The organism is Pseudomonas sp. CBC3, from assembly GCF_037967085.1.
Lineage (GTDB): Bacteria > Pseudomonadota > Gammaproteobacteria > Pseudomonadales > Pseudomonadaceae > Stutzerimonas.
Map to the genome: position 1 here is coordinate 113784 of NZ_JBANEO010000001.1, position 57671 is coordinate 171454.

52 protein-coding genes and 1 pseudogene (2 of these 53 cut by a window edge) are annotated in these 57671 nt (G+C 60.2%); 34 read left to right on the top strand and 19 right to left on the bottom strand.

Annotated features, from left to right (window positions below; all coding sequences use genetic code 11):
* The 4 genes from gatB to V6943_RS00585 form a co-directional block, all read left to right on the top strand.
* Positions 1-1089 carry the 3' portion of an Asp-tRNA(Asn)/Glu-tRNA(Gln) amidotransferase subunit GatB gene (gatB, locus tag V6943_RS00570; RefSeq protein WP_340552290.1) on the top strand. The gene continues 357 nt to the left of window position 1, outside the view, so only the last 1089 of its 1446 coding nucleotides appear in the window; its start codon lies beyond the left edge, outside the window; it ends in the stop codon at positions 1087-1089.
* A gap of 160 nt (positions 1090-1249) precedes the next feature.
* Entirely contained in the window at positions 1250-1633 is a 384-nt protein-coding gene (locus V6943_RS00575) for a septal ring lytic transglycosylase RlpA family protein (protein ID WP_340552291.1), read from the top strand.
* A 31-nt stretch (positions 1634-1664) separates the two neighbouring features.
* Positions 1665-2750 (top strand): calcium/sodium antiporter, encoded by a 1086-nt coding sequence (locus V6943_RS00580; protein WP_340552292.1) that lies wholly within the window; start codon positions 1665-1667, stop codon positions 2748-2750.
* Between the two features lie 29 nt (positions 2751-2779).
* Positions 2780-3871: a calcium/sodium antiporter gene (locus tag V6943_RS00585; protein ID WP_131649885.1), complete on the top strand. Its 1092-nt coding sequence runs from the start codon at positions 2780-2782 to the stop codon at positions 3869-3871.
* A 69-nt stretch (positions 3872-3940) separates the two neighbouring features.
* Here the strand turns inward: V6943_RS00585 and V6943_RS00590 are convergent, their stop codons facing one another.
* The 6 genes from V6943_RS00590 to V6943_RS00615 form a co-directional block, all read right to left on the bottom strand.
* Positions 3941-4366 (bottom strand): bactofilin family protein, encoded by a 426-nt coding sequence (locus V6943_RS00590; RefSeq protein ID WP_131649884.1) that lies wholly within the window; start codon positions 4364-4366, stop codon positions 3941-3943.
* Between the two features lie 15 nt (positions 4367-4381).
* A complete protein-coding gene (locus V6943_RS00595; RefSeq protein WP_340552293.1) occupies positions 4382-4738 on the bottom strand; it encodes a hypothetical protein in 357 nt (118 codons plus the stop codon).
* Complete coding sequence (locus V6943_RS00600; protein WP_340552294.1) at positions 4719-5699, bottom strand: M23 family metallopeptidase; 981 nt, start codon at positions 5697-5699, stop codon at positions 4719-4721. The genes V6943_RS00595 and V6943_RS00600 overlap by 20 nt, the downstream gene beginning before the upstream one ends.
* Positions 5700-5874: 175 nt before the next feature.
* The gene (locus V6943_RS00605; RefSeq protein ID WP_340552295.1) at positions 5875-6816 is read right to left on the bottom strand and encodes an AEC family transporter; all 942 of its coding nucleotides are present in this window, start codon (positions 6814-6816) and stop codon (positions 5875-5877) included.
* A gap of 191 nt (positions 6817-7007) precedes the next feature.
* Positions 7008-7568, bottom strand: coding sequence for a response regulator transcription factor (locus V6943_RS00610; RefSeq protein WP_131649880.1), 561 nt, complete (start codon positions 7566-7568; stop codon positions 7008-7010).
* 27 nt (positions 7569-7595) lie between these two features.
* Positions 7596-8855 carry an ATP-binding protein gene (locus tag V6943_RS00615; RefSeq protein ID WP_340552296.1) on the bottom strand — a complete coding sequence of 420 codons (1260 nt, stop codon included), beginning with the start codon at positions 8853-8855 and terminating at the stop codon, positions 7596-7598.
* A gap of 320 nt (positions 8856-9175) precedes the next feature.
* Between V6943_RS00615 and V6943_RS00620 the strand changes: the two genes are divergently transcribed.
* The 6 genes from V6943_RS00620 (at position 9176) to V6943_RS00645 (ending at position 16252) form a co-directional block, all read left to right on the top strand.
* Positions 9176-9868 (top strand): SIMPL domain-containing protein, encoded by a 693-nt coding sequence (locus V6943_RS00620; protein ID WP_131649878.1) that lies wholly within the window; start codon positions 9176-9178, stop codon positions 9866-9868.
* A gap of 249 nt (positions 9869-10117) precedes the next feature.
* Positions 10118-12346: a TonB-dependent receptor domain-containing protein gene (locus tag V6943_RS00625; protein WP_340552297.1), complete on the top strand. Its 2229-nt coding sequence runs from the start codon at positions 10118-10120 to the stop codon at positions 12344-12346.
* A gap of 162 nt (positions 12347-12508) precedes the next feature.
* A complete protein-coding gene (locus V6943_RS00630; RefSeq protein ID WP_131649876.1) occupies positions 12509-13102 on the top strand; it encodes a PepSY-associated TM helix domain-containing protein in 594 nt (197 codons plus the stop codon).
* A gap of 9 nt (positions 13103-13111) precedes the next feature.
* Positions 13112-13621 (top strand): DUF2271 domain-containing protein, encoded by a 510-nt coding sequence (locus V6943_RS00635; RefSeq protein WP_131649875.1) that lies wholly within the window; start codon positions 13112-13114, stop codon positions 13619-13621.
* 16 nt (positions 13622-13637) lie between these two features.
* The gene (locus V6943_RS00640; protein ID WP_340552298.1) at positions 13638-14513 is read left to right on the top strand and encodes a DUF4198 domain-containing protein; all 876 of its coding nucleotides are present in this window, start codon (positions 13638-13640) and stop codon (positions 14511-14513) included.
* 143 nt (positions 14514-14656) lie between these two features.
* Positions 14657-16252: a flavodoxin domain-containing protein gene (locus V6943_RS00645; RefSeq protein ID WP_445324098.1), complete on the top strand. Its 1596-nt coding sequence runs from the start codon at positions 14657-14659 to the stop codon at positions 16250-16252.
* Between the two features lie 173 nt (positions 16253-16425).
* Here V6943_RS00645 and V6943_RS00650 read toward each other — a convergent pair whose 3' ends face one another.
* Positions 16426-18711, bottom strand: coding sequence for a TonB-dependent receptor (locus tag V6943_RS00650; RefSeq protein WP_445324099.1), 2286 nt, complete (start codon positions 18709-18711; stop codon positions 16426-16428).
* 158 nt (positions 18712-18869) lie between these two features.
* Here V6943_RS00650 and V6943_RS00655 point away from each other — a divergent pair, with 158 nt between their 5' ends.
* Positions 18870-19550: a Fe2+-dependent dioxygenase gene (locus V6943_RS00655; RefSeq protein WP_340552301.1), complete on the top strand. Its 681-nt coding sequence runs from the start codon at positions 18870-18872 to the stop codon at positions 19548-19550.
* Positions 19551-20366, top strand: coding sequence for a tetratricopeptide repeat protein (locus V6943_RS00660; RefSeq protein WP_340552302.1), 816 nt, complete (start codon positions 19551-19553; stop codon positions 20364-20366). It abuts the gene before it with no gap.
* Between the two features lie 233 nt (positions 20367-20599).
* On the opposite strand, the gene V6943_RS00665 is transcribed toward V6943_RS00660, so the two are convergent.
* Positions 20600-21763, bottom strand: a complete 1164-nt coding sequence (locus V6943_RS00665; RefSeq protein WP_131649869.1) for a type III PLP-dependent enzyme — start codon at positions 21761-21763, stop codon at positions 20600-20602.
* A 439-nt stretch (positions 21764-22202) separates the two neighbouring features.
* Between V6943_RS00665 and V6943_RS00670 the strand changes: the two genes are divergently transcribed.
* The 3 genes and pseudogenes from V6943_RS00670 to V6943_RS00680 all read left to right on the top strand — a co-directional run bounded on the left by V6943_RS00670 (position 22203) and on the right by V6943_RS00680 (position 24606).
* Positions 22203-23786, top strand: a complete 1584-nt coding sequence (locus tag V6943_RS00670; protein ID WP_340552303.1) for a peptide chain release factor 3 — start codon at positions 22203-22205, stop codon at positions 23784-23786.
* Between the two features lie 71 nt (positions 23787-23857).
* Positions 23858-24166: a hypothetical protein gene (locus V6943_RS00675; protein WP_131649867.1), complete on the top strand. Its 309-nt coding sequence runs from the start codon at positions 23858-23860 to the stop codon at positions 24164-24166.
* Positions 24167-24200: 34 nt separating this feature from the next.
* A pseudogene (locus tag V6943_RS00680) lies at positions 24201-24606 on the top strand (endonuclease domain-containing protein).
* A gap of 257 nt (positions 24607-24863) precedes the next feature.
* Here the strand turns inward: V6943_RS00680 and V6943_RS00685 are convergent.
* From V6943_RS00685 to ptsP, 4 genes are all read right to left on the bottom strand, one after another.
* Entirely contained in the window at positions 24864-27269 is a 2406-nt protein-coding gene (locus V6943_RS00685; RefSeq protein ID WP_340552304.1) for a membrane-bound PQQ-dependent dehydrogenase, glucose/quinate/shikimate family, read from the bottom strand.
* 123 nt (positions 27270-27392) lie between these two features.
* Entirely contained in the window at positions 27393-29132 is a 1740-nt protein-coding gene (locus V6943_RS00690; protein ID WP_340552305.1) for a PTS fructose-like transporter subunit IIB, read from the bottom strand.
* A 21-nt stretch (positions 29133-29153) separates the two neighbouring features.
* Complete coding sequence (pfkB, locus tag V6943_RS00695; RefSeq protein ID WP_340552306.1) at positions 29154-30092, bottom strand: 1-phosphofructokinase; 939 nt, start codon at positions 30090-30092, stop codon at positions 29154-29156.
* The gene (gene ptsP, locus V6943_RS00700) at positions 30092-32980 is read right to left on the bottom strand and encodes a phosphoenolpyruvate--protein phosphotransferase (RefSeq protein WP_340552307.1); all 2889 of its coding nucleotides are present in this window, start codon (positions 32978-32980) and stop codon (positions 30092-30094) included. Before ptsP ends, pfkB begins: the two co-directional genes overlap by 1 nt.
* A 200-nt stretch (positions 32981-33180) precedes the next feature.
* Here ptsP and cra point away from each other — a divergent pair, with 200 nt between their 5' ends.
* The 6 genes from cra (at position 33181) to V6943_RS00730 (ending at position 37051) form a co-directional block, all read left to right on the top strand.
* Positions 33181-34182, top strand: coding sequence for a catabolite repressor/activator (gene cra, locus V6943_RS00705; protein ID WP_340552308.1), 1002 nt, complete (start codon positions 33181-33183; stop codon positions 34180-34182).
* Between the two features lie 59 nt (positions 34183-34241).
* Positions 34242-34547: a nucleotide pyrophosphohydrolase gene (locus V6943_RS00710; protein ID WP_340552309.1), complete on the top strand. Its 306-nt coding sequence runs from the start codon at positions 34242-34244 to the stop codon at positions 34545-34547.
* Positions 34544-35293: a methyltransferase domain-containing protein gene (locus V6943_RS00715; RefSeq protein ID WP_340552310.1), complete on the top strand. Its 750-nt coding sequence runs from the start codon at positions 34544-34546 to the stop codon at positions 35291-35293. The genes V6943_RS00710 and V6943_RS00715 overlap by 4 nt, the downstream gene beginning before the upstream one ends.
* A 20-nt stretch (positions 35294-35313) precedes the next feature.
* Positions 35314-35934 (top strand): DUF4136 domain-containing protein, encoded by a 621-nt coding sequence (locus tag V6943_RS00720; protein ID WP_131649859.1) that lies wholly within the window; start codon positions 35314-35316, stop codon positions 35932-35934.
* 34 nt (positions 35935-35968) lie between these two features.
* A complete protein-coding gene (locus V6943_RS00725; protein WP_340552311.1) occupies positions 35969-36529 on the top strand; it encodes a DUF4136 domain-containing protein in 561 nt (186 codons plus the stop codon).
* A 72-nt stretch (positions 36530-36601) separates the two neighbouring features.
* Complete coding sequence (locus V6943_RS00730; RefSeq protein ID WP_131649857.1) at positions 36602-37051, top strand: DMT family transporter; 450 nt, start codon at positions 36602-36604, stop codon at positions 37049-37051.
* Positions 37052-37066: 15 nt separating this feature from the next.
* Here the strand turns inward: V6943_RS00730 and V6943_RS00735 are convergent, their stop codons facing one another.
* Positions 37067-38002: an SdiA-regulated domain-containing protein gene (locus tag V6943_RS00735; protein WP_340552312.1), complete on the bottom strand. Its 936-nt coding sequence runs from the start codon at positions 38000-38002 to the stop codon at positions 37067-37069.
* A 211-nt stretch (positions 38003-38213) separates the two neighbouring features.
* Here V6943_RS00735 and V6943_RS00740 point away from each other — a divergent pair, with 211 nt between their 5' ends.
* The 4 genes from V6943_RS00740 to V6943_RS00755 all read left to right on the top strand — a co-directional run bounded on the left by V6943_RS00740 (position 38214) and on the right by V6943_RS00755 (position 41383).
* Positions 38214-38507, top strand: a complete 294-nt coding sequence (locus V6943_RS00740; protein WP_131649855.1) for a hypothetical protein — start codon at positions 38214-38216, stop codon at positions 38505-38507.
* Positions 38508-38668: 161 nt separating this feature from the next.
* Positions 38669-40060, top strand: a complete 1392-nt coding sequence (locus V6943_RS00745) for an MATE family efflux transporter (RefSeq protein WP_340552313.1) — start codon at positions 38669-38671, stop codon at positions 40058-40060.
* A 2-nt stretch (positions 40061-40062) separates the two neighbouring features.
* Positions 40063-40521 (top strand): DUF2214 family protein, encoded by a 459-nt coding sequence (locus V6943_RS00750; protein WP_340552314.1) that lies wholly within the window; start codon positions 40063-40065, stop codon positions 40519-40521.
* A gap of 118 nt (positions 40522-40639) precedes the next feature.
* Positions 40640-41383 carry a FadR/GntR family transcriptional regulator gene (locus tag V6943_RS00755; RefSeq protein ID WP_340552315.1) on the top strand — a complete coding sequence of 248 codons (744 nt, stop codon included), beginning with the start codon at positions 40640-40642 and terminating at the stop codon, positions 41381-41383.
* 12 nt (positions 41384-41395) lie between these two features.
* Here V6943_RS00755 and V6943_RS00760 read toward each other — a convergent pair whose 3' ends face one another.
* The 5 genes from V6943_RS00760 to V6943_RS00780 form a co-directional block, all read right to left on the bottom strand.
* On the bottom strand, positions 41396-43138 hold the full coding sequence (locus V6943_RS00760; protein WP_340552316.1) for a sodium:solute symporter family transporter: 1743 nt from the start codon (positions 43136-43138) through the stop codon (positions 41396-41398).
* A 77-nt stretch (positions 43139-43215) separates the two neighbouring features.
* Positions 43216-45003, bottom strand: coding sequence for a sodium:solute symporter family protein (locus V6943_RS00765; protein ID WP_340552317.1), 1788 nt, complete (start codon positions 45001-45003; stop codon positions 43216-43218).
* A gap of 96 nt (positions 45004-45099) precedes the next feature.
* A complete protein-coding gene (locus V6943_RS00770; protein ID WP_131649849.1) occupies positions 45100-45831 on the bottom strand; it encodes an oligogalacturonate-specific porin KdgM family protein in 732 nt (243 codons plus the stop codon).
* Between the two features lie 378 nt (positions 45832-46209).
* Entirely contained in the window at positions 46210-47364 is a 1155-nt protein-coding gene (locus V6943_RS00775; RefSeq protein ID WP_340552318.1) for a mandelate racemase family protein, read from the bottom strand.
* Positions 47365-47804: 440 nt separating this feature from the next.
* Positions 47805-49217 (bottom strand): alanine/glycine:cation symporter family protein, encoded by a 1413-nt coding sequence (locus V6943_RS00780; protein ID WP_340552319.1) that lies wholly within the window; start codon positions 49215-49217, stop codon positions 47805-47807.
* Between the two features lie 324 nt (positions 49218-49541).
* Between V6943_RS00780 and V6943_RS00785 the strand changes: the two genes are divergently transcribed.
* From V6943_RS00785 to V6943_RS00795, 3 genes are all read left to right on the top strand, one after another.
* Positions 49542-49922, top strand: coding sequence for a hypothetical protein (locus tag V6943_RS00785; protein ID WP_197445774.1), 381 nt, complete (start codon positions 49542-49544; stop codon positions 49920-49922).
* 265 nt (positions 49923-50187) lie between these two features.
* The gene (locus V6943_RS00790) at positions 50188-50616 is read left to right on the top strand and encodes a DUF2231 domain-containing protein (RefSeq protein WP_131649845.1); all 429 of its coding nucleotides are present in this window, start codon (positions 50188-50190) and stop codon (positions 50614-50616) included.
* Positions 50613-51908 (top strand): PQQ-dependent sugar dehydrogenase, encoded by a 1296-nt coding sequence (locus V6943_RS00795; RefSeq protein ID WP_340552320.1) that lies wholly within the window; start codon positions 50613-50615, stop codon positions 51906-51908. The genes V6943_RS00790 and V6943_RS00795 overlap by 4 nt, the downstream gene beginning before the upstream one ends.
* 233 nt (positions 51909-52141) lie before the next feature.
* Here the strand turns inward: V6943_RS00795 and V6943_RS00800 are convergent, their stop codons facing one another.
* Positions 52142-53107: an integron integrase gene (locus V6943_RS00800; protein ID WP_340552321.1), complete on the bottom strand. Its 966-nt coding sequence runs from the start codon at positions 53105-53107 to the stop codon at positions 52142-52144.
* 154 nt (positions 53108-53261) lie between these two features.
* Between V6943_RS00800 and V6943_RS00805 the strand changes: the two genes are divergently transcribed.
* From V6943_RS00805 to V6943_RS00830, 6 genes are all read left to right on the top strand, one after another.
* Entirely contained in the window at positions 53262-53516 is a 255-nt protein-coding gene (locus V6943_RS00805; RefSeq protein ID WP_340552322.1) for a hypothetical protein, read from the top strand.
* A gap of 112 nt (positions 53517-53628) precedes the next feature.
* The gene (locus V6943_RS00810) at positions 53629-53931 is read left to right on the top strand and encodes a hypothetical protein (RefSeq protein WP_340552323.1); all 303 of its coding nucleotides are present in this window, start codon (positions 53629-53631) and stop codon (positions 53929-53931) included.
* A gap of 482 nt (positions 53932-54413) precedes the next feature.
* A complete protein-coding gene (locus tag V6943_RS00815; RefSeq protein WP_340552324.1) occupies positions 54414-55055 on the top strand; it encodes a hypothetical protein in 642 nt (213 codons plus the stop codon).
* A gap of 113 nt (positions 55056-55168) precedes the next feature.
* Complete coding sequence (locus tag V6943_RS00820) at positions 55169-55864, top strand: hypothetical protein (protein WP_340552325.1); 696 nt, start codon at positions 55169-55171, stop codon at positions 55862-55864.
* 607 nt (positions 55865-56471) lie between these two features.
* Positions 56472-57047 carry a hypothetical protein gene (locus V6943_RS00825; RefSeq protein ID WP_340552326.1) on the top strand — a complete coding sequence of 192 codons (576 nt, stop codon included), beginning with the start codon at positions 56472-56474 and terminating at the stop codon, positions 57045-57047.
* A 582-nt stretch (positions 57048-57629) separates the two neighbouring features.
* Positions 57630-57671, top strand: the 5' portion of a protein-coding gene (locus V6943_RS00830) for an AadA family aminoglycoside 3''-O-nucleotidyltransferase (RefSeq protein ID WP_340553005.1). Its footprint extends 762 nt past the window's final position; 42 of the gene's 804 nt are visible here — the first part of the coding sequence; its start codon is at positions 57630-57632; its stop codon lies beyond the right edge, outside the window.

Here is a 57671-nt window from a genome sequence, read left to right on the forward strand (position 1 = left end):
ACCCGTGCGCATCTGGAAGAAGATGCCGGCAAGAGCCTGCACGAAGACTTCCACGGCATGAGCGGCATCGACCTAAACCGCGCCGGCACGCCGCTGCTGGAAATCGTATCCGAGCCGGACATTCGTTCGGCCAAGGAAGCGGTCGCTTATGTGAAAGCCATGCACTCGCTGGTGCGCTACCTGGGCATCTGCGACGGCAACATGGCCGAGGGTTCGCTGCGCTGCGACTGCAACGTCTCGGTACGGCCCAAGGGGCAGGCCGAGTTCGGTACTCGCGCCGAAATCAAGAACGTCAACTCCTTCCGCTTCATCGAAAAGGCCATCAACCACGAGGTGCAGCGCCAGATCGAACTGATCGAGGACGGCGGTAAGGTGGTGCAGGAAACTCGCCTGTACGACCCGAACAAGGACGAGACGCGCTCCATGCGCAGCAAGGAGGAAGCCAACGACTACCGTTACTTCCCCTGCCCCGACCTGCTACCAGTGGTGATCGAGCAGAGCTTTCTCGACGATATCCGTGCCAGCCTGCCGGAACTACCGGTACAGAAGCGCGAGCGCTTCCAGCGCGAATTCGGGCTGTCCGCCTATGACGCCGACGTTCTGGCTGCCAGCCGCGAGCTGGCCGACTACTTCGAGCAGGTCAATGCAACCTGCGGCGATGCCAAGCTGTCCGCCAACTGGGCGATGGGCGAGCTGTCCAGTCTGCTCAACAAGGATGGGCTGGAGATCGACCAGTCGCCGGTATCCGCCGCACAGCTGGGCGGCATGATCGTACGCATCAAGGACGACACCATCAGCGGCAAGATCGCCAAGATGGTGTTCGAGGCGATGGCCTCCGGCGAAGGCTCGGCTGACGAAATCATCGAGAAGAAAGGCCTCAAGCAAGTCACCGACTCCGGCGCCATCGAGGCGATGCTGGACGAGGTGCTGGCGGCTAACGCCGAGCAGGTCGAGCAGTACCGCGCCAGCGACGAAGCCAAGCGCGGCAAAATGTTCGGCTTCTTCGTCGGGCAAGCAATGAAGGCATCGAAAGGCAAGGCCAACCCCGGCCAGGTGAACCAACTGCTCAAACGCAAACTCGAGGGTTGAATCGACGGGGCGAGCCTGTCATCGGGCTCGTCTCGTTTCGCTACTGACCGCAACACACGAAACGTTGAACGGCTGCCCCGCTTGACGCTCAAAGCCTTTCGAGGCCATGAAGCAATCCGCTGGCCGGTATCTGACCGATTCCGCGCAGAAGGATTGGCTCATGCGTACCAGACCGCTGCTTGTTCCACTGCTGCTCGCCCTGATCGGCGGCTGCGCCGAAGACCAGAGCAACGACCAGAAAGTCAAAAGCACCTTCACCCAGCAGGGCAAGGCCTCCTATTACGCTCGTAGCTTTCATGGCGAGCAGACCGCTAGCGGCACGATCTTCAATCAGAACGAACTAGTCGCCGCGCACCAGACCCTGCCATTTGGCACACAGGTGAAGGTGACCAATCTGGAGAACGGCAAAAAGGTAACAGTGCGTATCGTCGACCGAGGCCCGTTCAAGCCGGGACGCATCATCGACCTGTCGCGGGTTGCGGCCGGCAAGCTCGATCTGCTCGAAGACGGTGTAGTCAACGTAGAAATCGAAACAATCGACTGAGGGGCTACACGCCCGTTCACATGGAGTTCGGATGAGTTTGATGATATTCGCCTACCTGATTGGCGGATTGATATTGCTGGTGCTGGGCGCCGAAGCCTTGGTGCGTGGCGCCGCGCAGCTTGCAGCACGCTTCGGTATCTCGCCGCTGATCATCGGCCTGACCGTCGTCGCGTTCGGCACCAGCGCACCGGAAACGGCTGTCAGCGTTCAAGCCGCCTTGAACGGCAGCGGCGACATCGCGGTTGGCAATGTGATCGGCAGCAATATCGCCAACATCCTGCTGATTCTCGGACTGTCCGCATTGGTGGCGCCGCTGCTGGTGTCGCGCCAACTGGTACGCCTGGACGTACCGATAATGATCGGCGCTGGCATACTGACCTTCGCCCTCGCATGGGACGGCGATCTGAGTCGGCTGGACGGCGGCGTTCTGGTTGCCTTTCTGCTGCTCTATACAACCTTTCTAGTCATTGCCAGCAGGCGCGAGAAAAAGCGCGAACGGCCCGACGAGTTCGCTCTCGAATACGGCCCTGCAGACCAGCCGAAACCACTCGGCTGGCTGATCCAACTGTCGATGGTACTGCTCGGGCTGATCCTGCTGGTGGCAGGCTCGAACCTACTGATTGACGGCGCGGTGGCTCTGGCAAGGGCGCTGGGTCTGTCGGAGCTGGTGATCGGCCTCACGGTGATTGCAGTCGGCACCTCCATGCCTGAGCTGGCAACCTCGATGCTGGCGGTGTATCGCGGAGAGCGTGATATCGCCGTCGGCAATGTAGTGGGCAGCTGCATTTTCAACCTCCTGCTGGTGCTTGGCGCCGGCGCACTGGTTTCGGCCGGCGGCTTATCCATTTCGCCCAATGCACTAGCCTTCGATTTGCCCGTCATGCTCGCCGTATTTGGTGCCTGCCTACCGATCTTTTTCTCCGGTTACCGGATCAATCGCTGGGAGGGCGCCATGTTTTTCGGCTATTACTTGGCGTACACGCTCTATCTCGTGATGTTTTCCACCGGCCTGCCGTCTATCAGCCTGTTACGCCATGCAATGACTTGGTACGTATTGCCCTTGACCGCCATCACGCTTTTCGTGATCTTTCTGCGCGCTTGGAAACACCAGCGCTGAGCCAACCCTTCCTTTTGGAGCAACCATTCGTGTCCCTGATGACGTTCGTCTACTTGATAGCTGGCCTGGTGCTTCTCGTTGCCGGTGCCGAAGTGCTGGTACGCGGCGCGGCCAAACTGGCAGCGCAATTCGGCATTCCCCCGTTGATCATCGGCCTGACGGTGGTTGCGTTCGGCACCAGTGCACCGGAGACGGCTGTGAGCGTGCAGGCTTCGCTGAACGGCAGCGGCGACATCGCCATCGGTAACGTACTCGGCAGCAACATCGCCAACGTTCTGCTGATTCTTGGTATGACCGCGCTGGTCGCGCCGCTCATCGTTTCACGCCAGCTGATCCGCCTCGACGTACCGATCATGATTGGCGCCAGCCTGGTCACCTACGCCCTGGCCTGGGACGGCTCGCTGAGCCGCCTCGATGGCGCCCTGCTGTTTGCCGCCGTCGTCGGCTACACCCTATTTCTGATCATCAGCAGTCGGAAGGCCAATGCAGCCGCAACCGCAGATGATGAGTTCGCCAAAGAATTCGGTCTCGAAGCGCAGCCCAAACCTTATGCCAGCCTGATCAACGCTGGCCTGGTCGTTGTAGGACTCATCCTGTTGGTGGTGGGCTCCAACTTCCTGGTGGAGGGCGCCGTGTCCCTGGCCCGCGCGCTGGGCTTGTCAGAGTTGGTAATCGGCTTGACGGTGATCGCCGTCGGCACCTCGCTACCCGAATTGGCCACCTCGATCCTGGCCGCCATCCGTGGTGAGCGCGACATCGCCGTAGGCAATATCGTCGGCAGCAATATCTTCAACCTGCTCTGCGTACTGGGACTGGCGTCGATGGTGTCCCCCGAGGCGATCACGGTGGCTGCCAGCGCGCTGGCCTTTGACTTCCCGGTAATGATCGCGGTGGCGCTGGCATGTCTGCCGATCTTCTTCACCGGCTACGCCATCAACCGCTGGGAGGGCTTGCTGTTCCTGGCCTATTACGTGGCGTATACGGTGTATCTGGTAATGGCCAGCACTGGACGACCGTTTGCTGAAACCTTTGGTGATGCGATGATCGGCTATGCCTTACCTCTGACCGCAGTGACGTTACTAGTTATCGCCAGCCGGGCCTGGAAGAAACAGCGCCAATAGCAGCCTCTGCACACCTGCTAGCGGACCGGCCTGGAAGCAAGTGGACTTCAGGCCGGGCCGCTCCTCGACTCAACCTTCGCGAGCCTGAGACCGCGGCAGTTCGAAAACCTGCGCGGTCTCTTCTTCGTCACTCATCCGGCTGAGCGTGCCGTCGACTACGGCGCCGTTTTCCATGCTCAGCTGACGGTAGCGGATATTCCCGCAGACCCGAGCGTTGGAATGCAGTTCGAGCAGGTGCTCGACCACCAGATCGCCTACGATGACGCCGTCGATCAGCGCATCGTAACTGCTGACATTACCCTCGATCCGGCCGTCGGCGCTCAATGCCAGCAGGCTGTGCGTTCCAGGCTTGTGGCAGACGTTGCCTGTCACCGTGCCGCTGATTTTCAGCCCTTCCTCGAACGCCATATCGCCGGCCAGCGAGACATTGCCGGAAATCAGACTGGAGAACTGGTCGACGGCGACTTTCGGCGCCGGCTTCTTCTTGTCGAACATTTCTATTCCTCGGTATTAACGGGCTTTCTTCTGCTGGCGGAAAAAAGCCAGGGCTGTCTGCAGTCGCTCGATTTGCTCGGACAGCTTGGCGATGCGCCCGAGCAACTGCTCCTGCGTCGCTTCGGCTTCCTGGCGTTGCAGCCGACTCTGCTCGAGCGCATCCCGGAGCGCCTGATTTTCAATGTCCAGCGCGGCGACCTGCCGCTCGTAGGCGCCATGCTCGATAACGCGCAAATAAAGCAGCGCGCCAATCACGCACAGCATCGCGAAGATCAACCAGAGCCACGAACGCGAGCTGCGACGGGCTTGTAAACGATGCTCGGAACGTAGCAGTTCGCGAGTATCTAGCGTTTTAGTCTTGAGCCTGAACATCGCTGTCCCGCTCTAGATCGCCAAGGGCGAGGAAGCGCTGAGGATCGACGAATCGCCCCTTGTGCAGCACCTCGAAATGAAGATGCGGACCAGTGGAGCGCCCGGTGGAACCCACCGCCCCGATCAGCTGCTCAGGCGTTACCACATCGCCCACGCGCACGTGCAGACGCGACAGATGTGCGTAGCGAGTCACCAGCCGATTGCCGTGATCGATTACCACCAGCTTGCCGTACGCGCCGCGATAGCCGGCAAAGCTCACCCGACCACCCGCCGCAGCGACAACATCGGAACCGGAGCGCAACGCGAAATCCACGCCCGAATGGAAGGCTGGTTGCTTTCTGAATGGATCGATACGGTTACCGTAGGCCGATCCCAAGCGCGCTTCACCGACAGGGCGGCGGGACGGAATCGCCATGAGCGCCGCGTTGCGTTCTGCCACACGCTGAAGCATGCCATCCAACAACACACGCATGCAGTGCGCCGACGTCTCGGTGCGTTCCAGGTCGTCGAGCGATACGCTGTCGACCCCCAATGTCAACTCACTCGAGCATCCTCGTGGCGGTAGCAGCACGCCGCCCTGCCCTTCGCTGCCAACAGCCGGCTCCGGCGCCAGCAAGGGCAGCAGGGTTGGATCGAGGGCCGAGAGTTGCTGGCTCAGAATACGCTGCTCACCGAGCATGCCCTGCAATGCGAGCACATCGGCCTCGATGGATTTCAGTCGACCCACCACTTTTCCGACACGCGCAATGGCGAAGCGATCTTCGCTTCCGAGGGCCGGCTCTTCCTGACTCGCGGCCTCACGCTGAGGCTCTATATCCCGTCCGATCCAAATGCCACCGGCAAAGGTTCCGAGATTGAGGAGCAGCAGCAACGCCAGACCTGGACCGAACAGGCGATGCTGGTTGACGACGCGATTGGCATCACGCGTAAGCGAACGGCTCGAAGGTGTGAAAAACGACATCGTCAATCCTCAGAAAACAAGGCGGCCCACCACTGATAGAAACGCCATCGACCGCCCGAGGCAATGTGACGGAAACCGGTGTTTTTTTCTGAGGCCTATTGAGCGATTACGACTATTTCGCTGAATTTCTTAAGCTGGGAAAGAGGACATTGATCACAACACGGGCAAGCGGCGTTTAAAGCCACCCCAGCCAGCCAAGCAATAACAGCCCGAGGTTGATGCTCAGCGCAGCCATCAATGTGGTGATCACAATGATGATCGCCGCCAGTTGATGATTGGCGTTGACCGCTCGCGCCATGACGAAGCTTGCCGAAGCCGTAGGACTGGCGAAGTACAGGAACAGGATGCCCAGCTCCGCGCCACGGAAGCCGACCAGCCAAGCCCCCGCTGTGGCCAGCGCAGGAAGCCAGACCATCTTCATCAGGCTTGCGCTGATGGCCATGCCGCTGCTCTCGCGCAGGACCGAAATCGACAGCGTGCCGCCGATGCAAATGAGCGCCAGCGGCAAGGTCATCTGTGCGAAATACTGGCCGGAAGTCATCAACCAGTCCGGCAGCGGAATCTGCCAATAGGCAAAGGGGATCGCCGCCGTCACGCCGATGATCAACGGATTGCGCAGGATGCTGAGCAGGATCGATCCAGCACTGGCGCGCGCGCCTGGGCTGTAGATCGCCAGAATCAGCGCCGACAAGCTGTTGTAGAGCAGTATCACCACGCCCGCCAGAACTCCGCCCAGCGACAGGCCGTAATCGCCATAAAGACTGGTTGCCAGCGCCAGGCCGACGATACCGTTATTGCCGCGAAACGCGCCCTGAACGTAGACGCCACGATCGGCAGACGGACAACGCCAGAGCGCCCAGGCCCAGGCGAGAAAGAAGGTCGCGACGGTGGCGATGACGTAGTAGATCAACAGGCTCGGCTGCAACGCCGCATCCAGATCGGCCTTGATGATCGAGATGAACAGTAGGGCAGGCATGGTGGCGTTGAACACCAGCGCCGATGCCGTCTGAATGAACGCAGCGTCGATCCAGCCCAGCCGTTTGAGCGCTATGCCGATGAACAACATGACGAACACCGGGGCGGTAACGCCCAGGGTCTGAACGGCAACGGAAAGCATGATGGGCTCGATGGCGAAGGGGCCGCTTATGGTAATCGCTTAAGAGCTGGAAGCTAATGGGTGGACTGCCCCAAGCCCGTCGAGCTTTTTCATTGCAGCTTGAGGCCTGCCGCCGTTTTTCATCCTAAGTCGCAAGCTGGATACGAACCACCAAACGACTCGCTTCCAGCTTCAAGCTCAAGGCTGCCTTTCTACCGCCTTACCGGACGTTTTTGCAGTTTGCGCTGCAAAGTCCGCCGGTGCATGCCCAGCGCGCGCGCCGTGGCGGAAATGTTGCCGTCATGTTCGGCCAGTACGCGCTGAATATGTTCCCACTGCAGGCGATCGACCGACATGGGGTTTTCCGGAACCAGCGTATCCAGATCGGCATGCTTGGAAAGCAACGCGGCCAGCACATCGTCGGCATCGGCGGGCTTGCACAGGTAATTGCAGGCGCCACGCTTGATAGCCTCGACCGCGGTGGCGATGCTCGAATAGCCGGTGAGGATGAGCACCTTCATTTCCGGGTCCAGCTCGAGTAATTTGGGCAGCAGCACCAAACCGGAATCGCCATCCATCTTCAGATCCAGCACCGCGTAGTCAGGGAGTTCCTGCTTCGCCATCTCCAGGCCTTCCTCGGCCGACCCGGCGATGCTGACGTGCAAACCACGACGGCTCATGGCCCGCGCCATGACACGGGTAAATGTGGGATCGTCGTCCACCAGCAGCAGATGAGGCTGATCTTCGCCTTCGTGCTGCAACTCTTCGGTCATGCTTGCATTCCTCGCGTTAGTGTCACGTCAGGTTCTGGCCCGCACCGAGCCATGCGGCAGGCGCAACTCTGTCAGGGTGCCACCTTCTTCGTGATTGTAGAGCTTCACCGTGCCGCCGGCGCGGGTAACGCTGGCCTGGCTCAGGAACAGGCCGAGGCCGAACCCCTTGCCTTTGGTCGTGATAAACGGCCGCCCGATCTGTTCGGCGATCGCTAGCGGTACACCGGCGCCATGATCGCGAATGGTCAGTTTGATCCACTGCGCATCCCAATCCAGGCGAATATCCAGATTATCCGGGCTGGCATCGGTGGCGTTGTTCAGCAGGTTGAGCAGCGATTGCCCTAGATCAGCCGGCGGCATCAGGCGTGGGGGCGTACCCTTGCCCAGACACTGAAAGCGGAAGGTGGCCTCCGGGTGCATCAGATGCCAGCGCTGCAGCACCGACTCAACCCATTCACGCGCCGTTTGCTCGACGACGGCCTGGCGGCGATCCGCCTCGGCGGCACGCACCAGCTGTCGCAGGCTTTCCTTGCACAGCTGAACCTGCGATTGCAGCAGTGCCAGATCTTCGTTCAATTGAGGTTGCTGATAGTCCTGCCGCAGCTCCTTGAGCAGCACGCTCATGGTCGCCAATGGCGTTCCCAGCTCGTGCGCCGCCCCAGCTGCCTGCGTTGCAACGGCGAGCAATTGCTGATCGCGCATGCTTTCCTCGCGTCGCTGAGCCTGGAGCTGTTCCTGATGCCTCAACTGCTCGGCCATGCGCGCCACGAAAAAGGTGATCAAGGCAGCGGCCAGCGCGAAGCTCAGCCACATCCCGTAAACCAGCAAGGTCGTGCGATCGACCGGCGGCGCGATGACCGGGTCGTACCACACCAGCATCAAGGTATAGCCCGCAAGCGCCAGCCCCGACAGAACCACCGAATACATCCATGGCAAGGTCGCAGCAGCGATGGTGAGCGGCACCAGATAATAGGAAACGAACGGATTGGTCGAACCGCCCGAGTAATAAAGCAGCGCACTGTGGATCAACAGGTCTGCGGCCAGATGCACGGCGTATTCGAGCTCGGTCACCGGCCAGGGTCCGCGCAATCGCAGAGCGGTGCCCAGGCAGATCAGCGCCGAGACGGCCAGTGTGACGCCCAGATGAAACCACGGCAGTCCGAACAGTTGAGTGGCATAGGCGAGCCCCACCGCGCCCGCCTGCGCGGCGAGCACAAGGATGCGGATCAGAGTAAGTAGCCGTAGATTCTGGCGACTGGCTGAAAGCAGGTGAACGGATGCGTACATGGACTCTCCAACGGAGTCGCGAGTATAACCAAGGCGCCCGAAAGACAGCCCTCATGCGGCAACGCGACGCACGAAAAACTGCATCGCGCCGCTCAACGTCTAACAAGGCTGTTGAAAAACGTTGGCGAGGCAGCCAAGACAAGGCGGAGAAGCGGACCGGGCACGCGATCGAGTTACGAACTAGTAGATGAGTATTTCGACCGGACTGGCGATTTGTAACGCTGGTTTGATGCGGCCGGCCAGGCGACGCAGATAGTTTCCTAACAGCCTGTTAAAGTCTCTGCGCCGCACCACTGGTGCCATCGAACTCAGGAGCCGTCATGTTCGTATCCGTAACCCGCAGCGTCGCACTGCTGGCCTCTATCGTTTGCCTCTCGGCTGTCGCCGATGAGCAACACTACAACCAGATTTCCCTGCGAGCCGAGGCCACCAGCGAAGTGGCGCACGATCGCATGCATGTCACGCTTTACAGCGAGGCCCAGCACGAAGATCCGGCGCAGTTGGCCGCGCAAACGACCGAAGCCATGAACAAAGCCCTGCAGCGTGCGCGCCTGGCGAAAGGCATCGTCGTCAGCCAAGGCAGCCGCAGCAGCTATCCGGTCTATGAGGAAAAAGGGCAGCAGATCACCGCTTGGCGCGAGCGTGCCGAGTTGCGCCTGGAAAGTGGCGATTTCGCTGCGCTGTCCAAGCTTACCGGTGAGCTGATGCAAGACCTCAAGATGGACAGCATGCAATTCAGCGTCTCCGACGCCATCCGTAAACAGAACGAGGACGCCTTGCTGAAGGATGCCGTCGCGGCCTTCCGCGCCCGCGCACAACTGGCCACCGAAGCGCTCGGCGGCAGCGACTACAAGATCGTCAACCTCAACCTGAACAGCGGCGGTGGTTATCAACCGGTGATGCGTAACTTCGCGATGAAGAGCATGGATTCCGCTCCGACACCGGAGGTCGAGGCCGGAACCCGTCAGATCAGCATCAACGCCGACGGCGTGATCGAAGTTCAGATGCCCTGAGCCAGATATGCAGTCTCCTCTGCCAAATCAGCCGAGGAGGCTGTTGCAAACGGGACGGGTCGGTACGGCGCCCTCAATCGCAACCCTGCCAAATAATTTGATACACAGTCGCAAAGCCTGACGGCGCAAGGCGCGCAGCCTTGCAGCTTCGAGTCCGCAGCGATTTGCCGTAACGACATCATTCCAAACGGTTATCGCGAATCACTATCATGCGCGCCAAACAATGCTTCTAACAAAGGATCTTCGCGCATGCACGCCCCGTTCACTCGCTCAGCACTGGCCGTGGCCTTGCTCGGCTGCAGCTTTCATACGTTCGCCGACACCAGCCCAGTCACGCTGAGCGACACCGTGGTCAGCGCCTCGGGTTTCGAGCAGAAGATTACCGAGGCTCCAGCAAGCATCAGTGTGATCAGCAGTGAAGAACTCCGGACCAAGCGTTACAGCAACCTAGCCCAGGCGTTGGATGAGGTGGAAGGTGTAGACATCCGCCAGGGCACCGGCAAGACCGGTGGCCTAGACATCAGCATGCGCGGCATGCCCAGCGACTACACCCTGATCCTCATCGATGGGCGCCGTCAGAACACTGCCGGTAACGTGACCCCCAACGGCTTCAACGAAACCCGTACTAGCTTCATGCCACCGCTGTCGGCTATCGAGCGCATCGAGGTGATCCGTGGCCCGATGTCCACACTCTACGGTTCGGATGCCATGGGCGGCGTGGTCAACATCATCACCAAGAAGGTCGCTGACAAATGGGGCGCGGCGGTCACGCTGGATCATACGTTTCAGGAAGACAGCGACTACGGCGACACCAGCAGCACTAGCGTATACGCCAGCGGCCCGCTCGCTGAAGGTCTGCTTGGCCTGGCGGTGCGCGGGAGCTTCTTTGATCGTGAAGAGTCGAACCTGACCTTCGATAACGACTCGACCGTCAGCAAGCGCGGCGCTTCCCCGGTCGAGGGCCGCAACTACAACATCGGGACCCGCCTCACCCTGACCCCTCACGATGATCACGATTTCGCTCTGGATTTCGAACGCGGCCGGCAAGTTTACGAGAACGACAACTGTCAATTGGGCACCCTCGATGGCAAGGCTTCGACCGGCAGTAACGCCGTAGCTGGCTGCGCCGCAGACGACCCGACCAACATCAGCGGCTATCAGGATCAGCTACGTTTCGAGCGTGATCAATTCGCTCTCAGCCACACCGGACGGCTGGGCTTCGGCACCTTGGACAGCAGCATCACCTACAACCAGACAGAGACCCTCGGCCGTACCATTCCCGGCACTCTCGGTGTGCCGTACGACGCGCCCTATCAAGCCATCATCGGTGGCGATGATCGGGAGCTCGAATCCACCGACCTGGTTTTTGACACCAAGCTCGTCGCGCCTCTAGGCGACAACCATATCCTCACCGTGGGCGGTCAGTACTGGGATGCCGAAGTGACCGACGGCGTCGCAGGAGAAGATTTCGCACAGAAATCCTGGGCACTGTTCGTTGAAGACGAGTGGCGGCTGCGCCACGATCTGGCGCTCACCCTTGGTGCACGTTACGAGGATCACGAAGCGTTCGGTGGCCACATCAGCCCGCGCGCCTATCTCGTCTGGAACACGACAGACAGCTGGACGATGAAAGGCGGCGTCAGCAAAGGCTACAAGACTCCGACACTCAATCAGTTGCATGACGGCATCAGCTCAATCAGTGGCCAAGGCCAGAACATCTCGTTCGGCAATCCGGATCTTGACCCTGAAGAATCGACCAACACCGAGTTCGGCGTTTACTACGCCAACCTTTCGAACTTCAACGCCAACGCGACCCTGTTCCATACGAAGTTCAAGGACAAGATCGATACCGGCCCAAGCCAGGCAAACTGTTTTTTCCCCGGCTCGCCTAATCAGCCAAGCTGCGTCAGCTATGGGCCAGGCTTCCAGCAGGAGTTCTTCTCGCAGGACATCAATATTGGCGAGGCCCGGATTCGCGGTTTCGAGCTGGCTGGCAAATGGGCGTTCGCTCCAACCTGGAGCGTGAGCGCCAACTACACCTATACCGACAGCGAGCAAACTACTGGCGCAGACAAGGGCGCGCGGTTGACCAACACACCTATGCACATGGCGTTTGCCCGCCTGAGCTGGCAAGCGACCGATCAGCTGAACCTTTGGTTCAAGGGTGAATACCGCGGTGAGCGTGCGCGCTTCAACCAGCGCTACGCAACCCTGACGAATGCTAACAAACAGGTGATCGATGCTGCGGGCGACCTCGAAGCCTACGAGGTTTTCCATCTGGGAGGCTCGTATAAAGCCACGCAAAACCTGACGCTCAATGCCACTATCTACAACCTCTTCGACAAGGACTTCACCACCGGCACCTATTACAACAATGGTGCGAGCTGGGTCTCCGACTATGCACAGATCGGTCGCGGCACCGACGGGGTCATCGAAGAAGGCCGCCGCCTCTGGCTGTCTGCCAACATCACGTTCTGAGCCAGCAGCGTGACGCTGATGAAGCCGGGGTTTACTCCGGCTTCATCGCTTTAGGATCAGCTGCCCGCTGCGAGACGCGAATGTATGCCATTGGTAAATCTTTAGCGTTTGAAAGATCAAGCGTCCTAGAATCCGCCATTCCCTCACACGACAAGGACCACCATGCACCTTTGGCTCGGCACGCTCCGCCAATGGCACTGGATCAGCTCTGCGCTGTGCCTGGTCGGTATGCTGCTGTTCGCGGTTACCGGGATCACGCTCAACCATGCCGCGCAGATTGAGGCGCAACCCAAGGTAACCGAACGCCAAGCCGAGCTGCCAACGGCGCTGCAAAGTCAATTGCTGTCCCAGACGCCTGAAGCTGGGCTGCCCGACACGCTGCGCCAGTGGATCGAGCATGAACTGCGGATCGACCTGACCGATCGCGACGCCGAATGGTCCGATGGCGAGCTCTATATCGCACTGCCCCGCCCCGGCGGCGACGCCTGGCTGAGCCTTGCGCTGGACAGCGGCGAATTGTTGTACGAATCCACCGATCGCGGCTGGATTTCCTACCTCAACGACCTTCACAAGGGCCGCAACACCGGCACTGCCTGGAGCTGGTTCATCGACATCTTCGCGGCGGCCTGTGTGGTCTTCAGCCTTACCGGACTGTTGCTACTGCAGCGTCACGCCGGTGGCCGACCGACGACCTGGCCGCTGGTCGGGGCCGGGTTGGTTATCCCGCTGCTGCTGGCGCTGCTGTTTATTCATTAAGGATCTGCCATGCGAAAAACCTTGCTGTTGCCCCTAGCCCTACTCAGTGCGCCGCTGATGGCCGCCGATCTGAAAATCGAGGTGGAAATCCCGCGTCTGCAGGTCGCCGAGTATCACCGTCCCTACGTGGCGCTGTGGCTGGAGCAGCCCGACAAGAGCCATGTCGCCAACCTCGCCGTCTGGTACGACCTGAAGCTCAAGGACAACGAAGGCGAAAAATGGCTCAAGGACATGCGCGAATGGTGGCGACGCAGCGGTCGCAGCCTGGACATGCCGGTGGATGGCGTCAGCGGCGCAACACGCGCGGTCGGCACCCATAGCCTGAGCTTTACCGACAAAAACGCACCGCTCAACACACTGCCTGCCGGCGAATACCGTCTGGTGGTGGAGGCCGCGCGTGAAGTCGGCGGGCGCGAACTGCTGCGCCTGCCATTCAGCTGGCCGCCGGAAAAGACCGAAACGCATCAGGCCCAGGGCGAAAGCGAACTGGGCACCGTCACTCTCGAACTGACTCAATGACCCAAGGAAGCCCAGCATGAAACCCATGATCAAATGGACCGCGATGGCCCTGGCCGTCTGCTTGCCACTGTCCGCCCAGGCCCATCGCGCCTGGATGTTGCCCTCGGCCACCGTGCTGTCCGGCGAAGATCCGTGGATCACCGTGGACGCCGCCGTGTCGAATGACCTGTTCTATTTCGAACATTTCCCGTTGCGCCTGCAGGGCATCGGCCAGCTCGATCAGGCACCGGCTGGCGGCCCGCCCGGCATGCGTCCACGTCCGGCTGCGCAACTGCAAGTGATCGCGCCGGATGGCTCCCAGGTGCAGCCGGAAAACGGCAGCATCGGCCGTTATCGCAGCACCTTCGATGTGCATCTGACCGAGAAAGGCACCTACAAGCTGGCAATCGCCAACAGCGGCCTTGTCGCACGCTGGAAAGAGAATGGCGAAACCCGCCGCTGGATGGGTAACCCGGACGCCTTCGCCAAGGAAGTCCCGGCCAAGGCCGAGGATCTGCAAGTGAGCCAGAACAGCAGCCGCATGGAAGTGTTCGCCACGTCCGGAGCACCGACCAAAACCGTGCTGGAGCCCACCGGCAAAGGCTTGGAACTGTCGCCCGTCACCCACCCCAACGACCTATATGCGGGCGAAGCGGCAGAATTCGTCTTCCTGCTCGATGGCAAGCCAGCCGCGGACGTAGAAATAAGCGTAATCCCGGGCGGTAATCGCTACCGCGATGACCTCGGCGAAATCAATGCCAAGACCGATGCGCAGGGCAAGGTCAGCATCACCTGGCCGGACGCCGGTATGTACTGGCTGGAAGCCGAACTGACCAGCGACAAGGGCGTCAGCAAGCCGGCCACTGAACGCCGCGCCAGCTACAGCGCCACGCTCGAAGTACTTCCGCAGTAACATGGCGATCGCCGTAGCGGCGCCGAAACCTCGCTACGGCCTGTAAACGCGCCATTTGCCGTCTCCCACAAGCTGTGGCGAGACGGCTGCGCCATTCCAGCACGCACATGCAGCCGCAACGGCATCGCGCCGGACAAACCACCATGCTTACGGCCAGACTCCAGGAGACGGCTACCTTGGCTCGCACTTTCGTACTCGTGCGCTACGCCCCGTTGCTGGCGTGCCTGTTGCTCGCCGTATGGCTGTTTTGGTGGCAACCTTCGCGAATCATCTCGGCCTCGCTGGTGATAGCGGCTTATTTCGGCGTCTGCCTGCACCTCTGGCGCAATGACCGCAAGCACGCGCAACCTTTTACTCATCCCACGACCGATACCCTGATCATCGCCTATGCCAGCCAGGGCGGTCAGGCGCGTGAGCTGGCCGAACGCAGCGCAGAGCAGTTGCGCGCTGCCGGCATGGCGGTCGACGTCCGACCGCTGAACGCCCTCGACACCGCGACGCTGGCCAGGGCGCGCCGTGTCCTGTTCATTCTCAGTACCTACGGCGAGGGCGAAGCGCCGGACAATGCCGCTCGCTTTGAGCGACGCCTGCTACATGATGCGCTCGACCTCTCGTCCCTGGAATTTGCCGTACTCGCGCTCGGCGACCGGCAATACACGCATTTTTGCGGTTTCGGCCAGCGGATCGATACCCGGCTGCGCGAACTTGGCGCCTTGTCGCTATTCGATCGGCTGGAGGCTGATCGCGCCGATCCAGGTGCGCTACGGCACTGGCAGCATCAACTGGGCCACATCAGCGGCCGCAGCGACTTTACCGACTGGCAGCCCGCGCCCTACCAGCCCTGGCTATTGCACAACCGGGTGCTGCTCAACCCGGGCAGCCAAGGTGCGCCGGTGTTTCATCTGACACTTTGTCCAACTGGCGAAACATCGCAGTGGCAGGCCGGTGACATCGCCGAAGTCGGTCCACGCCACGCCACGACGGAGGTGGAGCAGCTGCTGCGGCAGCTCGGCTTCGACCCGGCGCTTCCCGTCGAGGGTGAACGTTCGCTGGCCGAGGCCCTCGCCTGTCGCCGCCTGCCGCCGGACCCAGACGAACTGCGCGGATGCGAGCTCGAAAGGCTGCTGGCGCTGCCCCGCCTGCCCCACCGTGAATATTCCATCGCCTCGATTCCAGACGAAGGCCATGTGCAGCTACTGATACGCGAGGCCCGGCATGCTGATGGACGCCTCGGCCTTGGCTCTGGCTGGCTCTGCCAGCATGCAACACCGGGCAGCCTGATCGACCTGCGCATCCGCAGCAACCCCAGCTTTCACGGCCCGGATGCCGGCACCCCGCTGATCCTCATCGGCAACGGCACCGGCATTGCAGGCCTGCGCTCGCACCTGCGTGAACGTGTCGACACGGGCTCGCGCAACTGGTTGTTGTTCGGGGAGCGCAGCGCCGCTCACGATCAGCTGCTGCACGACGAATTGCAAGAATGGCTGCAATCCGGCCACCTGCAGCGACTCGACCTGGCGTTTTCCCGCGACCAGGCAGAGAAAATCTATGTCCAGCATCTGCTGCGCGATGCCGCGGACGAGCTGCGCCAGTGGATCAATGATGGTGCAGCCCTCTACATATGCGGGAGCCTCGAAGGCATGGGCCGCGAGGTGCAGCAAATTCTGGCCGGCGTGTTGGGTGAAGCGCAGCTGCAGGTGCTTGCCGAGCAAGGTCGATATCGCCGGGATCTTTACTGACGCGCCGCTGGCCTGCAGAAGGCGCGATGTACTAGAGGGCCGGTGCGCTGCGGGGGCTCCCTCTGATCAAGGTCGCGCAAAACTGAATGCCGGAAAAACGAAACCCCGCCATCGGCGGGGTTTCGCCGTTATCACTGCCAGACCATCAGAAATGGCTTCTGCTTCAGCTTCGGTCAGAAGTGGAAGTTGGTGCTCAGCAATGCCGTACGGCCTGCGGCCTGGTTGGCATAGTGAGCGCCGTACGCCTTGTCGTAGTAGGTCTCATCGGTCAAGTTCTGCACGTTGATCTGGAAGTCGAGGTGCTTGTTGACCTTGTAGCTGGCCATCGCATCGTAGCGCCAGTAGGAATCGACCAGCAGCGTGTTGGCGGTGTTGCCGTAAACCTCGTCGACATAGAACGCCCCACCGCCGACGGCCAGCTTATCGGTCACGTCATAGGTGGTCCAAAGGCTGAAGGCGTGGTTGGGCGTATTCGCCAGCTGGTTGCCGTTGTCCGGGTTCACCGCGCTGGTCACTGCGCCTGCGCGATTGCCTACCGCACCACCTTCCACTAGTTCGCTATCCAGATAGCTGTACCCGGCGAACACGTTCCACTTGCGGGTCAGGCGACCGGTTGCGGTCAGCTCGTAGCCGTCCACGCGGGTCTTGCCGACGTTTTCGTAAGTGAAGTTGCTGGTCAGCACACGCGCGTTGTCCTTCTCGGTCCGGAACACCGCTGCACCCAGCGAGAGTCGGTTATCGAGCAGATCCCACTTGGTACCGATCTCGTAGTTGGTGGTTTCTTCCGGCTCCATGTCGCTGCGGATGCTGCCGGAGGTGCCGTTGCCGTCGTTCAGCCCGTTTGGCTCTGCGCCTTCGCCCAGGGTTGATCCTGGTGGTGTCGCCGAGGTGGCATAGGAGACGTAGATGCTGCCATTCTCGACCGGCTTGTAGACCAGGCCCAGCTGACCGGTGATGAACTCACTGGTGTCTTCGATCTTGGTCACGCCGGTGGCGGTGCTGGTCTTGGCGCTGGTGTCGAAGTAGTCGTAGCGCAGGCCCATGTTCAGCAGCCACTGCTGAGTCAACTCCAGGGTGTCGAACGCCCAGAGCGCACGAGTATCGGCATCGGTCTCGGTGCCGTAGTAGTTGCGCGTGATGGTGCCGGTATAGGCCTGGTTGGGGTTCGGATTGGACAGCGATGTGCAGTCACCGGAGGCAACCAGTGCGGGCGTACAGGTACCTGCGCTAGTGCCAGGCAGCGTATAACCGGAGCGGTCCACGTTCTCGCGGCCCAACTCAACACCAAAGGAGAAGTTGTTCTTGAAGCCGGCGATGACGGTTTCGCCGAACAGCTCGGTCTGGTTGATGGTGCTGGTGGTGTTGCTGACGCGCTGGTTGGCGCGGCGGAACACCTGATCGTTGAGAATGTTGCCCTTGCTGTCGTCCGGTTGGCTCCAGATGTAGTCCTGCATGGAGCTGCCATGGCGCAGGGTGTTCTTGACCGTCAGGTTGTCGCTGAGGTCATGCTCGACGGCGATGGTGGAGATATCCGCGCGACCTTTGGAGAAGTCGCGGCCTTTCAGACCGTAGAAGTTGCTGCTGTCGCCACCGTCGGTGGGCTTGTCGGGATTGGCCGACGTGCGCGTGCCGGACGAACCGGTGTTCAGGCTGTAAGGAATGCCGGAATCCGGCAGATCGTCGTTTTCCATGTGGTAGTAATCGAGGAAAACACGAGTGGGCGTGCCCAGACCGAAAGCGAGCGAAGCCGCAAGGCCCCAACGGTCATTGTTCACCGCATCGCGGCCCGCCACGTTGTTTTCGTGGCTCATCAGGTTCAGCCGGCCTGCGGTGGTTTCGTTAAATTGGTAGTTGCCATCGAGCGTGTAGCGCTGGGTCTGGTCCGAGCCCCAGGTAAAGCCGCCGTCCAGCGAATTGCCGAGATGCGCCTTCTTGCTGACCAGATTGATGCTGCCGCCGGCGGAGTTACGACCGCCCATAGCAGAGTCGGAACCCTTGACCACTTCCACCGCCTCAACGGCAAAAAGCTCGCGAGTCTGCGCGCCAGTGTCACGCACGCCGTCGAGGTACATGCTGCTTTGTGAGTCGAAGCCGCGAATGAACGGACGATCCCCAGTGGGATTACCGCCCTCGCCGGCACCCATGGTGATGCCTGGCACAGTGCGCAGCGCGTCCTGCAGGTTCAACGAGTTGGTGTCTTTCAGGACTTGCTGAGGCACGACCGTGACCGAACGCGGCGTATCCCGCAGCGGTGCGGTGTATTTGGACGATTGCGCCTGCTCGACTTTGTAGTCGCCTTCAACGGCATCGCCCGTCACCGTCGTGGTGCCCAGGCTGAGCGGTTCGGTCTGGTCGGCCTGTGCCAGCTGCGCGGCGGACATGCCAGTAATGGCCACACCGACGGCGGTGGCGAGCAAACGCGGAGTGCAGGCAAGGCGATCCGAAGACATGGAAGCCATCATTATTCTCGTTGGGGGGGAAATCGGAAGACGCGAAATCTAGAGCAAACGATAATTGATATCAATATGTAACAGAAAAATCTTGAAATACTTATGGGGCTCCGCAACAGTACGCCGAGCTTCATCCACCGCGCCCACCAGCCCAATCGGCCCTCGACATGCTTCTGCACATCCCCGCCATTTTCAGCTCCGACGAAGCCAAACGTATCCGCAGTGCGCTGGAACAAGCCCCTTGGGCTGACGGCAAGGTCACCGCTGGCTACCAATCGACCAAGGCCAAGCACAACCTGCAATTGCCGGAGGATTCGCCGCTGGCGAGGGAAATCTCCGAAGCCATGCTGCAGCGCCTCTGGCAGAACCCGCAGTTCATGTCCGCTGCGCTGCCGCACAAGGTGTTTCCGCCCCTGTTCAACTGCTACAGAGAAGGCGGCTCGTTCGGTTATCACATCGACAACGCCATCCGCCAGGTGAGGAACAGCCCCGAGCGTGTCCGTACCGATGTGTCCTCGACCCTGTTCTTCAGCGATCCGGATAGCTACGACGGCGGTGAACTGGTCATTCAGGACACCTACGGCACACAGCGGGTCAAGTTCGCCGCCGGCGACCTGGTGCTCTATCCCGCGACCAGCCTGCACAAGGTCGAGCCAGTCACCCGCGGGACGCGCATCGCCTCGTTCTTCTGGACCCAGAGCCTGATCCGCGATGATGGCCAGCGCACCTTGCTCTACGAGATGGATCAGGCGATTCAGCAGCTGACCCGCGATCTGCCGGACCATCCATCGCTAGTCCAGCTGACCGGCACTTACCACAACCTGCTGCGTCGCTGGGCAGACGTCTGAATGCGTGTTCTATCTCGTCGTGAGGAAGTCTCCCCGGACCAGCTGCCCAACCTGCTGGCGGGCGATCCACGAGAAGCCGCGCGGACCATACTCGCCGCGGCGGAAACGGGCCTCGCAGACGCCCAAGTGATGCTCGGCCAGATCCTGCTGGAAGGCCGTGGCATCCAACGCGACCCCGCACTGGCAGTCCGCTGGTTTCGCATCGCACGGGCGCAAGGCAACCCGATGGCGCACAACATGCTCGGCCGCTGCCTGGAACATGGCTGGGGTTGCAATCCGGATCTTTCGACGGCAGCGCGCGAATACCTCAAGGCGGCCGAACAGGGTCTCGACTGGGGCATGTACAACCTTGCCAACCTGTTCGCCACTGGCCGTGGGGTCGCGCAAGATCAGACGCAGGCCTTACAGCTGTATCGCCAGGCAGCGGAGCTGGGTCATGCGAAGTCGATGAATCTGCTGGGGCGCTATCTGGAAGAAGGCCTGGTGGTGCCGGCCGATCCGGACGCCGCCTGGAACTGGTATCGACGCTCCGCCGAGGCAGGCGACTTCCGAGGCCAGTTCAGCTACGCCGCGGTGCTGATCAGCCAGCAGCGTTGGGACGAGGCGCGGCACTGGCTGATCCAGGCATTGGCGCTCGGTCACCTGAAGTTTCTGCGCAAGGCGCGAGACGAGTTGCTGGCAGCGCGGATCGAACTGATCACCGATATCGCCGTGGCCTATGTCACCCGCTGTGCCGACATCGGTGATCAGGGTGACCGGTTGGTTGCCCGTCAGCTCGCCACGACCCGGCCTGACCCGCTCGAATCCGACGCATAACGCAAGAGCATGGGAACCATCCGTACCCCTGTGGGAGGCGCGCCCTCGCGGCGAATGGCGGCGGCACCGAGCCTGAAACGCTTCGCCCCGAGGGCGGGCTTCCTACAAAAGGTAGCTTGCGCTTCGCCCCCGAAGGTCCACTAAAGGCGGCCTGCCAGGAAAGCGAAACCCCGCCAAGGAGGCGGGGTTTCATCAGGCTGATGCCGCGGCTGTTACGGCATTGCTGAAGGCGCTTAGAGGTAGTAAGCCTTCAGCGGCGGAAAGCCGTTGAATTCCACCGCGCTGTAGCTGGTGGTGTAGGCGCCAGTGGAAAACCAGTACAGGCGGTCGCCGCTGGCGAGGTTCAGCGGCAGGCCGTACTTGTAGTGCTCGTACATGATGTCGGCGCTGTCACAGGTCGGGCCGGCGATGACCACTTCTTCCATCTCGCCCTTCTTCTCGGTCCAGATCGGAAACTTGATGGACTCGTCCATGGTTTCGATCAGGCCGCTGAACTTACCCACATCGGTGAACACCCAGCGCTCAACGGCGGTGCGCGACTTGCGCGACACCAGCACCACTTCGGAAACCAGCACGCCGGCATTGGCAATCAGCGAACGGCCCGGCTCGAGGATGATCTCCGGCAGATCGTCGCCAAAGTCGTCCTTCAGGAAGCGGATGATCTCGTCGGCGTAGGTGGTCAGGTCGTTGGTCTTGGCGATGTAGTTCGCCGGGAAGCCGCCGCCCATGTTGATCATCTTCAGGACAATGCCGTCCTCTTCCTTCAGACGTTCGAAGATCACCTTGACCTTAGCGATGGCCGCGTCCCAGACGTCGATGTCGCGCTGTTGCGAACCGACGTGGAAGGACACACCGTATGGGTCCAGACCCAGTTGCTTGGCCAGGATGAGTAGGTCCAGCGCCATGTCGGTCTGGCAGCCGAACTTGCGCGACAGCGGCCAGTCGGCAGTGTTGGAACCCTCGGTGAGAATCCGCACATAGACCTTCGAACCCGGTGCGGCCTTGGCAATGTTGCGCAGGTCGGCTTCCGAGTCGGTGGCGAACATGCGCACGCCCCTGTCGTAGAAGTAGCGGATGTCCTTGGCTTTCTTGATCGTGTTGCCGTAGCTGATGCGCTCCGGACCGACGCCGGTAGCCATCACCTTGTCCAGTTCGTAGATCGAGGCGATATCGAAGTTCGAACCCTTGTCGCGCAGCAGCTCGGTGATTTCAGTGGCCGGATTGGCCTTCACGGCGTAGTAGATCTTGGCGAACGGGAAATTGCCGACCAGTTGGTCGTACGAATCGCTGATGATCTTGGTGTCGATGACAACGAACGGGGTTTCGCGCTCATCGGCGAAGGCCTTCATTTTCTGGAAGGTTTCGCGCGGATAGTAATCTTCGATCTTGATCGACATGCATGGCTCCAAATCGGGAAACGTAAAGTCGGATAAGGGGTGAGCAAGAACGCCTGATCAGTTTCCCCACTTTGGTTCGCCTACTTCCCAAGGCATGTCGCCGAGTATCACGGCCAGGTCGACGGCAACGGGTGCGGTGACCTGGTGAATCCTGATCTCTCGTCGTCAGTACTTGAGCCGGATGGATCGTTGCCAGCATGGACGTTCGGGCGCGAACTTTAGAACCACAGCTGTTCGATATCAATGAAAAATCCGTACTCGCTTCCATTTTTCCCATGTCGACGAACCTACCCTTATTCAAACCGACAAATGTGACGCAGCGATGTTCCCCCCTCTGAGCCTGGCCGGCCCGGGCGCAGCGACGTGCGCCACGCTGACGGACAGCCTTTGCGTTATAATCGCCGGCTTTTTCCGACACGCTTTCTATACCGGGACCGCCATGACCTCTCAGGCCGCCGAAGTCGCGAAGCGCCGCACCTTCGCCATCATTTCCCACCCCGACGCGGGCAAGACCACCATCACCGAGAAGCTGCTGCTGATGGGCAAGGCCATCGCTGTCGCCGGTACCGTGAAGTCGCGCAAATCCGACCGCCACGCCACGTCCGACTGGATGGAAATGGAAAAGCAGCGCGGCATCTCCATCACCACCTCGGTGATGCAGTTCCCTTACCGCGAGCACATGATCAACCTGCTCGACACCCCCGGCCACGAAGACTTCTCGGAAGACACTTACCGCACCCTGACCGCAGTGGATTCGGCATTGATGGTTCTCGATGGCGGTAAGGGCGTCGAGCCGCGCACCATCGCCCTGATGGACGTCTGCCGCTTGCGCGACACCCCCATCGTCAGCTTCATCAACAAGCTCGACCGCGACATCCGCGACCCCATCGAACTGCTCGACGAGATCGAGGCAGTCCTGAAGATCAAGGCCGCGCCCATCACCTGGCCGATCGGCTGTTACCGCGACTTCAAGGGCGTCTACCACCTCAAGGACGATTACATCATCGTCTACACGCCAGGCCACGGGCATGAGCGCACCGAGGTGAAGATCATCCAGAAACTCGACTCCGACGAGGCACGCAAGCACATCGGCGACGAGTACGACCGCTTCGTAGAACAACTGGAGCTGGTCCAGGGCGCCTGCCACGAGTTCGACCAGGACGAGTTCATCAAGGGCCAGCTGACCCCGGTGTTCTTCGGCACCGCGCTGGGCAACTTCGGTGTCGACCATGTGCTCGATGCCGTGGTCGACTGGGCGCCACGCCCGCTACCACGCGCCGCCAACGAGCGGGTGGTTGAGCCGGTCGAGGACAAGTTCACCGGCTTCGTCTTCAAGATCCAGGCGAACATGGACCCCAAGCACCGCGACCGCATCGCTTTCATGCGCATCTGCTCGGGCAAGTACGAAAAAGGCATGAAGCTGCGCCACGCGCGCATCGGCAAGGACATCCGCATCGCCGACGCCCTGACCTTCTTCTCCAGCGAGCGTGAGCAGCTGGAGGAAGCCTGGGCCGGCGACATAATCGGCCTGCACAACCACGGCACCATCCAGATCGGCGACACCTTTACCGAAGGCGAAAACCTCGGTTTCACCGGTATCCCGCACTTCGCCCCGGAACTGTTCCGCCGCGTGCGCCTGAAGGACCCGCTGAAATCCAAGCAGCTACGCCAGGGCCTGCAGGAACTGGCCGAAGAAGGCGCGACCCAGGTGTTCTTCCCCGAGCGCAACAACGACATCATCCTCGGCGCCGTCGGTGTGCTGCAGTTCGACGTCGTCGCCAGCCGCTTGAAAGAGGAATACAAGGTCGAGTGCGCTTACGAGGCGATCAACGTCTGGTCCGCGCGCTGGATCGAGTGCGACAACGAGAAGAAGCTCAAGGAGTTCAGCGACAAGGCCTACGAAAACCTGGCGGTCGATGGCGGTGGTCACCTGACTTATCTGGCCCCAACGCGGGTCAACTTGAGCCTTATGGAAGAACGCTGGCCGGATGTGAAATTTAGGGCGACGCGCGAGCATCACTAACCGGGAGAAACACCACAGTCAGCATCTGGCCGATGGGATATGTTTCCGGTTCCACACATCGGAGCAACATCATGCGGAACCTTCTGCTCGCTCTTGCCCTTTCCACCTCTGCCGCTCAGGCAGGGGTGCTGATCAACAGTCCGTTCTGGGTCGTCGCGCTGACATGCGCCAATAATCAGGAATGCTATGCCGCCAGCAACGGCAGCTACACCGGCTCGCTGAATGGCGCACGACGCTTCGATGATCAGACCCAGGCGACAAAGTTCTTGAACAGCCTGACGTCCAGTCTGCGGGACAAATCTCCACGCATGGAGCAGCATACGGAGCAGCAGTGCGTGGAGCCCAGCGGGGATCGCAAGTATCCGGGGCGCCCTTGCTGACTGCTTAAGACGCCTATTTCACAAGGATCGTGAAATGCCAACCGAACGTGTTACACCCGAGCACCGCGTGTTTGCCCAGCAACTCCGCACGCAGCTCACCGACTGCGAGCGCCTGCTATGGCGGCGACTACGCAACCGTGGCCTGGCGGGCATTAAGTTCCGCAGACAACATCCGTTCCCGCCCTATGTACTGGATTTCTACTGCGCAGCTGCGGTTAGTGATAGAGCTCGACGGCGGTCAACACTACGACGATGCAGGGCAGGAGAAGGATCGAGTGCGTACCGACTATCTGCAGCACAAAGGTCTGGACGTGCTGCGGTTCAGCAATCTGGATGTGCTGCAGAATCTCGAAGGGGTTCTAGCTGAAATACTCCGCTGGGTTGAAGCCCGCTCCCCTCACCCCAACCCTCTCCCCAAAGTGGAGAGGGAGCTGGATTGAGGCCTCCGTATCAGCGCGGTTAGCCCGACTCATGGAGTAAGCGGGGCCTCTGGTCGCGCTATGGCTATGCGAGTCGCAAAGGCCAGCTTTCTCGGAAAGATACGTTCCGCCGCCAACGAACCGAAAATCCCCACTCCGACCAGTCCCCTCTCCCCTCCGGGGAGAGGGCTAGGGTGAGGGGACGTGGCGCCGCCGTACACCTTCGGCTAGACCGACAACAGCACTCACCAGGCAGCCCAACACCTGAACATCAGCGTCTATTGCCCTTCCTCCAACGCCCAGGCAATCACCGAATCCCCGATCTTCGTCCCAAACGACCCATGCCCACCGGCCATCTGCACCACGTACTGCTTGCCGGTTTTCTCCGAAACATAGGTCATCGGCGTCGCCTGCCCACCCGCCGGCAGCCGTCCCTTCCATAGCTCTTTACCGCTCTGCAGGTCATAGGCACGCAGGTAGTAATCCAGGGTGCCGCTCATGAAGGCGACACCGCCAGCGGTGACGATCGGTCCGCCTAGCGCTGGCGTGCCCACCGGGAAGGGGATGCCGAGCGGTGCGCTGTCGCGGCTAGTGCCGTTCTTGTGCATCCAGACTTTCTTCATGCTGCGCAGATCAACTGCAGTGACGAAGCCCCATGGCGGCGTCTGGCACGGCAGCCCGAGCACGGACATGAACGGCTCCAGCCGCACCATATAAGGTGCGCCGAGGTTCGGTTGCAGCCCGGTCTCGCCGCCACCGGTGCGTTCTTCCGGATCGACTTCGCTGCGCTTGACCATGGTCGATATGAACGCCAGATAGTTCGGCGCACCGAACAGCAGCTGCCGGCTCGGATCGACCGCCACGGACGGCCAGTTGAACGTACCCACATTGCCCGGATAGATCAGCGAGCCTTGCTCTGAAGGCGGCGTGAAATCACCGTCGTAGCGCAGCTTGCGGAACTGAATGCGGCACATCATCTGATCCAGCGGCGTGCCACCCCACATGTCCTTTTCATACAGCGGCTCGTCCGGCGCATAGCTGAGCGCAGAAACCGGCTGGGTCGGCGCCGCATAGTCACCTTCCACCGTGCCCTGCGGCACCGGGACTTCCTCGACCGGAACGATCGGCACGCCCGTGCGGCGGTCCAGCACGAACAGGTCGCCACGCTTGGTCGGCTGGATGATGGCTGGCACCTTGCCCTGCGGCCCGTCGATATCCACCAGCGTGGGCTGGGACGGCAAATCGCGATCCCAGAGGTCGTGGTGCACGGTCTGGAATTCCCAGCGCACCTTGCCGGTCTCCAGATCGAGCGCGACGAGGGTGTCGGTAAAGCGCTCGGATTCGGCCGTACGCGGTACGGCCCACTGATCAGGCGTCTGGTTGCCGGTGGGGATATAGACCAGCCCCAGCGCCTCGTCTGCAGTAGCGATGGTCCAGGAGTTCGGCGTGCTGCGCACGTAGGTCTCGCCCGGTGCCAGCGGATCGGTAGCATCCGGGTTGCCCGGATCGAAATTCCACACCAGTCGCCCGTTGCGCACGTCGTAGGCGCGAATGACGCCGCCGGGTGAATCCACCGCGCCGTTATCGGTAATCGAGCCGCCGACGATGACCAGCTTCTCGGTCACCACCGGAGGCGATGTTGGCAGATAGACACCCAGAGCGCCTTCGCCGAGACCGAGTTTCAGGTCCACCACCCCGGCATCGCCGAAGTCCTCGCAAGGCTTGCCGTCTTCTGTATCCAGCGCGATCAGCGTGCCGTCATTGGTCGGCAGAAACAGCCGGCGCTCGCAGCGGGCCGCAGCTTGTCCCGGCGACGGGACACTCGTCGCGGTCTGGCCATAGGAACCGGCATCGTGAAACGCGAGGCCGCGGCAGGTCATGTGCTGGTAGTACTCGGCATCACGGTTGATGCTCGGATCGAAGCGCCAGCGCTCTTCACCGGTATCGGCATCCAGCGCGATGGCGATGCTGTGTGGCGTGCAGATGAACAGCGTGTCGCCCACTTTCAGCGGCGTCACCTCATTGGTCAGCTCGCCCGGATCGCCCTCACCCGGCAAATCGCCGGTGTGATATTCCCAGGCTTTCTCCAACCGCCCGACGTTTTCCGGAGTAATCAGGTCCGCCGTCGAATAGCGATCGCCGTTGCTGGAGCCACCGTAGGCTGGCCACTCGCTTGCCGAGCGCCCCGCCTGTCCGTCCGGTTCGAGGCCCTGCATCTGCGCGTCGCTGAGCTCACCCTTGATCGAGTGATAGTCCTGCGTCAGCGAGTCGCCAGCCATCAGCGCCCCGGCCAGCAAGCCGAGCCCGAGCAACCCACTGGCGCCGTCACGCCAGACTAGCCGATCGCTCACGTAACGATTGACGAAGGGCAGGATCAGCCACAGCCCGAGGATGCACCAGAGATCGATTCGTGGCGCCAGCTGCCACCAATCGAACCCGACCTCGTAGAACGTCCAGATCAGGGTCGCCAGCAACAGCAATGCATACAGCCAGATAGCTGCGCGCCGTCTGGCAAACAGCAGAGCGGCGACGATGAGCAGCGCGATTCCAGCGCTCAGGTAATACCAGGACCCTCCCAGTACCGCGAGGTAACCACCGCCGATCGTCATCAGCGCCCCCAACACCAGCACAACAATGGCCGTCAGGGTGATACGCAAGGGGCGCGGCCCGTATTCGATGCTCATCCAACGCTCTCCAGCCGATTCGTTTCAACGCAAAAGCTGGCGAAACGTTCTGACACAGAATTTCGACCAGCTTTTAGTGGATGCAGCGGGAAGGCGTTTAGTTCAGCGGTTTCGGCCCGCTGGTCAGGTTGCCGCACCAACGGCGAGCGGCTGTGCCTCGGGCTTCTTGATAACGGCATAGATCACGCCTGTTACCAGACTGCCGGCCAGAATCGCCAACAGATACAGCAGCGCCTGGTTGATCGCGTTGGGAATCAGCAGCACGAACAGCCCGCCGTGAGGCGCGAGCAGCTTCGCACCGAAGGCCATCGACAGCGCACCGGTCAGCGCGCCACCGGCGATGCTGGCCGGAATCACCCGCAGCGGGTCTTTCGCGGCGAAGGGAATCGCGCCTTCGGAAATGAAGCAGCAACCGAGCACCAGCGCGGCCTTGCCGGCTTCGCGCTCGCTCTGGGCGAACTTGCGGCGGGCGAGGATGCTGGCGATGCCCATGCCGATCGGCGGGACCATGCCAGCGGCCATGGTGGCGGCCATCGGTGCATAGCTCTGCGAGGCGAGCAGGCCGACGGAGAAGGCATAGGCCGCCTTGTTCACCGGCCCGCCGAGGTCGACGCACATCATGGTGCCGAGCAGCAGCCCGAGCAGAACGGCGTTGGACGTGCCCATGGTGTCGAGAAATTCGGTGAGCCCGGCGAGCAACTTCGCCACCGGTGTACCCACCACATAGATCATCACCAGGCCGGTGATCAGGCTGGCCAGCAGAGGAATGATCAGGATCGGCTTGAGCGACTCGACGCTCGGCGGCAGCGGAATCCAGCGGCTGACCGCCTTGGCCGCGTAGCCGGCAACGAAGCCGGCGATGATCCCGCCGATAAAGCCCGCACCCAGCGTGCCGGCCAACAGCCCGCCAATCATGCCCGGCGCGAGGCCAGGACGGTCGGCGATGGAATAGGCGATATAGCCGGCCAGCAAAGGCACCATCAGTTGGAATGCCGTCTCGCCGCCGATCTTCATCAGCGCCGCCGCCAGGGTGCCCTCTTCCTTGAACGCTTCGATGCCGAAAACGAAGGACAGTGCGATCAGCAAGCCGCCCGCCACCACCATCGGCAGCATGTACGAAACGCCAGTGAGCAGATGCTTGTAGACGCCGGTCTTCTCGCCCTTCTGCTCGCCGCCACCGGCACTGACCGCGGCGCCACCGCTAAGCACCGTGGCTTCCTCCAGTGCGCGATCCAGCGTCGCGTCGGGTTGTTTCAGCGCAACGCCCGTGCCGCATCGAAACACTCGCTTGCCGGCGAAGCGGGCGACGTCCACCTCGATATCGGCGGCGAGCAGCACCACATCGGCCTCTTCAATGGCCTTCGCGTCGAGCACGTTGCGTGCGCCCACCGATCCGCGGGTTTCTACCTGCAGGTCGTAACCCTTGCGAATCGCCGCCTGCTGCAGGGCTTCGGCAGCCATGAATGTATGCGCCACGCCGGTCGGGCACGCGGTGATGGCCACCAGCTTGGGCTTGCTGCGGGACTGGGCTGCATCAGCCTCATCATCCTGTCGCAGTTCGCTGGCCGTCTCGGCGGCAGAGCGCAAGAAACCTTCGGGATCGAGCAAGGCTTCGGACGGAATCGATTGGGCGACACGCTTGCCGATAAAGCGCTGTAGCGACAACGGGCCGGTCTTGACCACCACGACCAGGTCGGCGTTGGCGATCTGCGCGGGCGTTAATGGCGAGCCGATGGCCTTGGGATCATGGACTTCCACAGCGGTCGACCAGCCCAGACGATGAGCGGCCGCTTCGAGCAGGCGTGACGTGAGCACACTGGTGACCATTCCGTTGGGGCAGGCCGTGACGATGAGAAGATTCATTCCTTTCACCTCTTATTGGAGTTATTGGCTCAGCGGCTGAAGGCGAACGGCGGCTTCCAACTCGGCGAGCTGCGCCGTGTCGGTGATGCCAAAGCCGATCTGCCCGACCGCCTGCGCGGCGATGGCCGTGGCGTGGCGGAGCGTGCGTTCGGCGGGCCAGTTCTCCAGCAAGCCGTGAAGCATGCCGGCGAGCAGCGAGTCGCCCGCGCCAACGGTGCTGATCACCTGCACTCTTGGCGGACGGGCGTGCAAGCCAGCGCCTGGTGCAAACCAGCTCACACCCTCGGAACCCTGTGAGACGACCACGTGCTCGACGCCTTCGACCTGCAGTCGCCAGGCTTCACGGGCCAGCGCCGGCGCATCGGCGGCTTGCATTCCGCGGGCCTCGGCCAGCTCCTCTTCATTGGGTTTGATCAGCCAGGGCGCGGTCGCCAAGCCGGCGCGCAGGGCCGCGCCACTGGTATCCAACGCGACCCGCGCGCCCAGTTGCTTGAGTGCTTGCAACAGCTCGACGAACCATTCCACCTGGACACCGCGTGGCAGGCTGCCGGCAACCACAACCAGGTCATGTACAGGGGCGAGGCGCTTTAGCCTGGCGAGCAGCTCGACGCGCTCCGTCTCGGCGATCATCAGCCCAGGGCTGTTGATGTCAGTGATTTGCCCGCCGGCTTCGGCCAGTTTGATGTTGCTGCGGGTTTCACCCGCTACCCGAACAAACTCATTGGCAAACCCGCGCGCCTCGAACAATTGCTCGAACGCCTGCGGATTGTCCGCGCCGAGAAAGCCGGTCACCGTCAGCTGGTGTCCGAGATCGGCCAGCACCTGCGCCACATTGAGGCCCTTGCCGGCGGCATGCACCTGCAGGCTTTCGCTGCGATTGACCTCGCCCAGGCGCAGCGACGGCAGCTGCACAGTCAGATCGAGCGCCGGGTTGAGCGTGACGGTAAGGACGCGCGCCATCAGCAACGCTCCCCGACGAAAGCCCGCACTTCATGTGTGCCCGCCAACAGCAGGGCTTGCTGGGCCAATTGCTGGCAAGCGGCGAAATCCAGCTCCCGCACCCGCGCCTTGACCAGCGCGATGCTGCGGGCGGATACGCTCAGCTCGTCGACACCGAGGCCCACCAGCATCGGCACTGCCAGCGCATCGGCCGCCAATTCTCCGCACACCCCGACCCACTTGCCATGCGCGTGCGCGGCTTTGACCGTCATGTCGATCAGCCGCAGCACCGCCGGATGCAAGCCATCGGCCTGACCGGAAAGGGTCGGATGACCGCGGTCGATGGCCAGTGCGTACTGGGTCAAGTCATTGGTGCCGATGCTGAAAAAATCCACTTCCTGCGCCAGCACCGGGGCGATCAGCGCCGCCGAGGGAATCTCGACCATGATGCCCACCTGCAGATCGGCCACCGGCAGCTCCGCACGCAGGCGGTCGACCATGGCTTTGGCGGTGCGCCACTCATCGATGTTGCCGACCATGGGAAACATGATCCGCAACGGGCGACCCTCGGCGCAGGCTAGCAGCGCGCGCAGCTGGGTTTCGAGAATATCCGGGCGTTGCAGGCTCAGGCGAATGCCGCGCACACCGAGGAAAGGGTTTTCTTCGGCCGGCATCGGCCAGTACGGCAGCGGCTTGTCGCCACCAACGTCCAGCGTACGCACCACCAGCGGCCGCCCTTCGAGGGCTTCCAGCACGCGGCGGTACTCGGCCTCCTGGGTCGCCTGATCTGGCGCCTGGGAATGGTTCATGAACACCAGTTCGGTGCGCAGCAGGCCGATGGCTTCGGCGCCCAGTGCCACCGCCTCGGAAGTCTCGCTGGCCGCGCCGATGTTGGCGGCGATCTCTACCGGATGGCCGTCGCGGGTGATCGCCGGCTCCAGCCGTCTCTCGTTCGCCACACGCTTGCGCTCCTCGCGCTCGGCGCGCTCGCTTCTGGCTTCTGCCAGTTGCGCATCGCTTGGCGCGACCAGCAGTTCGCCGCGCTCGCCGTCGAGCAGCAGTAGCGTGTTCGGCGCCAATCCCAGCACGCCTGGCCCGGCGCCGACGATGGCCGGAATGCCCAGCGCACGGGCGATGATCGCACTGTGCGAGGTCGCGCCACCGCCAGCGGTGAGGATGCCGGCAACGCGTTGGCAGTTGAGCGTGGCAACGTCCGAGGGCGCCACTTCATCCATCACCAGAATGTAGGGCTCATCCGGCGCCTGTTCTGCCTCGATGCCCGTCAGGCAGGCCAGTACGCGGCGGCCGACGTCACGCAGATCCGCCGCGCGCTCGGCCAGCAGTTTGTCGTGCAGCGATTCCTGTTGCTGCGCGGCGTTTTCGATTTCTTCCACCCACGCGGCTTCGGCGCTCAGACCTTTTTGCAGTCGTACCTGTACGTCCTCGCGTAACGCCGGATCGCGCAGCATGGCCTGATGGGTAGTGAAGATGTCGCGAATGCTGGCGACCTGGCTTTCCTCGATCAGCACGCCAATTTCGCTGAATACGGTATCCAGCGCTGCATCCAGGCGCTGCAGCTCCACGGTTGGGGATTCGCCGTGCTTGGGGTAGTCGATCACCTGTGGCTTGCGCACCAGCACCGGGCCGATAGCGATGCCGGGCGAGGCGGCAATGGCCATCACCCGCTCGCCGTCGCGCAACGCCGCTTGTTCGACGGCCCGTTGATCAGGTTGCGCGGCCAACGACGCGCCGGCGTTTTCCATCATCTGGCCCGGCGCGGGTAAGGGTCCGACTTCCTCGCCCAGGCCCTCTTCGACGGCGCGCACCAGTGCCGGCAACGCATCGCCGGCTATCGAAGGCTCAGCAATGAATTCCAATACCTGACTACGCTGCGCGCCCATCGCCAGGAGTTTGCTGAGACTTTTTACTGACACGCCGGCACGCTCGCTACCGGCCACGCGTACACGAATATCGCCTTCGAAGGCTTGGGCGATTTCGGTCAGCACCTTGGCGGGCCGCGCATGCAGACCATGAGCATTGGCCAACGGCACCTGCACACTCGGCCAGTTGGCCGGTACCTCGCCGCCGAGCGCTTCGAGCACCACGCGGCTGGAGGTCGCCTGGCTCAGCTCCTGTCCGCGGCCTTCGATCAGCAGATTGCACAGGCGCTCGAGCATCGCCCGATGCGCCTCACCCAGACTGGCGAGCACGAACAGGCCATTGAGCGGCTGCCCCTGGCGTACCAGCGAATTGCTAGGCGTGACGAAGGCCAGCCCGGGGCGCTGCACCGACTGTTCACTGCTTAGCCACCACAAACCGTCGCCCAACGGCAGCGCCTGGTTCAGCGCCAACCCGGCATTGAAGCCGGGCTCCACGCACAGGGCGCGCTTGAGCAGCTTGACGCCCTGCCAGGCCAGTTCGTCGAAATCATCTGCGGTAGCACCGAGGGCGACCAACTGGCCGTCCAGCGCCAACTCCTGCGGCGCGCCCTGCAGCAGATCGATGATCGCCTCGGGGCTATCCACTTTTTGCAGCGCCTCGCTGAGGTCGCCTTCGCCAAGCGCTCGGGTCAACAACTGCAGCAACCGCAGATGCTCATCCGAACGCGCGGCGATGCCGATGGCCAGATACACCCGCTGGCCATTGCCCCAGTCCACGCCACCTGGAAAGTGCAGCAGGCGCACGCCGGTGGTGAAGACCTGATCGCGGGTTTCTGGCGTGCCGTGCGGGATGGCGATGCCCTGGCCAAGAAAGGTCGAGCCCTGCGCTTCGCGCGCACGGAGCCCGTCGAGATAACCGGGCGCCACCAGTCCGTCCGCCACGAGCACTTCGGCCAGCAAGGCCAGGGCGACAGGCTTGTCGGTGGCCGTCTGATGCATGTGGATATGCTGGGCATTCAACTCAAGCATGGAAAAACTCCTGTGCGGGCTCACGATTGTTTCTTTACCGGCCGGTCCGGCCAGGACGCTGACATCGCCCAAATCCTGGGCTGGCGCTTATGACCGAATAGTTGCTGAAACGTTTCAGCAAAGGCTGGCACATTACGCAATATTGGGTAACTCTAGAAGCCCAAGTTCATACCACCCGTCCTTCGTCCAGGATTCTCGAGTTGAAACTGACCGACATCGCCCGCCTCGCCAACGTCTCGGTGACCACCGCCAGCTACGTCCTCAACGGCAAGGCCGTACAGCGGCGGATAAGCCAGGCCACAGTGGATCGAGTCATGGCGGTGGCTGAGCAACAGGGCTTCCAGCTCGATCAACAGGCTGCCGGTTTGCGGCGCGGGCAGTCGCGCACCCTGGGCTTCATCGTTCCCGACCTGGAAAACCCCAGCTATGCCCGGCTGGCGAAACTGCTCGAACAGCGCGCACGCCAGCTTGGTTATCAGCTGCTGATCGCCAGCTCCGATGACGAGCCGGACGCCGAGCGCCAGGTCATCCAGGTGCTGCGCTCGCGGCGTTGCGATGCGCTGATCGTTGCCAGCTGTCTGCCGGCTGATGACGCCAGCTATCGCAAGATTCAGGCGGGCGGCACGCCGGTGATCGCCCTCGATCGAGCGCTGGATGCCGAGCACTTCTGCTCCGTGGTCAGCGACGACCGTGAGGCCGCGGCGCAGCTGACCCGCTCGCTAAACATCCCAGCCGATGCGCATATCGCGCTGATCAGCGCACGGCCCGGATTGCGCATCAGCCAGCAGCGCGAGCAAGGCTTTCACCAGGCACTGGAAAGCCACTCGGGTCAGATCAGCGTGAGGCAGGCCGAGCAGTTCAGCCGCGCCTGCGGCCGCGAGCAGATGCTGGCGCTGCTCGACCACGGCGAGATGCCCGACGCGCTGATCACCACCGCCTATGTTCTGCTCGAAGGTGTCTTCGATGCACTGAGCGAACGCGGTCTGCTATGGCCTGCGCAGCTGCGGCTGGCAACCTTCGGTGACGCGCAGCTGCTGGATTTCCTGCCGATACCGGTCAACACGATATCCCAGCAACATGAGCAGATCGCCGAACTGGCGCTGGATCAGGCGATTCGCGCCATCGAGCAGAACGACTATCGCCCCGGCGTGCTCGCCGTGGAGCGCGTGCTGCGAGTACGGCGCAGCGCGATAACTGCATAGCCCTTGCGGGGAGCGTCGCACTGGCCGAAGCTAGCGGCCTTCCAACGAGCCGCCCTCTGATGAACATCGAACAGATCACCCAACGTCTGCACGCGATCCGCGATCGCAACGACTGGCAACGCTTTCATAGCCCGAAAAACCTGGCCATGGCCGCCAGCGTGGAAATGTCCGAGCTGGTTGAAATCTTCCAGTGGCTGACCGAGGACGAGTCGCGCCAGCTGCCGGCCGACAAGCTCGAACATGTCGGCCAGGAAGTCGGCGACATCCTTATGTACCTGCTGCTGATGTGCAGCGAGCTGGGCATCGACATGGAGCAGGCGCTGCTGGCCAAGCTGGCCGACAACGAGCGGCGGTTCGCCCAATGAGCGACCGCCATTTCGACGAGCTGGCGACGCGCTTCGCCGAGAAGATCTACGGCGGCGCCAAGGGTGCGATCCGCCTCGCAGTGCTGCAGGCGGACCTCGCCGAAGTGCTGCCGCAACGCCCGCTGCGCGTGCTCGATATTGGCGCTGGCCTCGGCCATATGAGCCTCTGGCTCGCGCAGCAAGGCCATCAGGTGACCCTAGCCGAGCCTGCCGAACCGATGCTCGAAGGTGCTCGCGAGCGTTTTGCCGAAGCGGGCCAGAACGCCACCTTTATTCAGGCACCCTGGCAGGACGTAGAAAACCATGTCGAGGGCCGTTTCGATCTGGTTATCTGCCACGCGGTGCTGGAATGGCTGGCCGAACCGCAGGCGATCCTGCCGGTGCTGCATCGCCTGACCGCCGCCGATGGCTGGCTGTCGCTGGCCTTCTACAACCGCGACGCGCTGATCTACCGCAACTTGCTCAAAGGTCATTTCAAAAAGCTGCGCAGCCAGAGCTTTGCCGGCGAGCGCCAGAGCCTGACGCCACAGCAGCCGCTCGACCCGCGTGAGCTGGCCGCGCAACTCGCACCGCACTGGCAGGTCGAATCAACCAGTGGCGTGCGTGTATTCCATGATTACATGCCCGCCGATTTCCAGGCCCGCACCGAGCCTGCCGACCTGATCGAGATGGAACTGGCGTACCGCCGCCACCCTACTTTCGCAGGCCTCGGGCGTTACCTGCACTGGTTGTGTCGGCCCCGCTGAATGCCGGCTGGGAGGTACCAATGTCGATCCGCACTGCTTTGCCACTGCTCTGTCCCCTGCTCGGCCTAAGTCTTGCGGCCTGCCAGAGCAGCAATCCCTACACCAGCGAATCCGCTCCGATTCCCCCGGCGCCGCCCGTCGAGCAGATCCAGTCGCCGATCTATCCGGCCGCGCCGCGAGACTTTTCCAGCTACCAGAGCTGGAGCTGGCGCACCCCACCGGCCGGCACGGCCTCGCTTGCCGGCGAAGAGTTACAGGAGATGGTGGCTGGTGCCCTGGATCAGCGCGGCCTACGCCCGGCGCCGAACAACAGCCAGGGCGATGTGCAGATCAACGCCAGCGCCCAGATGGAAACGCGGGTGCGACAAACCTACGATGATTACGGCCCCCGCGTCGGTGTGGGTCGCTATGGTGGCGGCTATGGATACGGCAGCGGCTACAGCATCGGAACGAGCGCGCCCATCGTGCGCAACTATGAAGAAGAGGTGGTATCGGTGCGCATCGAGATGTTCGACGCGAGCTCCGGCCAATCCGTCTGGAGCAACCGTGCCGAAGCCCGTAGCGGCGGCGATCAGGGCGAGCGCAAGGATGCGGCACGTGACGCCGTAAACCGCGCGCTTGCCGACTACCCGCCGCGCTGAGTTTGCGCCGGTCCCTATTGCGAGGAGAACCGAGATGATCCGTTCATTACTGATGCTTCCCCTGCTCCTGCTGTTGGCGGCCTGCCAGAGCACCCAGGTACAGCGCGATTTCGATCCACAGCGCGACTTTTCCGCCTACCGGACATGGAGCTGGCAGGAACCGGCGCTGCAGTACCGCCCGGATGATCCGCGCATCAAGAGCGACCTCACCGAACAGCGCATTCGCAGCGCGGTCAGCGAGCAGCTCGACCAACGTGGCCTGCGCCAGGCCCAGGGCGCCAACTCCGCAGATGTGCTGATCCAGGCCTGGTTCATCGTCGACGAGCGCTCCCAGCAATACACCTCCGCATCGATGGGCGCCTGGGGTAGCCCCTGGCACGGCTTTTGGGGTGGTCCGATGTACACCGATACCCGCACCATTCATTACCAGGTCGGCACGCTGCAGATCGATTTTTACGACGCCGATGACGGCAAGCTGATCTGGCGCGGCAGCGCCGAGCAAGTTCTGCGCGATAATCCCGGCAGCCCGCAGGAACGCGCCGGGATGTTTCGCGAGACAATCACGAAAGTCCTGTCCCAATACCCGCCGCACTGAGTGCCTGATGCCACAGCCCTCGCCGATCGCGGCGGGGCTGAACTCGTTTTGTCTATTAATGGAGAGGTTCGAATGCCGGTCGTTGCCTGGTGGCTTTTTGTTTTGCCGTTTATCGCCGGGGCATTCTTGCCGCTGCAGGCAGGCATCAACGGACAAGTCGCCAAACACCTGAACAGCGTCATGGGCGCGGCGCTGCTGTCTTTTGCAATCGGCACCGTAGCGCTGATCTGCGTCGTTCTGATCCAGCGAGACGTGCCTTCGCTTCAAGCGCTGAAAAGCCTCAACTGGTGGCATTGGACCACCGGCTTGATGGGCTGCGTATTGATCGCCACGGCGGCTTTCGCCGGCCCGCGCATCGGCGCGCTGCTGCTCATGGCGCTGATACTGGCCGGGCAGCTGAGCATGGCGCTGCTGCTCGATCACTTCGGTTGGGCGGGATTCCGGCAATCCTCGATCAGCATCGGGAAGATTGCCGGCCTGCTGTTGATCGTCGCTGGCGTCTGGATGATCCGCCGCGGCTGACGCGACGGACCGCCACTACTGGCGCTCGAAGGCGTAGAACAGGTTGGGTTCGCTGACGAGATACAGCTCGCCCTTGTTATCGAAGGTCATGCCCTCGGCCTGGGGCACGCTGTCTTTCAGCCCGGCAAAACCACTCCACAACGAGCGATAGCTGACCAGCTCACCGTCGCTGTCGAGCTCCAGCATCATCTTCGCTTCGTCGCTGAGCAGCACCAGATGCCCGGTGCGCTCGTCGAAGTGCACCGAGGACAGGTCGCTGGCCATGTCCTTGTCTGCTATCCATTCCTTGCGGTCGATGATGCTCAGGTTCAACTGACCGTGCAGGCTGCTCTTGATGCCCTGGATTTCGTAGAGCTTGCGCGGCGAATGCTCCTTGACCACGAACAGCCGGTCACCGGCGCGATCATAGCCAAGCCCTTCGAAACCGGTATTGTCGCCCGAGCCCAGCCCCAACGAGATCGACGCATAGTCCGCGCGCTGCAGCGCGCCGGGGCGCTCGGGCACCGGCAGGATCACCAGCGTCTGGCTGCGCTCTTCGGCAACCGCCAGCAGATTGTCGCCCAGGTAGGTGATGCCCTCGACGTCGATGAAACCCTTCAACGGATAGCGCGCAAGGAAGTTGCCATCGCGGTCCAGCGCGACCAGTTCCTCGGGGTTGTTGACCACCGCCCAGAGGTGATTGCGGCGCTCATCGAAGGTCAGTCCGGAGAGGTTGTCGTCGACCGAGGCTACTGGCAGCGCATCGACACGCACCTTGTATTCAGGCAACCACAGGCTACGCGCTTCCCAGCTGTTCTCGTGCCAGGCCGACTTCAAGCCGTAGTAGAGCCGCTCATCCAGGTGAAAGGCCGTGGCGCAATAGAGCGAAGCGGCTGCCAGCATGCCTAGCGCCCAGACCCGAGGGCGCGCGCCCGGCAGCCACTGCGGTCGTACATTGGTAATGATCGGCATGTGATTTCTCGTCGGAGCAACGGCGAACAGCCTGCTCGGGAAAGATTGCAATTACGTGACACGCGCTAACAGGCAGCGGATCAACCCGGTACTGACCCATCAGCGAGCGGTGGGTTCAATCAACCGCTGGGAACTGCCAGGCGGATTGATAGCCCAATGCCCCATGGAACGGCTGCGCTTGCAGCCGTAGATCGTACGGCAGGAGAGCAGCATGCGGGTGGAAAGCTTTTTCGAATGGTTGGGACAGGCACTCGGCACGGTGATTCGCTACATCGTCGATGCACTCAGCGGGATCTTCTACCTGTTCGCCGAGGCCGGGGCCAACTTCCTCGAGGGGCTTTCGAGAACGCTGGGCATGGACCGCTCGATAATCAGCCTGATTGCGCTGGCCATCGGCCTGTTGCTACTCGTTGGGGCATTCCGAGCCTTCTTCCGACGCTCGTTCATCGCCGGTGTGATTTACCTGTTTCTGGGCCTCTGGTTGTTGAGCTGGCTGATTCATTGATGGAGTAGACGCTGGAAGCTGGGGGACAAAAAAAACAGGGCGCTGCTTTCATCGTCAAGCTTCTAGCGTGCCTTTCGACCCTTGATCTTTTCGCCGGCAGCCCGCTCGCTGGCCGCCTTCGTCGTGCCGACGTATCATTTCGGGCTGTTCTGGAGCCCTTCATGTTGTTGACCGCCTGGCAGCACGCGCCCACCCATAAACGCGTATGGGCGCTGGCTGCACCGATGATTCTGTCCAATATTTCCGTGCCACTGGTGGCGCTGGTCGACAGCGCCGTGATCGGCCATCTGCCCCACGCGCATCAGCTTGCTTCGGTGGCGGTGGGCGGCAGCCTGTACACCCTGCTGGTGTGGGTGATGGGCTTTCTTCGCATGGGCACCACCGGCTTCGCCGCGCAGGCCGCCGGGCGCCAAGACGGCGGGTCGCTGCGCCAGATCCTCCTACAGGGCTTGTTGCTGGCGCTGGGCTTCGCGCTGCTATTGAGCGTGGTCGCCTTGCCGCTCAAAGGCTTCGCCCTGCAACTGATGCAACCCTCGGCCGAGCTCGACGCGCTCACCCAGCAGTATTTCTACACGCGGCTGTTCGGCTTGCCCGCCGCACTGGCGAGCCTGGCACTGATCGGCTGGTTCCTCGGCGCGCAGAATGCCCGCGCGCCCTTGGCGATCCTGCTGACCACCAACCTCGTCAACGTCGCGCTGGACCTCTGGTTCGTCCTCGGCCTCGGCTGGGGCGTGGCCGGCGCGGCACGCGCCTCGGTGATCGCTGAATGGTGCGGCGTGCTGGTCGGTCTGGCGCTGACGCGCGGCGCCTTGCTGCGCCATCCGGGACAGCTGGACGGCAGCATCCTGCGCCGTTGGGCCAGCTGGCGGCCACTGATGTCGGTCAACCGCGACATCTTCGTGCGCTCGCTGGCGCTTCAGCTCGTATTCTTTCTGGTCACCGTGCAAGGGACGCGGCTGGGCGATGCCACGGTGGCGGCCAATGCGCTGCTGCTCAACGGTTTGATGCTGACCGCTCATGCGCTGGACGGTCTGGCGCACGCGGTCGAAGCGCTCAGCGGCCACGCTATCGGCGCCCAGGATCGCACCGAGCTGCGCCGTATCCTGACCGTGGCCGGGGGATGGTCGCTGCTCGCCAGCCTCGTCTTCGGCCTATTCTTCCTATTCGGCGGCGAGCTGTTCATCGGCTTCCAGACCGACATCCCCGCCGTCCGCGAAACGGCGCTCGCCTACCTGCCTTACCTCGCCGCGCTGCCGCTGGTGGCCGTCTGGAGTTATCTGCTGGATGGCCTGTTCATCGGCGCGACCCGCGCGCGGGAAATGCGCAATGCGATGCTGTTCGCCGTGGCGATTTCATTACCATTGGGCTTGCTGTTGCGCGGCATGGGCAATCATGGATTGTGGTTGGCCTTTCTCGCCTTCATGCTGGTGCGTGGCATTTGCCTGGGCAGCATCGCCCGACGCCTGCAACGTCAACAACAATGGTTCACCTCGATCCACATGGCGCCTGCTGCACCCGAAACCCCCACAGCAAACACAACCAAAGGACGCTGAAAATGGCCTACGCCGTCGCCGCTTACCTGCACTTCGTGGCGATCTTCCTGCTGTTTGCCCTGCTGGTACTCGAACACCAGCTGCTTCGCCTGCCGCTGAACTTCAAGCGCGCGCGCAGCCTGTTCCGCGTCGACTTGGCGTTCGGCATCGTCGCCGGCGTGGTACTGATCACCGGCGCCGCGCGTGCCATGCATTACGGCAAGGGCCTGGATTACTACCTCAACAACAGCTTCTTTCACGCCAAGATCGGGCTGTTCGTGGTGGTCGCGCTGTTGTCGATCTACCCCACCGTGACCTTTCTCAAGTGGCGCCCCGCGCTGAAGGCCGGACAGATCCCATCGATCAGCCCAACCAAAGCACGCTGGGTCAAGCTGGTCATCCGCATCGAATTGCTCGCCCTGTTGCTCATTCCGCTGCTGGCGTCGCTGATGGCGAGGGGCTTCGGGGTCAAACCGATCTGATCGGCCGCCTCTGCGAAACGTTTGCGTGACGCTTCAGCGCTAACAAGCGGCATGAACACTGAAATGTGTATCCTGCCGGCTGATGGTTCAGGTCGACCTAAAGAAAAATGAGCCGTACATGATCGAAGGGCATCCACAACAGCCGAAGCGCCGCGCCGAAATCCTGGTGGCGAGGTTGTCTCAGTACATCCGCGACGGGGTCCTGAAACGCGGCGAAAAACTTCCGCCGGAAGTCGAAATCGCCAGCAATGAAGGGTTCAGCCGCAGCGTCGTTCGTGAGGCCATCCTGCGGCTGCAGGCAGCGGGCCTTGTGGAAACGCGCCGCAGCGTAGGCACCTTCATCATCGACATGCCGCCACCCCAGGAACTGCGCCTCGGCCCGGAGAGCATCACCACGCTGGAAGAAGTGCTGCATCTGCTCGAGCTACGCATCAGCCTCGAAGTCGACACAGCCGCCATGGCCGCGCGCAATCGCACCGATGGCGAACTGGCGGACATCCAGCAAGCGCTGCAGGCGATGAAGGAGCCGGACCCCAGGAAACCCGGCATCGCCATTCACGCGGACTTCCAATTCCACCTGCGCATCGCCAGGGCGTCCGGCAACCGCTACATGTTCGACATCATGAAGCACCTGGGTACCAAACTGATCCCGCGCACGCAGATGAACTCCGCCTATGTCTCGAACGAAGACCGCCTGACCTATCTCGAGCAGGTCCACCACGAGCATGACAGCATCTTCGGCGCGATTGCCATGCAAAGCCCTGAATCGGCCCGCGCAGCCATGTATCTGCATCTGAACAACAGCCGCGAGCGGTTGCGTCGGGCGCATATGGCGAAGCTATCGCCCTACCACGCCGAGTAAACGCACCGATCGCTAATCTGGCCGCGCGCCCTCGTCGTTTCCCGCCAATCGGCGCAGCGCCAGCCCAGCCGCGCCCACCGTCAGGGCAATCGCGGCGTGCAACCAAAGCCCTTGCGAGTCTTCCGCCAGCCATAACAAGGGCAGCAGCAAAATGCACAACCCGAACAACAACGCGCCGAGTTGCCGGGCCTGCAAGGGATCAGCATGTGCCATCTCGGCTGGCTGCAGCGATAGACACATGTTGCTGAACATCGCCCGCAACTGCCGCATTCGTCCAGGATTGCGTCGGGGCCGATAGAACACGCGGGTGCAAAAGAAGTAACCGCTGGTGAGGGTCAGATGCGCCAGCACGGTCGCGGCGAACTTGAGATCGCCCGCCTCGCGCGGACTAAGCACCTCGCCACCTAGCCATTCCGGCAGCGTCACCGGGTTGAAACCCAGATACATGCTCGCCGATATCAGGCCGCCCACCGCCACCGTGCTCCAGCCGGCCCAGTCCGGCGTGCGGCGTACCAGCACCGCAAGCATCGCGGGAATGGACATCGGCAGCAGCAGCATCGAGCTGATCATTAGGACGAGGTCGAAAAAATCAAACTCGGTCTGCTGCGCCATCCACAATGCCACCAGGGTCGCCAGGAAACCATTTAGCAGCGTGAACAGGCGCCCGACCTTCATCAGCTGCGGCTCGGTGTGACCGGGACGCTGGTACACGTTGCGTATGAAGATGCCGGCGTTGCGATTGAGCGCGGCACTCATCGGCGCAATCGTCGCGGCCAGCATCGCGGCAAGCGTCAACCCGAGGGTTCCCGCCGGCATCGCCCGCTCCACGAAGTAAAGATAAGCCGCGTTGGTGGCCTGTTCGCCAAGCTGAGGATATTGGACGGCCAGATCCACATGCCAAGCCGCGGCGACCCAGGGCGGGATGAACCACAACACCGGGCCGATGACGAACAGCACCCCGGCCAGCAGCGCCGCTCTTTGCGCCTCGCATTCATTACGCGTGACGAGGAAGCGATAACAGGTGATGGCGTTGTTGGTCGAGACGGTCTGCTGCATGAGAATCACCGCCATCCATAACCCAAGGATGCCGACCATACTCATGTCCCGGCCCAGCCAGAAATCCACCGGAAAGTCGCTGATCATTTCGACCGGGCCTCCACTGGCGTAGAGCGCATAGCTGCCGGTAACCAGCGTGATGGCCAGTATCAGCACCAACTGGAGCACGTTCGTGGCACTGACTGTCCAGGCCCCGCCGCTGGCCGCGATGAAGGTGATCACCACGCCCGTACCCAGCAGGACCGGCACCATGTCGAAACCGGTCATGGCGGAGATGATGTAGGCCAGACCATTGAGCCAGATTGCCGCGGTCAAGGTGGAGAGTGGCAACTGCAGCCAGGTGAACAGGCGCTCCGTCGGCCTGCCGAAGCGCTGCGCAATGACCTGCATCGAGGTTTCGACCCGCAGCTTGCGATAACGCGCAGCGAAGAATCGACTCGCGATGAAGAAACCAAGGGCATTGCCCCAGAACAGCATCAACACCGCGAAGCCGTCGGTGTAAGCCTTGCCGGCGGCTCCGGTAAAGGTCCAGGCGCTGAACTGGGTCATGAATGCCGTGGCGCCGGCCATCCACCACGGCATGGAGCCTCCGCCGTTGATGAACTGACTGCTGTCGCTGGCCATGCGACGAAACCACTGGGCCGCGCCGATGATGAACAGCACATATACCGCCAGTACCGCCTGGTCCAATGAAGTCATCGCCAGCTCTTCGCCACGTCACAACGAATAAAAAAACCAACACCGGCAAACGAGGCCGATGTTGGTCAACGCAAAGCTTAGGAAGGCCGCTCAGCCAGTGGCGTCGGCACTATCCGTTCGACCGGCTCGACTTCGGCGCTACGCTTGAGCAGGTAGCCGACCAGCAGGATGGACAAGGCACAACCGGCGAACATCAGCCGTCCCCACAATGGGTTCGGTAACAGCACCATCAGCATCAGGCCGGCCCCCATCATCAGGCTGATCTGCCCCAGCTTGCTGCGCTGCAGGCGGTCGTAGATGTCTTGCTCGTTATCAGCGATCACGGGCGTTTCGACATCGCGGAAGAAGTGGGCGGTACGCTCGCCCTCTTCGTCGGCGGCAGTTTCCGGCTTGTAGAACAGGCTGGTGGCGCAGAAGAAGCCGCCGGTGAATATCAGGTGCGCCGCAACGGTGATGGTGGTGGTCAGCTCGGACAATTCGCGACCGGTCAGGCTGACACCGAATACGCCGGCAAACCATTGCGCGGTGAATACAGTCATCACCAGCCAGGACACCAGCATGCCGAAGCAAACCGTGGCCCACGCCGCCCACTTGGGCGTGCGGCGGATGAACATGCCAAAGAACAGCGGCACCAGGATCGGCGATTGCAACAGCGTCGCGACACGCATCATCAGCTCGAACAGGCTGAGCCCCTTGAGTTGGGCGAACATCTGAGCGATCAGAATCACCAACACGCCGTTTACGATAGTCGCGACCTGACTGATGCGCAGCAGCTTGCCTTCGCTCAGCGGGTTGTTGCGGGCGACGACCGGCACCCAGAAGCTGCGAACGAAGATCCCCGCGTTACGGCACAGCGCCGAATCCATCGACGACATCGTCGCCGCGAACAAACCTGCCACCAACAAACCGATGGTGCCGATCGGCATCAGGCGTTCGGCAAAGACCAGATACACCGCGTCACTGGCCTTGTTGCCGAGTTCGGCGTGCGCACTGAGGGCATCCGGATAAAGCACGGCGGTGGCCCAGGGCGGAATGAACCAGATCAGCGTGCCGCACACCATCAACACCAGGGCGAACAATGCGGCTTTGCGCGCATTGGCCGAGTCCTTCGCGTTCAGGAAACGATAGGAGTCCTGCATGTTGTTGATACTTTGCAGCTGCTTGACCAAAAAGAAGATGAACGAGCCAACCAGTAGCAGTCCGTAGTTCATGTCCGGCCCCATGAAGAAGTCGGACGGGAACTTGCTTACGATTTCACCCGGCCCGCCAACGGCAACCAGCGCCACGATGGCGCAAGCCACCGAGATCACCGCCACCACTAACGTCTGGACGAAGTCACTGGCAACCACGCCCCAGGCTCCGCTGAGCAGCGAGACCAGTAATACCGAGATGCCGGTAATCCAAATGGTAGTGGTCATGTCGTAGCCGAACACGGCGCCGACGAAAATTGCTAGACCATTGAGCCAGACACCGCCGTTGAGCACGCTCAGCGGAATGATGGCCCAAGTGAAGAATTGCTCGTTGCCGCTGCCAAAACGGCGTCGAATGCCTTCGGTGGGCGTGTCGACACGCATTTGCCGGAAGCGATGGCTGAACCACCAGTAGGAAAAGATGTAAGCGAAGATATTGCCGAGAAATACAAAGGTAACGGCAAATCCATCGTTGAACGCCTTACCGGCGGCGCCGGTGAAAGTCCAGGCGGAAAACTGCGTCATAAACGCCGTGGCACCGACCATCCACCACAACATACGGCCACCGCCGCGAAAGTAATCACTGGTCGACTGATTCGCCATATTGCGGAAGGCAATACTGATCAAGATCATCAGTATGAAATAGCCGGCCACTACCAGAATATCTATGTTCATTACGCTCTCTCGTATTGGGAGGCATCGACGTTGTACCTGGCCATATCAACAGGACGACCGGCTCGGCAACTCGGCGCTGCGCATGTCTGTTGATGGCTAGTCGAACTTGTAATGCACACCCACGCGCAAGCGCAGTTGCCTTTCATCGTCAGTCGAATTGACCTTGACGTCACCGATTTCAAAGAACGGTTGCCAGTTCTTGTCCCAACGGTATTTGAAGGCGAAATTATTTTCGTAATCGTATTTCTCGTTATCGAAGCGGATATAGTCGGTTTTCATGTAGACGAAGTTGTATTCATACGTCCAGTTGCCGCCCGGCATGTAGGTGAGCCAGCCATCGAACCGATTGATGTGCTGATTCTGTCGCGCCCTGTCCGGTATCGTTTCGTCGACTTTATCGCGGTCCAGCTTGCGCGCCTCGTAGCGATAGCGACCGGCGAGATTGAACTGCTCGTTCAGACGGTGATCGACACGCAGGCCGCCGCTATATGTCATGGATTCTTCGACACTGTCCAGCCGTAAGAAAGGCGTCAGCGTCCATTTCGGCGAGAGGGCGTGGCGGTAGTCGATGACCAGTTCATGGCCACTACCAACCGTGTTGTCGAACGCCACATCCTTGCGCGAACCCGCAGTTTTGTATTTGAGTTCGCCATGAAAACCGAGGCCGTTTTCAAGGCGCTTGCCGATCAGCAGTCGATCTGAATGCAGACGACTATCGTCCAGATACTGGTGCCGGTAATTAATATAACCGTCGGCGAATGCGACACTGCCAAACGATGAAAGCACGGCAGTCGCCGCCATGGTCATGACACAGATTTTATTTTTCATGATTTTATTCTTATTAGTTGAGATTAAAAGTTCGCGAGAATGGATGTCCCAATCTCGGCGCCCTTAACCAACTCACCTTATTTTTGCAGTTACGCTTTTTTCAGGCGAAAGAAAACCATCACCGCGCAGAGCGAATTTCAAATACAGCAAAGGTTTATTGAGGGCGTTACAACGGAACCAAGCCGTTCAGCCTGACGATCCAGGCGGGGATCGCCCGCAATAATCATCGGAGCGCCATATGCATCCCGTGGTAACGGGCGTGCAGCTTGGTAGTGCTGGCCAGGCCGTCAGGCCCGGCAACAGTGGGGGATTACTGGAACGCTTCATGGGTCAGCCTTTTTGTATTTATTCAGACTTGAAGCTGGGTCTCTCGGGATTTCAGTGGCGACTCAGCGTATTGGTCTCGATGTAAGCGAAGTTGATGTCTTCACCCAATCCAGGCCTCTGCGGCAAATGCACGAACCCTTCATCGTCCATCGGATCGACGATGCTGTTGAGATAGGCTGGTACGTCGTCGTACTCCAAGAACGGATGCAGCAAACCGCGTTCGTACCACCCGCAGTTCTTGATTGCACCCACGACGGCAAGATTGGGCGCTCCGTTTCCGTGGATTTCGCAATCGAGACCGAAGGATTCCGCCAAGTGCGCCACCTTCATGACCGGCCCGATACCGCCAACCCCTGCCACACCCGCTCGCAGGATGTCGCAAGACTTTCCACTGACCCAACCGGCACGGCTGTGGTATTTGCCGCCCAGACTTTCAGGACCAAGCACCGGAATGCTGAGGTTCGCCGCGAGCCAGGCGTAAGACTCGGCCGACTCCTCCATCATCGGCTCCTCGAACCACGCAAAGCCGAGCTTCTGGATTTCCTGGCCGATATAGAGCGCATCGGTCCGGCTGTACCAGTGGTAGCCATCGAGCATCAGCGCAATATCCGGCCCAACAGCTTCACGCACCGCAGCGCAAGCCCTGACGTCCATTTTGGGGTCGGGCGCGAAGGAAATAGGCGGCATCCAAGTGTGCAATTTGATGCCCTTGTATCCACGACTGACCAGCTTTTCGGCGAACTGACCGTATTCGTCCGGAGTGGACAAACCACCCGGCGTGTCGTCCCCACACATGGTCGAACCGTACGCCCTCACCTTGTCGCGATAGCCGCCCAACAGTTTGTAGACCGGCACCTCGAATCTGCGCCCAGCCCAATCCCAGAGTGCCTGCTCGACCAGCGCCAGACTGCGATCGGTCAGTTGTCCGCCGCTTCCGCGCTGCCAATGCGCGAGGTCCTGCCAGATACGCTCGCGGTCCAGGACGTTCTGTCCGACAAGTACCTTGCGCACATAGCTTTCGATGATATGTGCACGAAGCAATTCCGGCGCACCGAAGGCGTAGCCTTCACAGCCATCTTCGGTAGCGATCCGCAGCAACGCCATGCGCGCCTGGACTTCTTCACCTGGGTGGGAATGACCGGCGCTGTCGACGGCTCGGCGTGTGGGATGGGAAAACACTTCGACACTGACACGGGTGATTTTCATAGCAGCGAGACTGTCCTGGGCATTGTTCTTCTGGTTGCACGCTCTGTATGTCGTCGTACTAATGGAGAGTATTTTCCGATAAACCTGCCTTGTCAACACAGAGGTATGATGACTTTCTTAGCCGTCGCTGCCATTACGCCAAAGCGCCATCATATAAATGGTTGTTTTATAAGAAAAATGTAGCGATACAGCAGAAAGAGAAGATGCGTATCTACCGTTAGTCAGACAACTACGACGACCATCTCATCGTACAAACGGTCGATCACAGTGCATATCGAGACACCCACATAGAGGACGCAGCGCGGTCATCAGCTGGGCAGAAGAGGTCATGGGCAGGATTCCGCCCCGTTCTCACCGGGGCGCTGCCCAGCCGAAGAGGCGGAAGGAGTAGTTATCAAAACTGAATGGCGATACCCCGGCACCAATACCGGGGCGCCCCGCTATCGCCAGATGTCGTTGTGGATTTTCGCTTTCAGCTCAGGGTAATCCTTGACCCTGAACGTCGGCACCACACCTTCCTTGATCTGCGCCATGTAGTCCTTGGTCAGTTTCACCACCGTGCCGGAGAGCAGCACGATCGCGATCAGATTGATCGTCGCCATCAGCCCCATGGATGCGTCAGCGGCGTTGAACACCGTGGCCACGGCCTCATAGGCGCCCCAGACCACCATCGCTAACGCCGCCAGGCGTAGCAGCGTCAGGCCAAGCTTGTTGCCTGCGCCGAGGAAGATCAGCGCATTCTCCGCGTAGGAATAGTTGGCGACGATCGAGGTAAAGGCGAAAAACAGAATGGCGATGGCAACGAAATAGCTTCCCGCTACCCCAATATGGCTTTCCATCGCCTGCTGCGTCAGCTGCGTCCCGGTCACGCCCGAACCCGGCTCCAGCACACCCGACAGCAGAATCATCACGGCTGTCGCAGTGCAGATGACAATGGTGTCGATGAACACGCCCATAGCCTGAACCAGCCCCTGCGACGACGGATGATGCGGAGCTGGCGTCGCAGTCGCCGCCACGTTGGGTGCCGAGCCCATGCCCGCCTCGTTGGAAAACAACCCGCGCTTGATACCGTTGAGCATCGCGGCGGTGACCGAACCGGCAGCGCCGCCCGCTGCCTCCTCCAGGCCAAAGGCGCTACGGACGATAGTCATCAGCACCCCGGGTACCTCGCTGATATTGATCACCACCACGATCAGCGCCATGAGTACATAAAGCCCCGCCATTAACGGCACCACAAGCTCGGCGAAGCGCACAATGGAACGTAGCCCGCCGAAGATCACCAACCCGGCGAGGATAGCGATGGCGACCCCTACAGCCAGCTTCGGAAAGCCGAACGCCCCCTCCATCGCATCGGCAATCGAGTTGGCCTGGACGGCATTGAACACCAGCCCGAACGAGATGATCAGCGCAACGGAGAACACACCGCCGGCCCAGGGCGCGTTCAAGCCCTTGGCGATGTAAAACGCCGGCCCGCCTCGATATTGGCCATGGCCATCGCGTACTTTGTAAAGCTGGGCGAGCGAACTCTCGGCATAGCCAGTCGCCATGCCGACCAGCGCCACCATCCACATCCAGAAGATCGCCCCGGCACCACCGAGATAGAGCGCCACCGCCACCCCCGCCAGGTTCCCGGTGCCGACCCGCGAAGCGAGGCTGGTACACAGCGCCTGAAACGGCGATATGCCTGAAGAGTCGCTTTGCCGCGCCCCTCTGATGGCGCGCACCATCTCACCGAAATGCACGAACTGCAGGAATCCCAGGCGGATGGTGAAGAACACCCCGACCGCGAGCAGACCGTAAATAAGGATGTAACCCCAAAAGATTGAGTTGAGAAAGTCGATGATCGCGGTCATGTAGGCGCCTTATCGTAAGGAGACGGATACGGTTAACTTTAGCCGCTGAGCCGGAGCGCACCAGCTAGAGCGGGCCCGCGATCGATAACCCGATGACGATACCCCGGCAGCCATACAGCGCGCGGCAAAGACGCAAGGTCGGAACCGGCTCGGTCAAAAGGGTTCAATCGAAACCGCCAGCTCTGTCGATCAAGGCTCTGGTTCGGCTCGCCCCTAACGCCGGCAGGCGTTATACGCACCTTGGCCCAGCAAAAGTCACTGAATCAGAACCGAACCCTCGGCGTTCGAGCCCTTCTAAGCAGGCATCGACTCAAGGAGGTTCTCATGACCAAGCTACTGCTCGCCGCCTGCGGCCTCGCACTTTGTGCACCCATCGCATTCGCCCAGACGCCGGAGCCGGAGATCATCGCTAACCTGAACGGCCTGAAGATCGACGTCAGCCCCATGGGCGTGCCCACGCAAGCGGAGGGCGTCGAAGGCGAACTGCTGGGTGTACGCGCCGTAAAAGTGTTCAACCATACCGGCGAGCAAGTGACCTGCGAGTTCCACGTACCGGACGACGCGCGCTCGGACACCTCGGCGCCACCGGTTTTCACCGTCTCGCCCAACAGCCAGGCCGTGGAGCGCGTTCCGGGCGAATATTCATTGGGCGAACCGTACGCCGAGATCACCTGTCGCTCCGCAGTGCGCAGTTCCGCCCAATAACCGCAACCGCGCGCAAGCAGGCTCCAAGAAGCAACCGCCGTGGCACCCGACGACAAAACGGAAGCCATTGGCGGTGCGAACCGGTGTTGTCTGCTGGCTTCGACCGTGCGCGAGATCGGGGACGAGTTGGCCTTCGGCCCAGCGGGTCGGAGTGAACTATACGCTGGCGGTACGTTCCCCTTTTATACACAATCAGAGCGAGCCCGGCGGGCCAACGCATCCGCACCGAGTCAGGCCAGGGTCGCCCAGCGAAGAGGAGTCCGCCGTGACCGCTACCACCCAGCGCACCTACCGAAGCAGGCCAAACCCGTTACACGCGACCTTGCTTGCCGGAACCGTCCCCCTCTTTCTCGGCGCCCTGCTGAGTGACATCGCCTACTTTCGCAGCTATCAGATCCAGTGGAGCAACTTCGCCTCCTGGCTGATTGCCGGGGGCCTGGTTTTCTGCGGCCTGGCGCTTCTGTTCGCACTGGTCAATCTGATACGAGCCCATCACAAGAAGGGGCGGCCGCTGGTGTACTTCCTGTTGCTGCTGGCGACCTGGGTGCTGGGCTTCATCAATGCCTTGGAGCATGCCAAGGACGCCTGGGCTGCCATGCCCATCGGCCTGGTTCTCTCTGTGATTGTCACCGTGCTGGCCTGCATTGCGACCTGGATCGGCCTAACCAACCTGCGCGCCGGAGGTGCACGATGAAACATCCGAACGCACTGACCGCGTTGTCGCTGGCCGTACTGCTCGCCGGTTGCGGCATTGGCGGCGAGGATACAGCCCAAGAGTACGGCGCCACCCCGAATCTGCCCGAACCCGAGCGGGGAATCTTGCCCAGCATGAAGATCGCCGAGCCCACGCCGTGGGGCGATCAGGTGCCGACGGTGCCGCAGAACTTCACCGTCACGGCCATCGCTACCGATCTGAAGATCCCGCGCCAGACCCTCGTGCTGCCTAACGGCGACATCCTCGTGGCCGAAGGTCGGGGCGGCAACGCGCCGAAGCTGAAGCCCAAGGATGTGATCGCCGGCTACATCAAGGCGCAGGGCAATACCTCGGTCGAAAGCGGTAATCGTCTGACCTTGCTACGCGATGCCGATGGCGACGGCACCTATGAGCTCCAGACCGTGTTCGCCGAAGATCTCAACGCACCGTACGGGCTGGCGTTCCACGACGGTACTCTGTACGTGGCCAACCAGGACGCGCTAGTACGCTTCGATTATCAGGAAGGCCAGACCGAGGCCAGCGGTCCGCCAACCAAGGTCGTTGACCTCCCCTCCGAGATCAACCACCACTGGACCAAGGCACTCACCATCAGCCCCGACGGTCGTTTCCTATATGTAGGCATCGGCTCCAACAGCAATATCACCGAGCGCGGGATGGAAGCCGAAGTCGACCGCGCCCTGGTCTGGCAGATCAACGCCGAAACCGGCGCCTACAAACCCTACGCGACCGGCCTGCGCAATCCGACGGCGCTGGCAATCCAGCCGGGCTCCGGGCAACTCTGGGCGGTGGTGAACGAGCGCGACGAACTGGGCGAGGACTTGGTACCGGATTACCTCACATCCGTGCAGGAAGGCGGCTTCTACGGCTGGCCCTACAGCTACTGGGGCCAGAACGTCGATGATCGCGTACGTCCTCAAAACCCGGACAAAGTCGCCTCCACCATCGTGCCGGACTACGCCTTGGGCTCCCACGTCGCGGCGCTCGGCCTGGACTTCTCCGAAGCGTCGATGGGCGGGCAGTTCGCCGATGGCGTGTTCGTTGGTGAGCACGGCAGCTGGAACCGCAAGAATCCGGTCGGCTACAAAGTCATCTTCGTGCCATTCAGCAACGGCCGCCCCTCGGGACCGCCAGTCGACTTCGTGACAGGCTTCCGCACGGAAGATGGTAAGACCCGCGGTCGACCCGTCGGTGTGACCGTCGATCCAAGCGGCGCGCTGATCGTTGCTGACGATTTGGCCAATATAGTGTGGCGGGTTACCCGCAGTCAGTGAGCCGTGCTGATCCACTCGCTGAAGGCCCATCGCTGGCGCTTTGGTTGAATATTCAACTTCGTATGGCCGAATAGATTCGGCCATACGACTATTCTCCAGGCTCTTTATTCCAGTCGAAAGAGCGCTTCCGTCACGACCATACCGAAACGGGCCAGACGATCCGAGAAGTTGCGAATCGGGCCAATACGCCTGCTATGAAACGGCTCGCCTTCATAGCCCTTCGCTTGCAGTTTTCACAACCGATCCAAAGGGCTCAATACCGCCAGGCCACCACGATTGAGCACATGGGTGTAAATCATCGTTGTCTTTACATCAGCATGACCCAGCAGCTCCTGCACAGTGCGAATATCCTGCCCGCTTTCTAACAAATGAGTGGCAAAGCTATGCCTCAAGGTGTGAGGGGTTGCCGGTTTGGGGATACCGGAAGCTTTAACAGCACGCTTGAATGCGCGCTGGACTCGCTTCTCGTCAAGATGGTGCCGGCGCACCGCGCCACTGCGAGGATCTACCGAAGGGCTGGATGCCGGAAATACATACTGCCAAGCCCAATCCCAAGGCGCCTTGGGATATTTACGCGCCAAGGCATCGGGCAGGTAGACGTCTCCCCTACCCTCGGACAGTTCCTGATCATGGATAGTCCGAGTGCGGGCGATGTGCTGCTTGAGCGGCCCGACCAGGCTTGCAGGCAGCACAGTGACGCGGTCCTTCTGGCCTTTGCCGTCACGGATGATGATCTCGCTACGAGAAAAATCGACATCCTTCACGCGGAGCCGAATGCCTTCCATCAGACGCATGCCTCCACCGTACAGGAGCCGCGCAACGAGCCCAACCTGCCCATCCAGCAATCCGAGTATCTGATGAACCTCCTCCATCGAAAGCACCACAGGTAAGCGGGTCGGCTTTTTGGCGCGAACGACTTCGCCCAACCACGGCAAGTCTTGTTTGAGGACTTGTTTGTAAAGAAACAGCAATGCAGCGAGCGCCTGGTTCTGCGTCGAAGCCGAGACATCACGGCGAACGGCAAGGTCGGAAAGAAAGGCTTCTACCTCTGGCGCACCCATATCAACCGGGTGCCGGTATCCGTGAAAGCGAATGTAACGCTTAACCCACTCGCAATAGACACGCTCAGTTCTGATCGAGTAGTGTTTGAGCCTGATCTGCTCACGCACCTGATCCAGTAAACGCGGCTTCCCTTCCATGGTGTATAACTCCTTTATACATCAATCATCCTTCGGAAACGCCCAGCCTAGACAAGGACAGCCTCAATGACAAGGAACGTTGTACACCAAATCCATTCGGCGTCTTATACACCACTTGGTGTCTAATTATAGTTAGACCGCAAAGGGAACTTTCGTGGGTCATATCCCGAAGTACAAAGAGCTGGAAGCGCTTACCGATGATGAGCTTATCGATCGCTACGACGCGGCCGCAACGAATACAGTTGTCGGAACTGGTTTTTATCTTGAGGAGATCGCTCGACGCCAAACGGCGAAGGAAAGCACACGGATGCTGCAACTGACGCAGACAATGCGCACCCTTACTTGGGTCATACTTGGGCTTACAACGGTTAACGCAGCCCTCGTTGCAGTTCAGCTTTGGCTGTCGTGAGGGTTGCGTCCTAACTTGCGGTTCAAGCTCGTTCGCTCCGCTCACTTGGGACGGGCTAAAGCCCGCCCCTTAACCAAACGTTAGATGCTTTATCAGAAAACCCGGAACCACCATGGCATTCGATATGTATCACGGTAGCGAGAAGGCATGCATAGAAACGCATGAAGAATCCCTTTTTGTCCCTGTTAACGAAAACCCAAACTATCCATGTCTCGACTGGCTTCTGGCAGAACTTTATAACTCACCTAAGATTTCACCAGAAAAATCGAACATGATTGTTCATGAGCTTATTGCGTTGCGAGAAGAGATGCTTGGCACAGAGCTAAGCTACGTAACAAAAACCATTGATAGAATCATGCCTTTCTTCAGCAAAGCATACATACTCAATACTGAGATAAAGTGCGTAAGCGATTGAGGTTCGTACCATGTATCTAACAAATGGTTCAAATCGCTCACTTCGTTCGCTGGGACGGGCTAAAGCCCGCCCCTTAACCAAACGTTAGGCAACAAGAAAAAAACAGCAGCCATGAAACTTAATACTCCTCTCGAACGTAAAGATCACCTTGCTTATCGGGTCACCGTAGGGTGCCTACTGTTCACTGCGGCTTCAGCATTGATAAGCCCATCTTTCGCCATTGTATTTCTCGCTTCAAGCATCGTTGGCCTGCCGATTCTTTTACTTTATATCACACAGAAAAGATATGGAATAATTGGACGCTTCTTTAAGCTTTGAGCTTGCTTATTTATATCTCCATCGCAAAATCCATTCTTGTTCCAGAACTCACCAAAATAATTCAGCGTGTTGTCACCTAACAATGCGCTCAAATCGTTCGCTTCGCTCTCTGGGACGGGCTAAAGCCCGCCCCTTAGCTTAATCGTTAGAACTTAAGGAACACCATGCAGTACAACATTAAAAAGGCTTTTCCCGGCTGGAGCACATTAAGTGGCCTTGGCAACTCAGCCTTAATCAAGTCGTTCAGTATTTGGTTTGTCATTATCCCCATACTTGCAAAAATCACTGAAGGCATTTCCGGGGAAATCGACCTAGGGATATTTAGCCCACCACTTGTAATTCAGTGGGATATCCCATTTAGCTTTAAGATCTTGTACCTTGCCACCGTATTCTTCACTCTTGCCAACATTATCTATACTATTCGCGCTCCAAAAATCATAAAAGAATACAAGTCATACTCTGACTTTAAAGAGAAAGAAGGCAGCTTTGAATCGCTCAAGCAAATGTTTGAACCGCTGCTTGAGCGCAGCAGCAAAGAATATAAAGAAATACTGCTAGGCGACTTTTTCGGCCATGTTCACACTACAGAACCAAAGTTTGGTTTCAGTGATCTACGAGAGAGATCCGACGTTTGCACAGTGGCCCAAGAGCATCACGCCGAGGCATATTCAAATATCAAGGGCGCCTACAATGAAGAGAACTCAAAATCCCAAGTCTGCATAATTGCGCTTTATATACTCGGCTTCTTATGTCTAGCATATTTATTTATAGAGAATGCAATATATGTATTCCGTGGCTGGTTCTAACTAGCGGTTCAAATCGTTCGCTTCGCTCACTGGGACCGGCTAAAGCCGGCCCCTTAACCAAACGTTAGGTTCACGGAGGCACCTTGCGACTCCCATTCATCTGTAACAGCTGCATGTTCGGGCAAGAAAAGCTCGAAACCCCTCCTTATCCTAGCTATGTAGAGCTACGTAACGATGGGCGTTACGAATTCATATGTTCCCAAGGTCATAAAACAATCACCATCCTTCAGCAACAAAAATTTGAAGTCTTATATGAGATTGGTGCTTACGCACTTATTGATGGGTATTACAGAGAGTCAATTGCTTCCTTTACCTCTGCCTTGGAAAGATTCTATGAATTTTTCTTACTAGTAAAATCGCTCCAAAATAAAGTAGATACCCACATTTTCAATAGCGCTTGGAAGCTCATATCATCGCAATCAGAGAGACAGCTAGGCGCGTTCATTTTTTCGTATACAGAGCATTTCTCCAAGCAGCCAACATTATTAAGCCAGAATAATATCGCCTTCCGAAACAGCGTGATTCACAAAGGCACCATTCCAACAAAAAATGAGGCACTTGATTACGGGCAGGAAATTTTGAATGTAGTCACGCCGTTGCTAAGAGAAACCCTTGCCGCATTTCCCGACGGAGTTCAACAGAGCATTTTCAAGCACCTTCAAGAGTGCAGAGGGGAGGAAGAGGGACTTCCTATAAGTACCATGAGCATGCCTACCATACTAAGCATCGATCAAACAGGTAGCGCATTAGAGATAAAAAACCTTGAAACCGAACTTGATAACCTTAAATGGTGGCGCCAGCGTTGGTGAAAAACCTAACCAGTGGTTCAAGCCGTTCGCTTCGCTCACTGGGACGGGCTAAAGCCCGCCCCTTAACCAAGCGTTAGGTGCCTCAACACAATGTGCCAATGTAGTCAACACCTTGAAGCCGTTCTAGATCTGACGTATCGCGAAAATAGAAAATTTAATTTCTTAGGCGCCGAGCTATTTTCGGATTATTTTTCAATCCCAGACGAGAGTACGTTTTCTCCTCAACTTGACTACACTATCAACCTATACAAATGTGAGACATGCGGACAAAAGTGGTATATCGAGCCAACACCAGAAGAATATCCTTCTATAGAATTTGGCATGAAATATTTCTCAGATATCCCGCCAACAAAAATGGAAATTGACTCCAAAAAACAATTTTTATCAATCCTGGCGCACGGCGGATTCTCTGAAAGCCTTTGCCGATGCTCCGACTGTAAAAATTTTAAGCTCAAAGGTAGAGAGCTGTGTCATTTACACATAACGGTTCCGTGAGAAAGCACCTAACAACTGGTTCAAACCGTTCGCTGCGCTCACTGGGACGGGCTAAAGCCCGCCCCTTAACCAAACGTTATGTACCAAACCAAGATTAGCTTAGGCGTCAAAAATGAGCGAAATAAAACTCAAAGAAAGCTTCGCAAATTTCCTGTATTTTTTTGTCGCAACACTGGTGCTGGCTTTTATTGGGGCAAATATACCGAGCTTAGCAAAAGATATTAGCGAGATTATGCAAGAGCATCTCGCAGGAAAGACCATACTTACCTTTTCCGGAATAACCTTATTTCTTGCGTTTTGCTGCGCAACTAAAAATATTTTCAAACAACAACCATATGGAAAGCTTGCTCAACTGTTAATAATAAGCCCGAGCAACTTCATAATCACACTGGCGTTTGTGGCAGCAGCAATGAACTGGGCGGTAACAATTTCGTCGCCAATTCTATTCCCATTAGTTGTAAACCAGGAAATCGCTATCCAGCTTGCTGGTAACTCGCTTGAAATAACCAGCATAGCCATCGGCGTTGGCTTATCGAGCTGGGCCCTGCACTGGTCGCCTACTTCAAACAAAATATCTGCCCCATTTGATACGCCAACAAGCACCCTGTTCTGGGTCATATATGCGGCAAGTGCTATTTTTTGGTTCTCCTTTCTTGCAACTATTGTCTCTCGGGCAGTTGGCATATAACAATGCGCTCAAATCGCTCGCTTCGCTCACTGGGGCGGGCTAAAAACTACCCGTTAACCAAGCCTTAGGACTCTCCCGAAATGCTCAAGCCTCGCACGCTGAAGTTTCTGGCTGCGCTTCTTCTAGCGTATGGCTTGCTTTGGCTGGCTGCAGCTTGGAGTTCCTCGTACCCCAGCTCCCCGCTAGGCCTGCTGTTGGCCGTTCCGCTTTTTTCCGTTTACGCATTTCATCAACTTGGCTTTCCGGGGCTCTTGGAGCACAACGGTATGTGCGGCTGGGGCTGGTGTACCCCGACAATATTGGGCTGGGCCATTGGCGCTGCCGTTCTGATCATTGGCGCCTGGGTGATGGCTTGGGCAGTCGCCTCACTGACATCCCGCTTGGCGTCAAGCTAAGCTCGGCGCTTAAGCCGAGACTAGTTTTTTGGCATGACCAACATTCGCGTCACCACCGCATTTGGCAGTGGGTCCGCCACATTTGAGGCCTGTTATATAAGGACGCTCTGGCACTCCCGAGCAGCAGAGCATCACCGTTGCGGACGCTCGTTGAGCATTTCGTTCCGTCGACTGGCCGTTGAGTACCATGACCGACCCCAGACCCACCGCCTCGATTGATACGCAGCTA

Coding starts and splice junctions, on each gene's coding strand:
- V6943_RS00685 (WP_340552304.1), bottom strand. CDS start 27,269: ATGAGCATCGAATACGGGCCGCGCCCCTTGCGTATCACCCTGACGGCC.
- V6943_RS00675 (WP_131649867.1), top strand. CDS start 23,858: ATGCGGAACCTTCTGCTCGCTCTTGCCCTTTCCACCTCTGCCGCTCAG.
- V6943_RS00750 (WP_340552314.1), top strand. CDS start 40,063: ATGGCCTACGCCGTCGCCGCTTACCTGCACTTCGTGGCGATCTTCCTG.
- V6943_RS00765 (WP_340552317.1), bottom strand. CDS start 45,003: ATGAACATAGATATTCTGGTAGTGGCCGGCTATTTCATACTGATGATC.
- pfkB (WP_340552306.1), bottom strand. CDS start 30,092: ATGGCGCGCGTCCTTACCGTCACGCTCAACCCGGCGCTCGATCTGACT.
- V6943_RS00610 (WP_131649880.1), bottom strand. CDS start 7,568: ATGACCGAAGAGTTGCAGCACGAAGGCGAAGATCAGCCTCATCTGCTG.
- V6943_RS00620 (WP_131649878.1), top strand. CDS start 9,176: ATGTTCGTATCCGTAACCCGCAGCGTCGCACTGCTGGCCTCTATCGTT.
- V6943_RS00720 (WP_131649859.1), top strand. CDS start 35,314: ATGTCGATCCGCACTGCTTTGCCACTGCTCTGTCCCCTGCTCGGCCTA.
- V6943_RS00690 (WP_340552305.1), bottom strand. CDS start 29,132: ATGAATCTTCTCATCGTCACGGCCTGCCCCAACGGAATGGTCACCAGT.
- V6943_RS00815 (WP_340552324.1), top strand. CDS start 54,414: ATGCAGTACAACATTAAAAAGGCTTTTCCCGGCTGGAGCACATTAAGT.
- V6943_RS00645 (WP_445324098.1), top strand. CDS start 14,657: ATGCTTACGGCCAGACTCCAGGAGACGGCTACCTTGGCTCGCACTTTC.
- V6943_RS00640 (WP_340552298.1), top strand. CDS start 13,638: ATGAAACCCATGATCAAATGGACCGCGATGGCCCTGGCCGTCTGCTTG.
- V6943_RS00600 (WP_340552294.1), bottom strand. CDS start 5,699: ATGTCGTTTTTCACACCTTCGAGCCGTTCGCTTACGCGTGATGCCAAT.
- V6943_RS00775 (WP_340552318.1), bottom strand. CDS start 47,364: ATGAAAATCACCCGTGTCAGTGTCGAAGTGTTTTCCCATCCCACACGC.
- V6943_RS00615 (WP_340552296.1), bottom strand. CDS start 8,855: ATGTACGCATCCGTTCACCTGCTTTCAGCCAGTCGCCAGAATCTACGG.
- V6943_RS00740 (WP_131649855.1), top strand. CDS start 38,214: ATGCGGGTGGAAAGCTTTTTCGAATGGTTGGGACAGGCACTCGGCACG.
- V6943_RS00725 (WP_340552311.1), top strand. CDS start 35,969: ATGATCCGTTCATTACTGATGCTTCCCCTGCTCCTGCTGTTGGCGGCC.
- V6943_RS00825 (WP_340552326.1), top strand. CDS start 56,472: ATGAGCGAAATAAAACTCAAAGAAAGCTTCGCAAATTTCCTGTATTTT.
- V6943_RS00605 (WP_340552295.1), bottom strand. CDS start 6,816: ATGCTTTCCGTTGCCGTTCAGACCCTGGGCGTTACCGCCCCGGTGTTC.
- V6943_RS00670 (WP_340552303.1), top strand. CDS start 22,203: ATGACCTCTCAGGCCGCCGAAGTCGCGAAGCGCCGCACCTTCGCCATC.
- V6943_RS00635 (WP_131649875.1), top strand. CDS start 13,112: ATGCGAAAAACCTTGCTGTTGCCCCTAGCCCTACTCAGTGCGCCGCTG.
- V6943_RS00760 (WP_340552316.1), bottom strand. CDS start 43,138: ATGACTTCATTGGACCAGGCGGTACTGGCGGTATATGTGCTGTTCATC.
- V6943_RS00575 (WP_340552291.1), top strand. CDS start 1,250: ATGCGTACCAGACCGCTGCTTGTTCCACTGCTGCTCGCCCTGATCGGC.
- V6943_RS00655 (WP_340552301.1), top strand. CDS start 18,870: ATGCTTCTGCACATCCCCGCCATTTTCAGCTCCGACGAAGCCAAACGT.
- V6943_RS00755 (WP_340552315.1), top strand. CDS start 40,640: ATGATCGAAGGGCATCCACAACAGCCGAAGCGCCGCGCCGAAATCCTG.
- V6943_RS00735 (WP_340552312.1), bottom strand. CDS start 38,002: ATGCCGATCATTACCAATGTACGACCGCAGTGGCTGCCGGGCGCGCGC.
- V6943_RS00770 (WP_131649849.1), bottom strand. CDS start 45,831: ATGAAAAATAAAATCTGTGTCATGACCATGGCGGCGACTGCCGTGCTT.
- V6943_RS00780 (WP_340552319.1), bottom strand. CDS start 49,217: ATGACCGCGATCATCGACTTTCTCAACTCAATCTTTTGGGGTTACATC.
- V6943_RS00710 (WP_340552309.1), top strand. CDS start 34,242: ATGAACATCGAACAGATCACCCAACGTCTGCACGCGATCCGCGATCGC.
- V6943_RS00810 (WP_340552323.1), top strand. CDS start 53,629: ATGGCATTCGATATGTATCACGGTAGCGAGAAGGCATGCATAGAAACG.
- V6943_RS00595 (WP_340552293.1), bottom strand. CDS start 4,738: ATGTTCAGGCTCAAGACTAAAACGCTAGATACTCGCGAACTGCTACGT.
- V6943_RS00660 (WP_340552302.1), top strand. CDS start 19,551: ATGCGTGTTCTATCTCGTCGTGAGGAAGTCTCCCCGGACCAGCTGCCC.
- V6943_RS00785 (WP_197445774.1), top strand. CDS start 49,542: ATGACCAAGCTACTGCTCGCCGCCTGCGGCCTCGCACTTTGTGCACCC.
- V6943_RS00590 (WP_131649884.1), bottom strand. CDS start 4,366: ATGTTCGACAAGAAGAAGCCGGCGCCGAAAGTCGCCGTCGACCAGTTC.
- V6943_RS00665 (WP_131649869.1), bottom strand. CDS start 21,763: ATGTCGATCAAGATCGAAGATTACTATCCGCGCGAAACCTTCCAGAAA.
- V6943_RS00800 (WP_340552321.1), bottom strand. CDS start 53,107: ATGGAAGGGAAGCCGCGTTTACTGGATCAGGTGCGTGAGCAGATCAGG.
- V6943_RS00650 (WP_445324099.1), bottom strand. CDS start 18,711: ATGGCTTCCATGTCTTCGGATCGCCTTGCCTGCACTCCGCGTTTGCTC.
- V6943_RS00795 (WP_340552320.1), top strand. CDS start 50,613: ATGAAACATCCGAACGCACTGACCGCGTTGTCGCTGGCCGTACTGCTC.
- V6943_RS00625 (WP_340552297.1), top strand. CDS start 10,118: ATGCACGCCCCGTTCACTCGCTCAGCACTGGCCGTGGCCTTGCTCGGC.
- V6943_RS00715 (WP_340552310.1), top strand. CDS start 34,544: ATGAGCGACCGCCATTTCGACGAGCTGGCGACGCGCTTCGCCGAGAAG.
- V6943_RS00820 (WP_340552325.1), top strand. CDS start 55,169: ATGTTCGGGCAAGAAAAGCTCGAAACCCCTCCTTATCCTAGCTATGTA.
- V6943_RS00630 (WP_131649876.1), top strand. CDS start 12,509: ATGCACCTTTGGCTCGGCACGCTCCGCCAATGGCACTGGATCAGCTCT.
- V6943_RS00730 (WP_131649857.1), top strand. CDS start 36,602: ATGCCGGTCGTTGCCTGGTGGCTTTTTGTTTTGCCGTTTATCGCCGGG.
- V6943_RS00745 (WP_340552313.1), top strand. CDS start 38,669: ATGTTGTTGACCGCCTGGCAGCACGCGCCCACCCATAAACGCGTATGG.
- V6943_RS00580 (WP_340552292.1), top strand. CDS start 1,665: ATGAGTTTGATGATATTCGCCTACCTGATTGGCGGATTGATATTGCTG.
- ptsP (WP_340552307.1), bottom strand. CDS start 32,980: ATGCTTGAGTTGAATGCCCAGCATATCCACATGCATCAGACGGCCACC.